Annotated in this window: 57 protein-coding genes and 1 riboswitch (1 of these 58 cut by a window edge); of the genes, 29 read left to right on the top strand and 28 right to left on the bottom strand. The window is 65.2% G+C overall.

The window, feature by feature from the left end; translation table 11 throughout:
* Positions 1–256, top strand: partial view of a hypothetical protein gene (locus tag METLW3_RS28340; protein WP_024881227.1) — the end only. Its footprint begins 278 nt before the window's first position; only the last 256 of its 534 coding nucleotides appear in the window; its start codon lies off the left edge, out of view; it ends in the stop codon at positions 254–256.
* 213 nt (positions 257–469) lie between these two features.
* Complete coding sequence (locus METLW3_RS0118050; RefSeq protein WP_024881228.1) at positions 470–865, top strand: DUF3126 family protein; 396 nt, start codon at positions 470–472, stop codon at positions 863–865.
* 9 nt (positions 866–874) lie between these two features.
* Here the strand turns inward: METLW3_RS0118050 and METLW3_RS0118055 are convergent, their stop codons facing one another.
* The gene (locus METLW3_RS0118055) at positions 875–1,531 is read right to left on the bottom strand and encodes a hypothetical protein (RefSeq protein WP_024881229.1); all 657 of its coding nucleotides are present in this window, start codon (positions 1,529–1,531) and stop codon (positions 875–877) included.
* A gap of 185 nt (positions 1,532–1,716) precedes the next feature.
* Between METLW3_RS0118055 and METLW3_RS0118060 the strand changes: the two genes are divergently transcribed.
* Complete coding sequence (locus METLW3_RS0118060; RefSeq protein WP_024881230.1) at positions 1,717–2,244, top strand: gamma carbonic anhydrase family protein; 528 nt, start codon at positions 1,717–1,719, stop codon at positions 2,242–2,244.
* A gap of 44 nt (positions 2,245–2,288) precedes the next feature.
* Here METLW3_RS0118060 and METLW3_RS0118065 read toward each other — a convergent pair whose 3' ends face one another.
* On the bottom strand, positions 2,289–2,882 hold the full coding sequence (locus tag METLW3_RS0118065) for a transglutaminase-like cysteine peptidase (RefSeq protein ID WP_198022778.1): 594 nt from the start codon (positions 2,880–2,882) through the stop codon (positions 2,289–2,291).
* Between the two features lie 436 nt (positions 2,883–3,318).
* Here METLW3_RS0118065 and METLW3_RS0118070 point away from each other — a divergent pair, with 436 nt between their 5' ends.
* Together METLW3_RS0118070 and METLW3_RS27020 are read left to right on the top strand one after the other, a co-directional pair.
* Entirely contained in the window at positions 3,319–3,810 is a 492-nt protein-coding gene (locus METLW3_RS0118070; protein WP_024881232.1) for a Spy/CpxP family protein refolding chaperone, read from the top strand.
* Positions 3,811–3,926: 116 nt separating this feature from the next.
* Positions 3,927–4,400 (top strand): hypothetical protein, encoded by a 474-nt coding sequence (locus METLW3_RS27020; protein WP_024881233.1) that lies wholly within the window; start codon positions 3,927–3,929, stop codon positions 4,398–4,400.
* A 114-nt stretch (positions 4,401–4,514) separates the two neighbouring features.
* Here METLW3_RS27020 and METLW3_RS0118080 read toward each other — a convergent pair whose 3' ends face one another.
* The 4 genes from METLW3_RS0118080 to recA all read right to left on the bottom strand — a co-directional run bounded on the left by METLW3_RS0118080 (position 4,515) and on the right by recA (position 10,289).
* Positions 4,515–4,943: a universal stress protein gene (locus METLW3_RS0118080; RefSeq protein WP_024881234.1), complete on the bottom strand. Its 429-nt coding sequence runs from the start codon at positions 4,941–4,943 to the stop codon at positions 4,515–4,517.
* A 66-nt stretch (positions 4,944–5,009) separates the two neighbouring features.
* Positions 5,010–6,281: a cyclic nucleotide-gated ion channel gene (locus tag METLW3_RS0118085; RefSeq protein WP_024881235.1), complete on the bottom strand. Its 1,272-nt coding sequence runs from the start codon at positions 6,279–6,281 to the stop codon at positions 5,010–5,012.
* Positions 6,278–8,944, bottom strand: coding sequence for an alanine--tRNA ligase (gene alaS / locus METLW3_RS0118090; protein ID WP_024881236.1), 2,667 nt, complete (start codon positions 8,942–8,944; stop codon positions 6,278–6,280). The genes METLW3_RS0118085 and alaS overlap by 4 nt, the downstream gene beginning before the upstream one ends.
* Positions 8,945–9,209: 265 nt before the next feature.
* Positions 9,210–10,289, bottom strand: coding sequence for a recombinase RecA (gene recA / locus METLW3_RS0118095; protein WP_024881237.1), 1,080 nt, complete (start codon positions 10,287–10,289; stop codon positions 9,210–9,212).
* A gap of 331 nt (positions 10,290–10,620) precedes the next feature.
* Here recA and pyrE point away from each other — a divergent pair, with 331 nt between their 5' ends.
* Complete coding sequence (gene pyrE / locus METLW3_RS0118100; protein WP_024881238.1) at positions 10,621–11,217, top strand: orotate phosphoribosyltransferase; 597 nt, start codon at positions 10,621–10,623, stop codon at positions 11,215–11,217.
* 32 nt (positions 11,218–11,249) lie between these two features.
* The gene (locus METLW3_RS0118105) at positions 11,250–11,582 is read left to right on the top strand and encodes a c-type cytochrome (RefSeq protein WP_024881239.1); all 333 of its coding nucleotides are present in this window, start codon (positions 11,250–11,252) and stop codon (positions 11,580–11,582) included.
* Between the two features lie 4 nt (positions 11,583–11,586).
* On the opposite strand, the gene METLW3_RS0118110 is transcribed toward METLW3_RS0118105, so the two are convergent.
* The 3 genes from METLW3_RS0118110 to METLW3_RS0118125 all read right to left on the bottom strand — a co-directional run bounded on the left by METLW3_RS0118110 (position 11,587) and on the right by METLW3_RS0118125 (position 13,456).
* Positions 11,587–12,000: a DUF3617 family protein gene (locus METLW3_RS0118110; RefSeq protein WP_036309766.1), complete on the bottom strand. Its 414-nt coding sequence runs from the start codon at positions 11,998–12,000 to the stop codon at positions 11,587–11,589.
* 217 nt (positions 12,001–12,217) lie between these two features.
* Positions 12,218–12,709: a peptidoglycan-binding protein LysM gene (gene lysM, locus METLW3_RS0118120; protein ID WP_024881241.1), complete on the bottom strand. Its 492-nt coding sequence runs from the start codon at positions 12,707–12,709 to the stop codon at positions 12,218–12,220.
* Between the two features lie 84 nt (positions 12,710–12,793).
* Complete coding sequence (locus tag METLW3_RS0118125) at positions 12,794–13,456, bottom strand: GDSL-type esterase/lipase family protein (RefSeq protein WP_024881242.1); 663 nt, start codon at positions 13,454–13,456, stop codon at positions 12,794–12,796.
* A 63-nt stretch (positions 13,457–13,519) separates the two neighbouring features.
* Between METLW3_RS0118125 and METLW3_RS0118130 the strand changes: the two genes are divergently transcribed.
* From METLW3_RS0118130 to METLW3_RS0118145, 4 genes are all read left to right on the top strand, one after another.
* Positions 13,520–14,014 carry a DUF2165 domain-containing protein gene (locus METLW3_RS0118130; RefSeq protein ID WP_024881243.1) on the top strand — a complete coding sequence of 165 codons (495 nt, stop codon included), beginning with the start codon at positions 13,520–13,522 and terminating at the stop codon, positions 14,012–14,014.
* Between the two features lie 125 nt (positions 14,015–14,139).
* Positions 14,140–15,411 (top strand): cytochrome c peroxidase, encoded by a 1,272-nt coding sequence (locus METLW3_RS0118135; RefSeq protein WP_024881244.1) that lies wholly within the window; start codon positions 14,140–14,142, stop codon positions 15,409–15,411.
* An 82-nt stretch (positions 15,412–15,493) separates the two neighbouring features.
* Entirely contained in the window at positions 15,494–17,167 is a 1,674-nt protein-coding gene (locus METLW3_RS0118140) for a mucoidy inhibitor MuiA family protein (RefSeq protein ID WP_024881245.1), read from the top strand.
* Positions 17,168–17,239: 72 nt separating this feature from the next.
* A complete protein-coding gene (locus tag METLW3_RS0118145) occupies positions 17,240–17,674 on the top strand; it encodes a heme-binding protein (RefSeq protein ID WP_018267805.1) in 435 nt (144 codons plus the stop codon).
* On the opposite strand, the gene METLW3_RS0118150 is transcribed toward METLW3_RS0118145, so the two are convergent.
* The gene (locus tag METLW3_RS0118150; protein ID WP_024881246.1) at positions 17,640–18,269 is read right to left on the bottom strand and encodes a GDSL-type esterase/lipase family protein; all 630 of its coding nucleotides are present in this window, start codon (positions 18,267–18,269) and stop codon (positions 17,640–17,642) included. The two genes, METLW3_RS0118145 and METLW3_RS0118150, sit on opposite strands and share 35 nt — an antisense overlap.
* Positions 18,270–18,430: 161 nt before the next feature.
* On the bottom strand, positions 18,431–19,144 hold the full coding sequence (locus tag METLW3_RS0118155; RefSeq protein WP_036309015.1) for an RNA pseudouridine synthase: 714 nt from the start codon (positions 19,142–19,144) through the stop codon (positions 18,431–18,433).
* 132 nt (positions 19,145–19,276) lie between these two features.
* Here METLW3_RS0118155 and METLW3_RS0118160 point away from each other — a divergent pair, with 132 nt between their 5' ends.
* On the top strand, positions 19,277–19,459 hold the full coding sequence (locus METLW3_RS0118160; protein ID WP_024881248.1) for a hypothetical protein: 183 nt from the start codon (positions 19,277–19,279) through the stop codon (positions 19,457–19,459).
* Between the two features lie 62 nt (positions 19,460–19,521).
* Here the strand turns inward: METLW3_RS0118160 and METLW3_RS0118165 are convergent, their stop codons facing one another.
* The gene (locus tag METLW3_RS0118165) at positions 19,522–20,640 is read right to left on the bottom strand and encodes a HupE/UreJ family protein (RefSeq protein WP_036309017.1); all 1,119 of its coding nucleotides are present in this window, start codon (positions 20,638–20,640) and stop codon (positions 19,522–19,524) included.
* Positions 20,641–20,828: 188 nt separating this feature from the next.
* Between METLW3_RS0118165 and nikR the strand changes: the two genes are divergently transcribed.
* The 8 genes from nikR to METLW3_RS0118205 all read left to right on the top strand — a co-directional run bounded on the left by nikR (position 20,829) and on the right by METLW3_RS0118205 (position 32,622).
* A complete protein-coding gene (gene nikR, locus METLW3_RS0118170) occupies positions 20,829–21,287 on the top strand; it encodes a nickel-responsive transcriptional regulator NikR (protein WP_024881250.1) in 459 nt (152 codons plus the stop codon).
* 104 nt (positions 21,288–21,391) lie between these two features.
* Positions 21,392–23,665 (top strand): TonB-dependent receptor, encoded by a 2,274-nt coding sequence (locus tag METLW3_RS0118175; RefSeq protein ID WP_024881251.1) that lies wholly within the window; start codon positions 21,392–21,394, stop codon positions 23,663–23,665.
* Between the two features lie 258 nt (positions 23,666–23,923).
* A complete protein-coding gene (locus tag METLW3_RS0118180) occupies positions 23,924–25,123 on the top strand; it encodes a DUF2235 domain-containing protein (RefSeq protein ID WP_036309770.1) in 1,200 nt (399 codons plus the stop codon).
* Positions 25,124–25,486: 363 nt separating this feature from the next.
* A complete protein-coding gene (dnaG, locus tag METLW3_RS0118185; RefSeq protein WP_024881253.1) occupies positions 25,487–27,403 on the top strand; it encodes a DNA primase in 1,917 nt (638 codons plus the stop codon).
* A 240-nt stretch (positions 27,404–27,643) separates the two neighbouring features.
* Entirely contained in the window at positions 27,644–29,653 is a 2,010-nt protein-coding gene (rpoD, locus tag METLW3_RS0118190) for an RNA polymerase sigma factor RpoD (protein WP_024881254.1), read from the top strand.
* 76 nt (positions 29,654–29,729) lie between these two features.
* Complete coding sequence (locus METLW3_RS0118195; protein ID WP_024881255.1) at positions 29,730–31,589, top strand: N-6 DNA methylase; 1,860 nt, start codon at positions 29,730–29,732, stop codon at positions 31,587–31,589.
* A gap of 135 nt (positions 31,590–31,724) precedes the next feature.
* Positions 31,725–32,246 (top strand): Uma2 family endonuclease, encoded by a 522-nt coding sequence (locus METLW3_RS0118200; RefSeq protein WP_245267401.1) that lies wholly within the window; start codon positions 31,725–31,727, stop codon positions 32,244–32,246.
* Between the two features lie 4 nt (positions 32,247–32,250).
* A complete protein-coding gene (locus METLW3_RS0118205; RefSeq protein ID WP_036309023.1) occupies positions 32,251–32,622 on the top strand; it encodes a DUF983 domain-containing protein in 372 nt (123 codons plus the stop codon).
* Between the two features lie 8 nt (positions 32,623–32,630).
* Here the strand turns inward: METLW3_RS0118205 and METLW3_RS0118210 are convergent, their stop codons facing one another.
* From METLW3_RS0118210 to METLW3_RS28870, 5 genes are all read right to left on the bottom strand, one after another.
* The gene (locus METLW3_RS0118210) at positions 32,631–33,185 is read right to left on the bottom strand and encodes a PQQ-dependent catabolism-associated CXXCW motif protein (RefSeq protein ID WP_024881258.1); all 555 of its coding nucleotides are present in this window, start codon (positions 33,183–33,185) and stop codon (positions 32,631–32,633) included.
* Positions 33,182–34,078: a substrate-binding domain-containing protein gene (locus tag METLW3_RS0118215; RefSeq protein ID WP_024881259.1), complete on the bottom strand. Its 897-nt coding sequence runs from the start codon at positions 34,076–34,078 to the stop codon at positions 33,182–33,184. Before METLW3_RS0118215 ends, METLW3_RS0118210 begins: the two co-directional genes overlap by 4 nt.
* Positions 34,079–34,140: 62 nt before the next feature.
* The gene (locus tag METLW3_RS0118220) at positions 34,141–34,620 is read right to left on the bottom strand and encodes a c-type cytochrome, methanol metabolism-related (protein WP_024881260.1); all 480 of its coding nucleotides are present in this window, start codon (positions 34,618–34,620) and stop codon (positions 34,141–34,143) included.
* Between the two features lie 135 nt (positions 34,621–34,755).
* On the bottom strand, positions 34,756–36,588 hold the full coding sequence (xoxF5, locus tag METLW3_RS0118225) for a lanthanide-dependent methanol dehydrogenase XoxF5 (RefSeq protein WP_024881261.1): 1,833 nt from the start codon (positions 36,586–36,588) through the stop codon (positions 34,756–34,758).
* A gap of 21 nt (positions 36,589–36,609) precedes the next feature.
* A complete protein-coding gene (locus METLW3_RS28870) occupies positions 36,610–37,008 on the bottom strand; it encodes a hypothetical protein (RefSeq protein ID WP_166671813.1) in 399 nt (132 codons plus the stop codon).
* Between METLW3_RS28870 and METLW3_RS0118230 the strand changes: the two genes are divergently transcribed.
* The gene (locus METLW3_RS0118230) at positions 36,901–37,824 is read left to right on the top strand and encodes a quinoprotein relay system zinc metallohydrolase 2 (RefSeq protein WP_024881262.1); all 924 of its coding nucleotides are present in this window, start codon (positions 36,901–36,903) and stop codon (positions 37,822–37,824) included. The genes METLW3_RS28870 and METLW3_RS0118230 overlap by 108 nt on opposite strands.
* 51 nt (positions 37,825–37,875) lie before the next feature.
* Positions 37,876–38,727 carry a quinoprotein dehydrogenase-associated SoxYZ-like carrier gene (locus tag METLW3_RS0118235; RefSeq protein WP_245267402.1) on the top strand — a complete coding sequence of 284 codons (852 nt, stop codon included), beginning with the start codon at positions 37,876–37,878 and terminating at the stop codon, positions 38,725–38,727.
* Here METLW3_RS0118235 and METLW3_RS0118240 read toward each other — a convergent pair.
* The 6 genes from METLW3_RS0118240 to METLW3_RS0118275 form a co-directional block, all read right to left on the bottom strand.
* Positions 38,693–39,340, bottom strand: coding sequence for a thiamine phosphate synthase (locus METLW3_RS0118240; RefSeq protein ID WP_198022779.1), 648 nt, complete (start codon positions 39,338–39,340; stop codon positions 38,693–38,695). The two genes, METLW3_RS0118235 and METLW3_RS0118240, sit on opposite strands and share 35 nt — an antisense overlap.
* A gap of 178 nt (positions 39,341–39,518) precedes the next feature.
* Positions 39,519–40,313, bottom strand: a complete 795-nt coding sequence (locus METLW3_RS0118245) for a thiazole synthase (RefSeq protein ID WP_024881265.1) — start codon at positions 40,311–40,313, stop codon at positions 39,519–39,521.
* 130 nt (positions 40,314–40,443) lie between these two features.
* A complete protein-coding gene (locus METLW3_RS28345) occupies positions 40,444–40,581 on the bottom strand; it encodes a hypothetical protein (protein ID WP_157096014.1) in 138 nt (45 codons plus the stop codon).
* A 53-nt stretch (positions 40,582–40,634) separates the two neighbouring features.
* Positions 40,635–40,784, bottom strand: coding sequence for a sulfur carrier protein ThiS (thiS, locus tag METLW3_RS0118260; RefSeq protein ID WP_245267409.1), 150 nt, complete (start codon positions 40,782–40,784; stop codon positions 40,635–40,637).
* Positions 40,753–41,814: an FAD-dependent oxidoreductase gene (locus METLW3_RS0118265; RefSeq protein WP_024881267.1), complete on the bottom strand. Its 1,062-nt coding sequence runs from the start codon at positions 41,812–41,814 to the stop codon at positions 40,753–40,755. The genes thiS and METLW3_RS0118265 overlap by 32 nt, the downstream gene beginning before the upstream one ends.
* A gap of 27 nt (positions 41,815–41,841) precedes the next feature.
* A riboswitch (TPP riboswitch) is annotated at positions 41,842–41,987 on the bottom strand.
* Positions 41,988–42,140: 153 nt separating this feature from the next.
* On the bottom strand, positions 42,141–42,428 hold the full coding sequence (locus tag METLW3_RS0118275) for a BolA family protein (protein ID WP_024881269.1): 288 nt from the start codon (positions 42,426–42,428) through the stop codon (positions 42,141–42,143).
* A 105-nt stretch (positions 42,429–42,533) separates the two neighbouring features.
* On the opposite strand from METLW3_RS0118275, the gene METLW3_RS0118280 reads away from it, so the two are divergent.
* On the top strand, positions 42,534–43,142 hold the full coding sequence (locus METLW3_RS0118280; protein WP_024881270.1) for a DnaJ domain-containing protein: 609 nt from the start codon (positions 42,534–42,536) through the stop codon (positions 43,140–43,142).
* A gap of 66 nt (positions 43,143–43,208) precedes the next feature.
* Positions 43,209–44,207, top strand: a complete 999-nt coding sequence (gene cobS / locus METLW3_RS0118285) for a cobaltochelatase subunit CobS (RefSeq protein WP_018267775.1) — start codon at positions 43,209–43,211, stop codon at positions 44,205–44,207.
* 118 nt (positions 44,208–44,325) lie between these two features.
* Here the strand turns inward: cobS and trmD are convergent, their stop codons facing one another.
* Positions 44,326–45,021 carry a tRNA (guanosine(37)-N1)-methyltransferase TrmD gene (gene trmD / locus METLW3_RS0118290; protein ID WP_024881271.1) on the bottom strand — a complete coding sequence of 232 codons (696 nt, stop codon included), beginning with the start codon at positions 45,019–45,021 and terminating at the stop codon, positions 44,326–44,328.
* A 111-nt stretch (positions 45,022–45,132) separates the two neighbouring features.
* Here trmD and METLW3_RS25860 point away from each other — a divergent pair, with 111 nt between their 5' ends.
* Both METLW3_RS25860 and METLW3_RS0118300 read left to right on the top strand, forming a co-directional pair.
* Positions 45,133–45,333, top strand: a complete 201-nt coding sequence (locus METLW3_RS25860) for a DUF4160 domain-containing protein (protein WP_198022780.1) — start codon at positions 45,133–45,135, stop codon at positions 45,331–45,333.
* Between the two features lie 11 nt (positions 45,334–45,344).
* On the top strand, positions 45,345–45,602 hold the full coding sequence (locus METLW3_RS0118300) for a DUF2442 domain-containing protein (RefSeq protein ID WP_024881272.1): 258 nt from the start codon (positions 45,345–45,347) through the stop codon (positions 45,600–45,602).
* 6 nt (positions 45,603–45,608) lie between these two features.
* On the opposite strand, the gene rimM is transcribed toward METLW3_RS0118300, so the two are convergent.
* The 3 genes from rimM to ffh form a co-directional block, all read right to left on the bottom strand.
* Positions 45,609–46,142, bottom strand: a complete 534-nt coding sequence (gene rimM, locus METLW3_RS0118305) for a ribosome maturation factor RimM (protein WP_024881273.1) — start codon at positions 46,140–46,142, stop codon at positions 45,609–45,611.
* A gap of 115 nt (positions 46,143–46,257) precedes the next feature.
* On the bottom strand, positions 46,258–46,608 hold the full coding sequence (gene rpsP / locus METLW3_RS0118310) for a 30S ribosomal protein S16 (RefSeq protein WP_024881274.1): 351 nt from the start codon (positions 46,606–46,608) through the stop codon (positions 46,258–46,260).
* Positions 46,609–46,698: 90 nt separating this feature from the next.
* Positions 46,699–48,240: a signal recognition particle protein gene (gene ffh / locus METLW3_RS0118315; RefSeq protein WP_024881275.1), complete on the bottom strand. Its 1,542-nt coding sequence runs from the start codon at positions 48,238–48,240 to the stop codon at positions 46,699–46,701.
* A 1,046-nt stretch (positions 48,241–49,286) separates the two neighbouring features.
* Here ffh and METLW3_RS28350 point away from each other — a divergent pair.
* From METLW3_RS28350 to METLW3_RS0118335, 3 genes are all read left to right on the top strand, one after another.
* Complete coding sequence (locus METLW3_RS28350) at positions 49,287–50,039, top strand: hypothetical protein (protein WP_157516593.1); 753 nt, start codon at positions 49,287–49,289, stop codon at positions 50,037–50,039.
* 670 nt (positions 50,040–50,709) lie between these two features.
* Positions 50,710–52,386, top strand: a complete 1,677-nt coding sequence (locus tag METLW3_RS0118325; protein WP_024881277.1) for an electron transfer flavoprotein-ubiquinone oxidoreductase — start codon at positions 50,710–50,712, stop codon at positions 52,384–52,386.
* Between the two features lie 110 nt (positions 52,387–52,496).
* On the top strand, positions 52,497–53,294 hold the full coding sequence (locus METLW3_RS0118335; RefSeq protein WP_024881278.1) for a YdcF family protein: 798 nt from the start codon (positions 52,497–52,499) through the stop codon (positions 53,292–53,294).
* A gap of 6 nt (positions 53,295–53,300) precedes the next feature.
* Here METLW3_RS0118335 and METLW3_RS25865 read toward each other — a convergent pair whose 3' ends face one another.
* Entirely contained in the window at positions 53,301–54,161 is an 861-nt protein-coding gene (locus METLW3_RS25865; protein WP_245267411.1) for a response regulator transcription factor, read from the bottom strand.
* Positions 54,162–54,461: the final 300 nt, after the last annotated feature.

Below are 54,461 nucleotides of genomic sequence, written 5' to 3' on the forward strand. Positions count from 1 at the left end.
GCCCGAGCCGACCCCGGCCCCGGCCCCCGCGCCGACGACAGCGACGCCCGCTCCGGCGCCTGCACCCGCGCCGACAACCGCCGCCAAGCCGGCCAAGCCCGTCTCCGAAGGCAAGGCCGCCCAGACCGCCCGCCAGAAAAAATGCGGCGCCGAATGGAAATCCAAGAAGGCCGAGCTGCTGAAGGCCGACCCCAAGGCCACCTGGCCGAAATATTGGAGCGAGTGCAACAAGCGCCTCAAAGCCGCGGGCGAGTGAAGCCTCGGCCATTGCCGCCGCTCTGGCCCGGCGCGTCGCGCCGGGCTTTTTTATTGCGCGGGACCACTGGCGCGTCGCGCCGGGCTTTTTCGTCGGGCGGGACCACGGGCGGGAGCCCCTCTTGCGGCGCGGCCGCTTTTCGTGGCACAGGCTGCGGGCCGCGAGACGACGGCGAGGCGCTCGGCAAGAGGCGCGCGAAGCGGGGGAAGCCGTATGGAGAAGATCGAGCTGCGCAAGCTGCAGGCCTTCTTGCGCCAGGCGCTCGGCAATGAGGAGATTCGCGTGACCGCGGATCCCAAGAACCCCGATGACGCCGCCGTGCATCTCGGCGAGCGCAAGATCGCCTCCATCATGGTGGACGACGAGGACGGCGACCGCTCCTTCGCCTTCGGGATGAAGCTGCCCGTCGGCCGCGAGACGCTGCAATCCTATCTGCGGAAGCTGTTCGAGAACGACAAGCTCACCATCGCGCCGCGCGGTCGCAAGACCGATTCCGTCGAGCTCAACAGCGGCGAGGATTTTCTCGGCGTCATTTCCGCCGACGACGCCAAGCAGACCAGCTACACGCTGCAGATCGCCATTCTGGACTTCGACCTCGACGATTTTTGAGCGCCCGCCTCAGCGCGGACGCGGCCGATCGGCGTCGATCGAGGCCAGAAAGGCGCGCAGCCCGCGCGCGAGCTCTTCCCAATCGCGCAGCAGAGCGGCGGAAAAGCGCGCCTCGACATCCAGATTCTTCCAGCGCAGCGCCCATAGGCAGGGCGCGGAGCCGAGAAAGCCCGCGTCGCGACGCGGGCAGCGGGCGAAAAAGTCTCGGCCCTCCGGCGGCGCGAGATAGAGCAGCTCCAGCTCATAGGGCGAGCCCGGCTCGAAGCGCCGCATGACGAGCCCACCCGGCCCGCCCCAGACCTCGCTCTCCAGAAATCGCGCATAGAGGCGCGACGGGCGCTCGGACGGATCGAGCGCCTCCTCGCGCGGCGTGAGCGTGACGAAGACGCGCATCGGATCCAGCTCCTCGGCCGCGCGCCGACGCGGATCGGCGCTCGGCTTTTGTGGCGGCCCGAAATCCGGCGCGACAGCGATGAAGGAGAGACGGTCCGGCGCGCCGCCGTAACGCGTCGATTCGTCACGCGCATAGGCGGGCGCATAGGCGAAGCGCGCATCGCCGAGGCTGGCGGCGACGATGGCCGGCGCGACTCCGTCGGTTTTGCGCGTGAAGCGATAGCCCGCCGCGGCGAGCAGCGCCAAGAGCAGAGCGACGAGGAAGAGGCGCATGATCCTGAAGAAAGAGCAGCAGAGCCGATTCGCCGAGCTTAGCCGATTCAGGCCCGCGGCGCGCGCGCCCCGACAGCCGAGGCGCGCGGTTTCCTCTTTCGGCCAAAGACACTAGAAGGTCGGCGAACGCCCCTCGCGCCTCGCTCTGAGGCCCACCGCAAAGAGGGGCGCGGGAGACCAGGACCATGCCTCTCTACAAGCTCGACGGCGTCGCGCCGCGCGTCCCGGCCTCCGGCCGCTTCTGGATCGCGCCCGACGCTCAAGTCATCGGCCGCGTGCAGCTCGAGGAGGACGCCAACATCTGGTTCGGCTGCGTGCTGCGCGGCGACAACGAATGGATCACGGTCGGCGCGCGCAGCAATATTCAGGACAATAGCGTCCTCCACACCGATATGGGCTTTCCGCTCGTCATCGGCGCCGATTGCACGATCGGCCATGGCGTCATTCTGCACAGCTGCCTCATCGGCGAGGCGAGCCTGATCGGCATGGGCGCGACCATCCTCAATGGCGCGAAGATCGGCCGCAATTGCCTCGTCGGGGCCAATTCGCTGGTCACGGAGAATAAGGAGTTTCCCGACAACAGCCTGATCGTCGGCTCGCCGGCGCGCGTCGTGCGCACGCTGGACGAAGGCGCGCTCGCCCGCAATCTCGAATCGGCGAAACATTATGTCGAGAACGCCGAGCGCTACGCCAAAGGGCTGGAGGCGATCTGACCGTCGCGGCGCGCCCTGTGCCGAAGGGCGCGCCGAGCGCTGGCTCAGCGCGCGGCGAAGAGCGGGGCGTTGGGATCGTCGATCACGACCCAGACGTTCTGATCGAGCTGCGACTGGCGTTTGACGAAGCGATAGGGCGTGTTGGTCCAGGGCCGCACGGCATCGTTCATATTGTCGAGGACGAACTCGCCGCGACTGGTCTTCACCGTCAATATCGCGTGGCCGTCGCCATTCTTCTCCTTCACCACCGTCATCAGCAGCGCGGCGCGCGGATAGCCGAGCTCGACCAGCAGGCGGCGCTTCATCAGCGCGTAATCCTCGCAATCGCCCTTGCCGTCGGTGGGATAGTCCCAGCGATCGACGACGCCCCAATGATCCATGTCGGAGACGGGCTCGATCGCGTGATTGACATGGGCGTTGACGCGCTGAATGTCCTTATAGGCTTTGGCGGTGAGGTCGATGTCGTGCGGTCCGGCGGCGTCGGCGGCGCATTCGCCACGATAGCGATGACAAAAATCCAGCCAGCCATAGGGCACGCTCGTCTCCGGTCCGAGGGCCGCGTGGAGCAGATGCTCCGAGCCCGCCCAGCCGGGCGCCGTTCCCAAAATGGAGACCGCGCCGGCCAGAGCCGCGCTCATCGTCAGTCTCGCTACTCTACCCAACATCTTCGTCGTCTCCCCGATGTGGAGACGAGATTAGTTTTATTGTTTTGCTTGCTCCGTAAGTCGATAGCTCAGTTTTTCGGCCAATCCATTTAGATTTGACGACAATTTTCGTAAGTATACCAAGAGATGACCGAAATAGGCGAAATTTCGCGGTATTTTCAATAGAGCGCTGAAATTACGCGATGTTCCCACCGCCGAACGGCGGCGCGACCACGGGCCGAGACCGGGCTTTTTGCTCATGGAGGGCCGATTCGTTAACATGAGCCCCGGAATCGTCGTTAACGGGCTTGCCGTGGCGGCGGCGAGCGACGAAATTACGGCGGCGGCCATGGTTCGGTCTCAAAGGCGGCGTAGGGACCGGATTCGAGTTTCGATCGGGGTTCCGAGTTTCCATCGGGGTTCTAAGACGATGTTGCTGCGCTTCGCAATCGCTCTGGCGGTGAGCCTCATGGCCTTCGTCGTCACAGACGCGCCGATCGCCGAGCCGCTCAATCGTGCGGCGGAGAACCCCTTTGTCGCCCGGCGCAATCCGCTCGAGAGCCATATGGACGAATGGCGGCTAGCCCTGCGCCTCTCCGGCGAGCAGGAGCGGCTGTTCTCCGCCTTCGCGCAACAGCTGCATGCCGTGGTTCAGGATCGCGACGCCGCCATCGTCGCCGCGGCGATCGACCGCAATCGCGACAGCGCCCCGCGCGACCCCGGCGCGCCGCTGCGCGCCCGCGCCGATCGGCTGAGCCGCCATGTGGAGAATTTGCGCGCCCTCGCCGACGCCGAGACCAGCTTCTTCGCCTCGCTCTCCGACGAGCAGCGCCGCATCGCCGATCGCGTGCTGCCCCGCGATGTGCTCGGCGCGCATGATCTGTTCCGCCGCCGCGGCATGCGCCCGGACCGGAACGGCTGATTGCCAGCGTCGATGACTGTGAATATGCGCGAGCCGCCTCCCTCGATCGATAAAAATCGTCTATCTGCCCACGAAGACAAAGCTCGTAATCCCGCCCCTCGCCGCGAGACAAGAAAATGACATCCGTTTCGCTCGCCCCGAGCGCCCGCCCCGCCCGCCGCATCGCCGTCGGATTTTGGGGACTGCTGATCTGCGCCCTTTCGGCCGCGACGCCGGCGTCGCCGGCATTCGCCGCCAATGGCGCGGACAAGCCGCCGGCGCTGGAGCCCGCGCCTGTCGCGCCCGCCGCGCCGCCGGCGCTCGCGGGCAAATCGGCGCAGCCGGCGCCGGTCCGCAAGCGGCTCACCAAATTCGAGGCGAGACGCATCCGCCACGCCTGCCAGGGGCGCGCCAACGAGCGCAACCTCGTCGGGCCGGAACGCGAGGCCTTTTTGGGGCGTTGCTATTTCGGCCGCGTCTCGACGCGCGTCGAGCGGCAGCAGTGCCGGCAGGAGGCGACCGCGCGCGGGATCGAACGGGCGAGCCAGCGCGCCTTCATTCAGGAATGCGTCCGCGAGCGCGTCCGCGCCAAGAGAGAGCGCAAGGATTGAGCAGCGCCGCTGCGCCTTTGGACAGACCGGCCGAGGGCGCTCCCCCGTACAGTCGTTCCGGTTAGGATCGAACCGGAACGACTCTCGATCTCATTATCTCTTCACGCGAGCACTCTATCGCCGCACCACCAGCACGGAGCATTTGGCGTGGCGGACGATGGTCTTGGCGTTGGAGCCGAGCAGATAGGTGGACATGGCCGGCCGATGCGAGCCGAGCACGATGAGATCGGCGCCCCACTCCTCCGCCTCCGCCAGCACCTCCGGATAGATCGCGCCGAAGCGCACCACCGTCGTCACCAGATTCTTGGGATAGTCGATCTTGGTCGCGACATCGGCGAGCTCCTGCTCGGCCGACGTGCGCAGCTCCTCGTCGAAATTCGGCGGGATGTAGTCGATGAAGGCGACGGGCACCAGAGATTGCACATTGACGAGGCGAAGCTTGGGCTGCGGCGAGCCCTTGGCGAGGGCGAGCGCCTCGTCCAGCGCGAGCCGCGTCAGGTCCGGCTCGGTCAAATCGAGCGGAATAAGGATTTTCTCATGCATGAGCGCTCCCTCCTCTCCTCGATCTAAGGCGCGCGCGCCCGTTTTGTCAGGGGCGCCCTCTCGCCATCACGGGCCGTCCTCCCGCGGCGGAAGGTCGCGCGCGTCGATTTCCGCTTCCACGAGATCGCCTTCGCGAAGATCGCCTTCCGGGGCCACGGGCCGGAACTCCGAGCGGCTCGCCGCGACCGCCTCTATATGGCGTCCGATCTCCGGATTGCGCTGCGTGAAAACATGTAGGTCGAAAGCGTCGAGAATCAGCAGCTTTATCGGCGTCGCGGCGCGCACATTGGCGGTACGGCGCGTCTTGCGCAAAAGCGCGATCTCGCCGAAGAACTGCCCCTCGCCGAGCCGCGCCATCCCGCTCGGCAGCTCCACCTCCACCTCGCCGGCGGCGATGAAATACATGGAATGCGCCGGCTCGCCGCGGCGCACGATCAGCGCGCCCGCCGGCAGAGATTGCGCGCGCAAATAGCGCATGATCTCGGCGATCGCCGATGCGTCGAGCGTGGCGAACAGCGGCGCCTTGGCCACCATGCTCCAGGTGACGACGAATTCGCGCCGATGAATCTCCTCCGCGAAAGCGGTGGCGACGATGCCGACCGGCAGGCCCAGCATGACGAAGCCCATCACCATGGAGATTGCGGCGATGACGCGGCCCGCCGGCGTATGCGGCACCACATCGCCATAGCCGACCGTCGCAATGGTCTGGATCGCCCACCACATGGCGGCGGGAATGGAGCGGAAAGCCTCCGGCTGCGCGTCATGCTCGGCGATATGCATGGCCGTCGCCATGAACAGCACCACGCCGAACAGCACGATGCCGGAAGCGGCGAGCGCTTTGCGCTCGGCCTCCAGCACGGCGAAGATGGAGCGTATGCCCGGCGAATAGCGCGCCAATTTGAAGAAGCGCGCGAGACGCAGGAACAAGAGCACGCGGAGATCCGCGGCGATGATGACGGAAAGATAGAATGGCGCGATGGCGATGAGATCGACCAGCGCCGAAACCGAGCAGAAGAAGGCGAGGCGCGCGCGTCCGGGGCGCATCGCGGCATAGAGCGCATGGTCCGGCGCGCTCCAGATGCGCAGCGCATATTCGACGCTGAAGGCGGCGACGGCGACATATTCCACGGCGCGGAAGAGCGCGCCATAGCGCGCGGCGTGATCGGGATCGGATTCGAGGATCACCGCGCCGACGGAGAGAATGACCAGCGCCATCAGCGCGCCATGGGTGATTTGCGCGGCGCGGTCGCCGACGCCGCCGCTGTCGAGCAGAATATGGACGCGGCGACGGAGGCGGGACGGCGACTCCTCGGTCTCTGCGCCGCCTCGCTCGCTCACAGCGCCGCCTTGACCCGCAGCGTCTCCTCGATCGCTGTCAGCGCGGCTTCGAGCGCTGTGGCGTCGGGACCGCCGGCCTGGGCGAGATCTGGCCGCCCGCCGCCGCCCTTGCCGCCGAGCTTCTCGGAAGCGACGCGCACCAGATCGACGGCGTTGTAGCGCGCGGTGAGATCGGCGGTCACGCCGACGACGACGCCAGCCTTGCCATCGGCCGAAGCGTTGGCGATGGCGACGACGCCGGAGCCGATCGTCTTCTTGGCCTCATCGACCAGCGACTTCAAATCCTTGGCGTCTATTCCGCTGACCGCTTTGGCGAACAGCTTGACGCCGGCCACGTCGCGGATCGGCTCCGCCCCGCCATTGCCGCCGCCGCCCATGGCCAGCTTGCGCTTGGCGTCGGCGAGCTCGCGCTCCAGGCTCTTGCGCTCCTCGATCAGGCTCGCGAGCCGGGCGGGCGCCTCCTCGATGGAGGCGCGCACGAGTGCGGCGATCTCGCGCAGCGCCTTGGCCTCGGAAACGAGCTGGGCGCGGGCGCCTTCCGCCGTCTTGGCCTCGATGCGGCGCACGCCGGAGGCGACGGCGCCCTGCGAGACGATGCTGATGAGGCCGATGTCGCCGGTGCGGCGCACATGGGTGCCGCCGCAGAGCTCGACCGAAAAGGCGCGATCGACGTCGACGGGGGCATGGCCCATGGCGACGACGCGCACCTCATCGCCGTATTTCTCGCCGAACAGCGCGCGGGCGCCGGAGCGAATGGCCTCGTCCTGGCCCATCAACCGCGTCTCGACCGGGGCGTTGTCCTGCACCACCTCATTGGCGATCTGCTCGACGGCGGCGATCTCTTCCTCGCTCAGCGGCTTGGGATGGGTGAAGTCGAAGCGCAGCCGATCCGGCGCGACGAGCGAGCCCTTTTGCGCGACATGATCGCCGAGTACGCGGCGTAAAGCCTCGTGCAGAATATGCGTCGCCGAATGATTGGCGCGCACGGCGTTGCGACGGGCGTGCTCGACTTCCAGCTCGAGGGCGAGGCCGGGGACGAGCGCGCCCTCCTCCACCACGCCCTCATGGACGAAAAGGCCGTGAACCTTCTTTTGCGTGTTGGTGACGCGAAAGCGCACGCCCTTGGCGCGCATGACGCCCATATCGCCGATCTGGCCGCCCGATTCGGCGTAGAAGGGGGTCTGATTGAGCAGCACGGCGCCGCGCGCGCCGGTCTCGAGCCGGAACGTTTCCGCCCCTTCATGGAGAAGGGCGACAATCTGGCCCTCAGACTTCTCCCGGTCATAGCCGAGAAATTCGGTCGCGCCGAGACGTTCCTCGAGCGCAAACCAGACGGCCTCGGTCGCCGTCTCGCCGGAGCCGGCCCAGGCCTTGCGCGCCTCAGCGCGCTGGCGCTCCATGGCTTTCTCGAAAGCCGGCTTGTCGACAACGATCCCGCGCGGGCGCAGCGCATCTTCGGTGAGATCGAGCGGAAAGCCGTAAGTGTCGTAGAGCTTGAAGGCGGTCTCGCCGGAAAAGCTCGCGCCTGCGGTCAGCGAGGCGCTCTCCTCGTCGAGGATGGAGAGACCGCGCGCCAAAGTCTGGCGGAAGCGTGTCTCCTCGGTCAGCAGCGTGTCGCGAATGAGGCTTTCGGCGCGCGTCAGCTCGGGATAGGCGAGCCCCATCTCGGAGACGAGGGCGCCGACGAGCCTATGCATCAAAGGCTCGGCGGCGCCGAGAAGCTGCGCGTGGCGCATGGCGCGGCGCATGATTCGGCGGAGCACATAGCCGCGGCCCTCATTGGAGGGCGTCACGCCATCGGCGACGAGGAAGGCCGAGGCGCGCAAATGATCGGCGATGACGCGATGGCTCGCCGCCTGCGGTCCGGCCGAATCGACGTTGGTGGCGTCGGCCACGGCGCCGATAAGGCGGCGGAAAAGATCGACCTCGAAGACCGAATGCACGCCCTGCAACAGGGCGGCGATGCGCTCGAGACCCATGCCTGTGTCGATCGAGGGCCGTGGCAGCGGCGCGCGCTCGCCGGGCGCGGTCTGATCATATTGCATGAAGACGAGGTTCCAGAATTCCAGGAACCGGTCGCCATCCTCGTCCGGGCTGCCGGGCGGGCCGCCGGCGACGCTGTCGCCCTGATCGAAGAAAATCTCGGAGCAAGGGCCGCAAGGGCCGACGTCGCCCATGCTCCAGAAATTATCGGCCGTGGGGATGCGGATGATGCGATCGTCGGAGAAGCCGGCGATCTTTTTCCACAGCGAAAACGCCTCATCGTCGTCGTGATAGACAGTGACCAGCAGCTTTTCGCGCGGCAGGGCGAGCTCGCGGGCGACGAAATTCCAGGCGAGCTCGATCGCGCCTTCCTTGAAATAATCGCCGAAGGAGAAATTGCCGAGCATCTCGAAGAAGGTCAGATGCCGGGCGGTGTAGCCGACATTGTCGAGATCATTGTGCTTGCCGCCGGCGCGCATGCATTTCTGCGCCGTGGTGGCGCGCGCGTAATGGCGCTTCTCGAAGCCGGTGAAGACATTCTTGAACTGCACCATGCCGGCGTTGGTGAACATCAGCGTGGGGTCGTTCTGCGGGACGAGCGGCGAGGATGCGACCTTCTCGTGTCCATTGCGCGAGAAATAGTCGAGGAAGGTCGAACGGATCTGGTTGACGCCACTCATATCGGTTCTTGTCGCCCGCTTGTTCGGCACAAATGGCCATCGAACGCGCGCTCGGCCGTAACCGTCGCTGGGAAAAGGAAAAGGCCCGGCGCGAACCGAGCCCTTCTAGAGCATTTGTCCGCGAAGTGGAACAGGCCGCGCGGATCGCAGAAGGGAGTGATGTTCTGGAGTCTCCGTGGGGGAACCCAGCCCCGGACGGCTGCGCCGTCCGACCCTTCCCTCAAAGGGTGGAACGTCCTCGCTTCACCTTCGGCGATCGCCCGACTCACTCCTCGCCGCCAGCGCCATCCTCCTCGCCGCCGGCGTCGAGGATGCGCTCGGCGATGAGGCCCGAATTCTCGCGGATCGCCTGCTCGATCCGCTCGGCGGCCTCTTTGTTCTGCCTGAGGAAGGTCTTGGCGTTCTCGCGGCCCTGGCCGAGACGCTGGCTGTCATAGGAGAACCAAGCCCCGGATTTCTCGACGACGCCGGCCTTCACCCCGAGATCGACGAGCTCGCCGACCTTGGAGATGCCCTCACCATACATGATGTCGAACTCGACCTGCTTGAAAGGCGGAGCGACCTTATTCTTGACGACCTTGACGCGGGTCTGGTTGCCGGTGACCTCGTCGCGGTCCTTGATGGAGCCGATGCGGCGAATGTCGAGCCGGACGGAAGCGTAGAATTTCAAGGCGTTGCCGCCGGTCGTCGTCTCCGGCGAGCCATACATCACGCCGATCTTCATGCGGATCTGATTGATGAAGATGACGAGCGTGTTGGAGCGCGAGATGGAGGCGGTGAGCTTGCGCAGCGCCTGGCTCATCAGCCGCGCCTGCAGGCCGGGCTGCACGTCACCCATCTCGCCCTCGATCTCGGCGCGCGGCGTCAGCGCGGCGACCGAATCGACGACGAGCACATCCACCGCGCCGGAGCGCACCAGAGTGTCGGTGATCTCCAGCGCCTGCTCGCCCGTGTCCGGCTGCGAGATCAGCAGCTCCTCGAGATTGACCCCGAGCTTGCGGGCGTAGACCGGATCGAGCGCATGCTCGGCGTCGACGAAGGCGCAGACGCCGCCCTTCTTCTGCGCCTCGGCGATCACATGCAGCGTCAGCGTCGTCTTGCCCGATGATTCCGGCCCGTAGATCTCCACGACACGGCCGCGCGGCAGGCCGCCGACGCCGAGCGCGATATCGAGCCCGAGCGAGCCGGTGGAGATGGTCTCGATCTCGACGGCTTTCTGATTCTTGCCGAGCCGCATGATCGAGCCTTTGCCGAAGGCCCGCTCGATCTGCGACAAAGCGGCGTCCAGCGCCTTGGTCTTGTCCACGGAGGTTCCTTCCACGAGGCGGAGATTGGCTTGGCTCACGGCGATGATTCCTTCTGGCACAGGCAGGGCGGCAGGCGCAACGCAAGATGCGGCCCGGGAACGAAAGAGCGGTGAAAGACTTGCGAGGATCAGGCGATATCGGACGCGAAGATCGGATGGGCAGATTGTATCGCATTTGTTCTCTTCGCCAAGTTCTTTTTTTGTTCCGCATAATTTTTCCCCGCTCCCGCCCGCCGGGCGCGAGCCAAGGGCAGGCCGGGCGCGCGCCAGGGGAAGGAACCGGCTTGAAGTCCGCGAGTTCCTCGGCGTAAGGGACCGCAGCCGGCTCCCGGCCTATTTCTCACGATCGACAGCGGAGTTTCGACAGCCCATGAGCGACACGCGCGCGCCTTCCCGTCCCGACGCCGTTCTCGATTCCGCCGATCCGCGCTGGGCGCGGCTGCATCGGCTGATCGACACGCATTCGCTGCTGCGCGGCGATTTCACGCTCTCCTCGGGCCGCAAGAGCAATTATCTCTTCCAGCTGCGCCAGACGACCATGCTGCCGGAGGGCGCGCATCTCATCGCCGATATCGTCGTCGACTATATGAAGGCGCAGGGAATAAAGGGCGTCGGCGGGCTGGCCGTGGGCGCCGTGCCCATGGTGGCGGCCATCGCGGCGGTGAGCTTTCCCAAGGGCGCGCCGGTCGACGCTTTCTTCGTGCGCAAGGAGGCCAAGGGCCATGGCGCCAAGGAGCGCATCGACGGCTATGTGCCCAAGGGCGGCGAGGCGCTGATCGTGGACGATGTGGCGACGACGGGCGGCTCTATATTGGAGGCCATCGCCGGCATGGTGGAGGAGCACCCGGAGGCGAGAGCGACGCGCGCGCTGGTCGTGATCGACCGTGAGGAAGGCGCGGCGGAAAAGCTCGCCGAAAAAGGAATCACGCTGGTGTCGATTTTCAAGCGCGGCGATTTCACCATATAGGCATTGCATGCCGTCGTTTCGGAGGTAGAGCCATGAATCGCGCGACGCCGATGTTTCTAGCCTTCCTCGCTTGCGGAGGCGTCGCGGCGCCGGCGCTGGCGCAATCGAGCGATCCTGCGGCCGGGCGGCGTCTCGCCGCCTCGCTCTGCGTCGAATGTCATCGCATCGACGAGAAGACGCCGGCCAAGGACGAGGCCGCCAAGGCGCCCAGCTTCGTCGATGTGGCGCGCATGCCCTCGACGACCGAGCTGGCGATCAAGGTTTTTCTGCGCAGCTCGCATCGGAACATGCCCAATCTCATCCTCACGCCGGATGAGATCGACTCGCTCTCCGCCTATATCGTCGGCCTCGCGCCCAAGCGTTGAGGCGTCACGGCTTCGGGCATTCGGGCTGCAGAAATTTCGCGTCTATGGTGAAGCCGGAGCGCTCGCGCGTGGCGCCGCTCTTTTGCGTGAGCGTCGTCTTCGATTGCGCGCGATACCAGCTCGAGAAATCGCCGGTGAGCAAGAGGCTCGTCACCTCGCGCGCGCCATGGAGATCGCATGAGAAGGTGACGATGACCTCGCCGCCTTGCGCGGATTCGACCGTCGGCTTCGTGCAATTGTCCTGCGGAGCGCCGAGGATGCCGTCGCCCGCTTCGATGCAGACGTCATGCGACTGCAGTCCCACGTCCGGCGATATTGTTTTTATGCGCCAGAGACCGGGCCGACGCTGCGGCAACTCGTCCGCTCGCGACGAGCGCGCGCTCGCAATGACGGAGAGAGACAAAGTCACTGCGAGCATCGCGAGATATGGCGCGCGACGATAGATGCGGAGGTTCAACGCTTCGCCTCGATCACGTATGATTTTTTTTGCGGCGCAGAATATGTGGCGCGCGCGTTTGCGAGGCAACTCGTTTTCAATGTCGGGCGCGCATTTTAAGAATAGCTCCCGCGCGCGCCGCCGCTTTTTCCCGAATGCGTGACGCGGCCTCCCGAGAGAGGCCGCGTGACAGTGAGCGTCAGGCCTGGCCGGCGGCGCCTTGGGCCTTGGGAATACGCAGCACCTGGCCGGGATAGATCTTGTCGGGATCGGAGAGCAACGGCCGATTGGCGGCGAAAATCTCTTCGTATTTTCCGCCCTTGCCCTGGCCATATTGCGTCTCGGCGATCTTCCACAGCGTGTCGCCCTGGCGCACCTTGTAGAAGAAGGATTCCGTTTCCTGCTTACCGACGACGATATTGCTCTCGACCTGCGAGACGCCCTTGGTGTTGCCCACGGCGAGCACGATCTTCTCCGCGTCGCTGGTCGAAGACGCCTTGCCGCCGAGCTTCACCTTGTCGCCCTCGACCGAGATTTCGATCTTGGAGGCGTCGAGACCTTTCTTCTCGATCTCCTTCTTCAATTCATCGGCGGGCGCGGCGGCGTTATCGGTCGCGCCCTTGGGCGAAGGCGCATTCTTGTCGATCTGCTCGCCGCTCTTCGAGTTGTTCCAGAAATTGAAGAGACCCATTTTTACGACCTCCTTCGCGCATTGGCGTGAGCGCGAGCGCCGGTGGAATTGCGCCCGCGCCGCGTTACATAGGGCGCGCCGCGCTCAGGCGAGCCCATCGCGAAGAAGGCGTTCTCGCGCCGCCCGCACCCATAGCTTCGCGGCGAGCGGAGAGAAATGCAGGCCGTCATCGGTCATCTCGGGCCGCCGCGCGCCGTCTTGCGAAAGCTGCGGCGCCAGATCGACGACCGCGAGCCCGCGCGCCTCGGCGAGCGCGCGCATCAGCGCATTGATCTCGTCTATGCGCGGCGCCTGGGCGGCGTCGGCGACATGGGGCGCGAGCATCAGAACGCCGCGCGCATCCTCCGGCAGGCGGCGCAGCAGCGCGCGAAAATCATGGTCGATCTGCGCGAGCGGCGCCGCGTCGAAGAGAAGATCGTTCAAGCCGCCATCGATGATGAAGCAGCGCGCGCACATCATGCGCGCCTCGACGATTTGCGCGCCTATATCCTTCAGCGTCGCGCCGCCGAGGCAGAGGCGCAGCACGTCGAAGGGGCGCCGGCGGAGCGGGCGCCAGTCGCATTGCGCCGCGAGACTGTCGCCGACGATGGCGTAGCGCGGCGCCCGCAACCGCGCGACGCGCCGATGCAGCGCGATGCGAAAGGCGCGCCGCACGCCAGCGTCGGAGGCAGCGATCAGCGCGCCGCCGAGCAAGAGAAGGAAGGCGAGAATGAAAAAAATCTGCGCCAATGTCGCGATCATCGCCATCGCCGTCTCGCGCGCATCATCGGCAGAACATAGATCCGAATCGACTCTGGGGAGGACCCACGCATGATCGCCCGCATCGCCAAAATCCTGCTCACCGCCTGCGCTGGCTTGCTCGGCCTCGTCACCGGGCTCGGCAATATTTTCGATTATGGCACGAATTTCGAGGTCCTTCGCCATGTCGTCTCCATGGACACGACCCATGCCGACGCCGCGCTGATGAGCCGCGCCATTCTCTCCGACACGCTGCAGCGGCTGTTCTATGCCGGGATCATCGCGACGGAGCTCGCCTATGGGGCGCTCTGCCTCTATGGCGCGCTGCGGCTTTTTGGCGCACGAAAGGGCGATGCGGCGCGCTTCGAAACAGCGAAGCAATGGGCCATAGGCGGGCTCGCGCTCGGCTTCGCGCTCTATTTTTTCGGCTTCATGATCATCGGCGGCGAGTGGTTCCAGATGTGGCGTTCCGTTGATTGGAACTTCCAGCAGCCGGCCTTTCGATTCATCGGCTCGCTCGGCCTCATCCTGCTCTTCGTCGCCCAGCCGGAGCCCTCGCACGGCTGAAGTAGCGAGGGCATTGTTTGGAACCGATCCAATCTATGGAGTTTGACGGGATTGGCGCTCCTTCACTAGATTTCGTGCGCCCTGCTCATTCGGAGAGTTCCCTCTCGCGATCGGAGAATCTGAAAATGGCGCTCGCCACTCGATCGCGCCTCTCGACATTGTCGCGCGCTTTTTTCATTCTGCTCGCCGCGGCCTCGCCGGCGGCGAGCCTCGAATCGACCACGAGCGATGCGCGAGCGGCCGATGAGGCTCATCTCTCGCCGCGCGAGCTGCTGGGGAAACGAATTTTCGAGGATAAGAATCTCTCGGAGCCGGCGGGCCTCTCCTGCGCCTCCTGCCATGACCCCGCCAAGGCGTTTCAAGGCAATAATGGCTCGCCCATCGCGGCGCTCGCGCGCGGCAGCCGGCCGGATGCGCTCGGAACCCGCAAGACGCCCTCGCTCGCTTACGTCTCCTTCAGCCCGCGCTTTCATTTCATGAAGAAGAAGGACGAGGAGACCGGCGAGACGGAGCTGGTTCCCGTCGGCGGACAATTTTGGGACGGCCGCGCGGATGATCTCGCCGCGCAAGTGGAAGGGCCGCTGCTCAATCCACGCGAGATGAACAATCCGTCGAAAGCCGCCGTGGTCGAGAAGATAAAATCCGGCGCCTATGCCGATCTCGCGCGGCGCGTCTATGGCGAGAAGCTCTTCGACAGCGACGCGGCCTTCGACAAATTGGCGCGCGCGGTCGCCGCCTATGAGAGCAGCGAGCGCTTTCATCCCTTCTCGTCCAAATTCGACGATTTTCTGCGCGGACGCGAGAAATTGACCGCCGAAGAGGCGAAGGGCTTCGCGCTGTTCAAGGATAAAAAGAAAGGCAATTGCATCGCCTGCCATGTCGGCGAGGAGAAATCGCGCCATCCGCAGGACTGGCTGTTCACCGATTTCAGCTATGATGCGCTGGGCGCGCCGCGCAACGCCGCCATACCGGACAACAAAGACCCGGCCCACGTCGATCTCGGCCTCTGCAAGCGCGAAGGCCTCACCAAGGTCGCGCCCAAGGGCTACGCTATCGACAGCCTCTGCGGACAGTTCAAGGCGCCGACCTTGCGAAACATCGCCGTCACCGGCCCTTATCTGCACAATGGCGCCTTCGCCAGCCTGCGCGATGTCGTGGCCTTCTATGCGACGCGCGACACCGATCCCGCGCGCTGGTATCCCAAGAAAGAGGGCGCGACCGCGAAATACGACGATCTGCCAGCGGCGTATCACGACAATGTGAACGTCAAGGAAGTTCCTTATGATCGCAAGCCGGGCGAGACGCCGCGGCTCGACGAAGGCGAGATCGACGCCATCGTCGCCTTTCTGCACACGCTGACCGACCGGCCCACGCCCGCGGCGAAAGCTGAGAGATAGCGCGCATAGCGGCGAGAGCCGCCGCGAAAAGGACATAAGCATAGGGCCGGATGTCGCCTTCTTTCCCTCGAGGAGGCGGCCCATGCGGCTTCGCGTCTTGGCTCTCGTTTGCGTGTCTTCGATCGCTCTGTCTTCCGCATGGGCGAAGGAGACGATCGTCGAGGCGACATCGACGATCGACGGCGTCATCGTCCATCCAGACGCAGCGACAGTGACGCGCAGAGCGACGATCGATCTTCCCGCTGGCGCCGCGACGGTCCTCCTCAAAAATCTTCCCTTCGCGCTCGACGCCGATTCGCTACGCGTCTCCGGCGAGGCGAATGGGCGCGTGACGATCGGCGCCGTCGAGGCGCGGCTCGCGCCGGCGGAGACGCAGGCGCCGGACACGGCGATCGAATCGAAGCTGAAGCAATTGCGCGGCGCGCGCGAGAGCCTGCAGGTGACGCTGGACACGCTCACCGCCAAGCAGGCGATGATCGCGCGCTATTCGCAGGCGAGCCCGGAGAAGCTCGGCCCGGAGACACGGCCGCTCGCGATCGGCGAATGGAGCGCGGCCTTCGACGCCATAGCCTCCGCATTGACCAAAACCGGCGAAGAATTGCGCGGCGCCCACGTCAAGGCGAAGGAGCTCGACGACGAGATCCATGCGCTCGAGGCGGGAACCGGCGCGCGCGCGGCGCGGCGCCCGTCGCGCGAGATCGCCATAGCGGTCGAATCGGCGAGCGGCGGCAGGCTGCAATTGGCCCTCTCCTATCTCGTCTCCGGCGCCTATTGGCGGCCCGCCTATGATGCGCGGCTCGAGACCGGCGGCCCGGAGGGCAAGCCGCAGCTCGAATTCATCCGCCGCGCCGCGGTGACGCAGAACACGGGCGAGGATTGGGGCGAGGTCGCGCTCTCCGTCTCGACGACGCGCGCGCATCGCGGCGCAGCGGCCCCCGATGTGCAGCCGCAGCGGGTGAGCTTTTATGAGCCGCCGATTCTCTATTCGGAGAAGCTCGCCGCTCCGGCGGCTGCGGCGCCCGAGCGCCCGATGCGCAAAGCGGAAATCTCCAGGATGCCGGCGCCCGAGCCGGCGCCGGTCGCGCAGCAGACAGCCGCGCTGGAATCCAACGCTTTTCAAGCGAGCTTCAAAATCTCCGGCCGCGTCGGCGTGCCGGGCGACGGAACGACGAAGAGCTTTATTCTCACCGCGCGCCGCATGACGCCGACGCTCGCCGCGCGCATCGCGCCGGCGCTCGATCCCACGGCTTTTCTCGAGGCGCGAATCCTCAATGAGGAGGACGCCCCGCTGCTGGCCGGCCCCGTCGCCGTGCAGCGCGACGGAATGCATGTGGGGCAGAGCCGCATCGCTTTCGTCGCGCCGGGCGAGGCGGTGGAGCTCGGCTTCGGCGCCGACGACAAGATCAAGGTCGCGCGCGCGCCGGTCAAGCGCGTCGAGAATGAGCCGAGCTGGTTCGGCCAGACCAAATATGAGACGCGCGACTTCAAGACCACGGTCACGAATCTGCACGATTTCATCGTTCCGGTGACGGTCGTCGATCAGATTCCGTTTTCGGAGAATACAGCGATCACAGTGGAGACGCTGCCGCAAACGACGGCTCCCACGACGAAGCAGATCGCCGACAAGCGCGGCGTGATGGGCTGGAGCTTCGACGCCAAGCCGCGCGAGACGAAAGAGCTGCGCCTCGCCTATCGCGTCAAATGGCCGGCGGAGCGCAACATTGTGACACAACCGGCGCCGATTGCCCAAAGGTGACGGACTTGAAAGGGACTTCGGCGTAGCCATTTGTGTCGTGTCGCAGCGCTCGCGCGACGAGGAGACTCTCTGATGCATGTCAATATCGCCGCGGCGGAAGCCGCCATCACCGCTGCACGCAAGCGCGCCTCCGAGCTCGGCACGAAAATGTGCATCGCCGTCGTCGATTCCGGCGCCGATCTGAAAGCCTTCTATCGCATGGACGATGCCTGGGTCGGCAGCATCGACATTGCGATCAAGAAAGCGAAGACGGCCGTCTTCTTCGGCATGCCGACGGGCGAGATCGGCAAGCTGTCGCAGCCGGGCGGCCCGCTCTTCGGCATCGAGCATTCCAATGACGGGCTCATCACCTTCCCCGGCGGCCTGCCCATCGTCGATGAGGATGGCGTGCTTGTCGGCGCGATAGGCGTCAGCGGCAGCTCGGTCGAGAACGACCATGCCGTCGCGCTCGCCGGCGTCGCCGTCGTCGGCGTCAGCGATCTGCCGGCGCATCCTTGGCGGACGTGAGCTCGCCGTCGAGCCACATGCGCCACTCCGACGCCGCGCCGATGAAATCGGCCAGCGCCGCATAGCCGCCGCTATTGGGGTGGGCGCCGTCGCTGGCGGCCGCCTCTTGGAGAAGCACGCCGCAGCTCGCGGCAAAGCCGCGCATCTCGATATACGGAATTTGCAGCTCGGCGCAGAGCTTTTGCAATTGCGGACACAGGCGATCGATGCGCGCGGCGCCGGGCAGAAACGGCCCGACCATCAATACGGGCGCGAGCGTCGCGGCCTCGCGCAACATTTTCTGCGCATGAACGAGCGTCTCCTCGAGCGGCACGCGCGCACGGCCCGCTTCCTCCTCCACGCAATCATTGGCGCCGAAGGAAAACAGCAAGCGCGCGTCGGAGCCTGCCGGCAGACGCCGCCGCGCCTCCTCGCGCCAGCGCGCGGCGATATCGGCGCTGGTGTCGCGGCGGATGCCGAGATTATAGGCGGTGACATCTCGCCCACCGTGGCGCTCCCGCGAGACCAGCCGGCCCACCCAGCCGAGACCATCATCGTCGCCGGTTCCATTGACGAAGCTGTCGCCGAAAAAGCAGATGCGAACCGGCGTGGTCATGCGCGCCCCCGGATAGATTTGCGCGGCCTTCGCCGCCTTCCTTCTCCCCGCTCGCGGGGAGAAGGTGAGGATGAGGGGCCAGGGCATGAGCCACAAACGGAAAACGCCCCGAGCCCCTCACCCCGGCCCTCTCCCCGCTCGCGCGGGGAGAGGGAGAAATATCATTCCGCCTCCGCGCTCCATCCGCAGAGCGCCAGCGCCTCGCGCATGTGCGCGGGCGCCGGGGCGCGCACGACGATGCGCTCCTTGTTCTCGCGCATCGGAATGTCGATCTCGCGCGCGTGAAGATGCAGCGGCGGCGCGCCTTCGCGCTTGCCATGGCCATAGACGGGATCGCCGAGCATGGGCCAGCCCATGGCCTGGCAATGAACGCGCAGCTGATGCGTGCGGCCGGTCTGCGGCCTCAGCTCGAGGAAGGCGAGATCATTGCCCTGCGCGTCGCGGGCGCGGCCGAGCATGCGCCAATCGGTCTGCGCCGGCTGGCCCAGCGGATCGGGACGCATCCACCAGCCGCGCGTCGAATCGAGCCTGCCGAGCGCCATATCGATATGGCCCTCCTCCTCCGAAGGCGCGCCTTCGACGATCGCCCAATAGGTCTTTTTGATGCGCCCGTCGTGAAACAGCTTGCCGAGCCGCTCCAGCGCCTTGCGGTGGCGGCCGAGCACGAGGCAGCCCGAGGTGTCGCGATCGAGCCGATGCGCGAGCGCCGGCGCGCGCGGCAAGCCGAAGCGCAGCGCGTCGAAATGATCCTCCAGATTCTCGCCGCCCTTGGGGCCGCGATGCACAGGCAGGCCGGCGGGCTTGTCGACGACGAGCATCAGCCCATCCCGATAGAGGAGGCGCGAGACGAGATCATCCGGTGTCATGGGCGTCATCCTAATCGAATCGGCGATTTCGCGTGAGGCTTCCGCGGCCCGCCCTTGCCGCCGTGCGGCGCGCGCTAGCTAGAGACATGCGGAGCCAGCCCTTCGTCCGAGGGCCAGCAAGAGAGAACAACGGAGAGTACCATGGCCGAAGAAGACCAAGTCGACCGTCTGATGTCGCGGAACGCCTATATTTTCGCGGGGGTCGGGGCCGTGCTCGGCGCTGTGATGGGCGCTGGCGTCGTCGGCTTTCCCGCCGCGATCGGGACCGTGATCATCGGCGCGCTGCTCGGCGGCATTCTCGGGTCCTTCATCGTCACCAAGTGACCCGGCCGAGCGACGCCCATTCGACGGAGCGCGGCTGCGCGAAGCCGCCGCGCTCCCGCCGCTCAGACCGAATGGCCAAAATGGGCGAGCACGAAGTCCAGCGCGCCGACGCGCTCCAGCAGCCAATAGGCGCCGAGCAGCGCGATCACCGCCGAGAGCGCATAGACGAGCTGCGGGCTGCGCTTGCCGCCGGTCTGCTTGTCGATGAAGAGCAGCGCCGGCACGAAGACCAGCACGATCGCCACCTGTCCGAGCTCGACGCCTATGTTGAAGGAGGCGAGCGCGGGTAGAACCGCATCCGCCGGCACGCCCAGCTCCTTCAGCCCGCTGGCGAAGCCGAAGCCATGGACGAAGCCGAAGAGAAACGTGTCGCGCCAGCGTCCATCGACGCGGCGCGAGAAGAAATTCTCGACCGCGACATAGATGATCGAGGCGGCGATCGCCGCCTCCACCCATTGCGAGGGCAGCGTGACGATATCGAGCGCCGCCAGCGACAGAGTGACCGAATGCGAGACGGTGAAGGCGGTGACGATCTTCACTACCGGCCAAACGCGCGTCGCCCAGAGAAGAATGGCGATGAGGAAGGAAATGTGGTCGTAGCCGGTGAGAATATGCTCGACGCCGGCCTGCACGAATTTCCACATCAGCTGCCACACCGTCTCCAGCGGCTTCGAAAGATCGAGCGGCACATCGGTGGGATAGAGCATGGTCTCGCCGGCGTTGGGGCCGGTCAGCGTGACGAGATGCTTGGCCTTGGAGCCCGCGGCCGCCAGAAGCTCTTTCGCGTCGTAGAAAATCTGGCCGGAAACGCTGGCGCAGTCGAACGTCAGCGTCACCAATGCGCTGTCCGCATTGGTGGGGTCCTCTCCGGAATAGTCCACGCGGCCGGAACAGGCGTGGCCATCGGCGTCATGCATGGAGACCCGGCGCTGAATCAGCTTGCCGATCTCGGCCTCCAGCACACCGGGCTGCGATAGCTCGACGCCGGAGCGCTCCGCCATGGTCTGCGAGAAGATGCGCTCGAGATCGGTCGCCAGAAAGCCGACGTCTACCCGATAGGAATGGTCCTTTTCGGGCGTGACCTTAGCGGTGGAAATATCCGCCGTATGGGCGAAGGCCGGCGCGATCGATGCGAGCAATGCGGCGACGACGAGCGGCAAGCATTTCAACGACCAGCTCATTTTCGAAGGACTCCGGGCAAGCCTGACGGGCGGGGCCGCGACAATGCCCGACGCCGCGAAAATGGACAAGACCGCGCGCCGCTCGGCCCGCGCGCGATTGCGGGGCCGCGCCCGGACGGGTAAAAACAACGACATGCGGCCGGAGCTTTTCATTGGAATCCGGGACCGCCGCGAGGGGAGCGTCCGATATGCAGCGTGTCACCATGACCATCGACGACGATCTCATGGCCGCTCTCGACCAGTATATGGAGGCCGGCGGGCATCAGAATCGCTCGGAGGCGGTGCGCGATCTCGTGCGCGCCGGCCTCATGAAGCAGCCCAAGGTCGATGACAGCGACCGCCCTTGCATCGGCGCGCTCGTCTATCTCTACGATCACGAGACGCGGCAATTGTCGAAGCGGCTGATGCACGACCATCACAGCCACGCCGATCTCTCCATCGCCGCCCTGCATGTGCATGTCGACGCCGAGACCTGCCTCGAGGTCTCGCTGCTGCGCGGCCGCAAATCCGAGGTGGAGCATTTTGCCCGACATGTGATCGGCGAGCGCGGCGTGCGCTACGGCCAGCTCGTCGTCGCGCCCGGCGAGGCGCATTCGCCGGAGAGCGCCTCCACGCAAAAGCCTCACCACGGCCATAGCCACGCCTGAGCCCTGTGACGGAAATGCAACGCTGCGGGTAAATCCGTAGGCGGTCGTTGACCCGCCCCCTCTCGTATGATCAGATTAGTAAAAAATCATACGGGGGAGCAGCGATGACCGGCCGGCGCATTGGCGAAATCTCAGCATTGGCCCTGACGGCTGCGCTTTTCGGCGGCGCCGCCCTCGCTCAGGAGGCTCTGCCGGACATAGACGTCGGCGCGCCGATCGCGGCCGCGACGCCGGCGGCGGCCGCCGCGCGCTCGGAAGACGCGCAAAAGGCGAAGGTGAGGATCGAGGCGGCCAGCGAGACCATCTTCAGCGGCCAGCAGGTCAACGCCGTGCCCTTTGCACGTCCGGGCGAGGCGCTCGAGATCGTCCCCGGCCTCTCGGTCACGCAGCACAGCGGCGAAGGCAAGGCGAACCAGTATTTTCTGCGCGGCTTCCAGCTCGACCACGGCACTGATTTCTCGCTGACGCTGGACGGCATGCCGATCAACATGCGCACGCATGGCCACGGCCAGGGCTATGCGGACGCCAATTTCCTGATCCCGGAGCTGCTCTCCTCCGTCGTCGGCCGCAAAGGCCCCTATTACGCCGACAAGGGCGACTTCTCCTCGGCCGGCGCGGTCGATATGCAATATATCGACAAGCTCGACCACGGCTTCTTCCGGGCGACGGGTGGCAGCTTCGCCTATGGCCGCCTGCTCGGCGCCAAGAGCTTCGAGGTGAATGGCGGCAATCTGCTCACCGCCATCGAGTCGAGCATATACAACGGCCCATGGACGCGGCCGGACGAGATGCGCAAGATCAATTCGGTGCTGCGCTGGTCGCGCGGCACGCAGGAGGACGGCCTCTCGATCACGGCCATGGCCTACGCCAACCGCTGGTTCTCCACCGACCAGATCCCGTCGCGCGCCGTCTATGGCGGCGTCCTTCCGCTGTGGGGCAATATCGACAGCACCGACGGCGGCGACGCTTCGCGCTTCAGCCTCTCGGCGCGCTGGAGCCAGACGGAGGGCGCGCATTCCTCGCGCGTGGAAGCCTACGCGATACGCTCGACGCTCGATCTCTACAATAATTTCACCTATTTCCTCTCGCATCCCGACGTCGGCGACCAGTTCCGCCAATTCGACCGGCGCACCGTGCTCGGCGTCAAAGCGCAGCACGCCTATAAATACGAGCTCGCCGGCCTGCCGATCGAGTCGCGCATCGGCCTCGAGAGCCGCTACGACAATATTCGTCTCGGCCTCCAGGACAGCTGGCGGCGCCAGCCCTATGACACGATCACCAACAGCCATGTGGCGGAAGGCAGCGTTAGCCTTTGGACCGACACCACTGTTCGCTTCTCGCCCTGGCTGCGCGCCACCGGCGGCGTGCGCTTCGACTATTTCGCCGCCAGCGTCGGCAGCCTCCAAGACCCGCTCTCCGCGCCCAAGGACGGGAATGGCGATCCGATCTGGACCGGCCCATGGAACAGCGGCTCCAAATCGGCGACGATGGGCAGCCCGAAGGTCGGCGTCGTCATCGGCCCCTTCGAGCAGACCGAGCTGTTCCTCAATTTCGGCGAGGGGCTGCATTCGACCGACGTGCGCGGAACCGTGACCCGGCTGAGCCCGGCCGACGGCTCCAACGTGGCGACCATTCCCCTGCTGGTGAAGCAGCGCGGCGCCGAGATCGGCGTGCGGACCACGCGCCTGCTCGACGGGCTCGAATCCTCGGTCGCCTTCTGGTGGCTGAACAATGATTCGGAGAATCAGTTCGAGGGCGATTCCGGCAGCACGGCCTTCGGCCGGCCGAGCCGGCGCTATGGCGTGGAGATCATCAATCACTACACGCCCACCTCCTGGCTGCGGATGGAGGGCAGCGTTTCCCTGTCGCATGCGCGTTTCCGCGGCGTCGACCAGCAGCAGGCGCTCGCCTGGATCGATCTTCTGCAGCCCGGCTCGTTCCAATATGGAACCTATGTCGGCAACGCCCCCGGCAATTACATTCCCGATTCGCCCAACATCGTCGCCATGGGCCAGATCGAGGTGGGCGAGGCGACCGGCCCCTTCGCGGCGCTGCGCTATCGCTATCTCGGCGAGCGCCCGCTGACCGAGGACGGCGCCTTCAAATCGCCGGCGACCGGAACGCTCAATCTGCGCGCCGGCTATCGCTTCGACAATGGCTGGAGCATTCAGGCCGACGCGTTCAACGTCACCAATTCGCGCTCCGACATGATCACCTATGGCTACGGATCGCTGATCCCCTCCGATCCGCTCTATGGCCTGTGCAAGGCGGGCGTCGCGCCGGGCAATGTCTGCTCGGTCGGCGTGATGGGCCGTCATTTCAAGCCGATGGAACCGCCGGCCGTGCGCGTGTCGATCACCGGCCCGCTGCCCTTCTGAGTTCTGGTCGCATCAGTTTCGCGCACCGATCTGGCGCCCCGCGGAAAGCTCGGCTAGGCTGAGCATTTCGCTGGGCGGCTTTTTGCGCGCCGCAGCGATCCGCTAGCGTGACGCCGGTGCAGATTGAACCGGAATCACTCTATATCTCCTTGTTTTGTCGTGTTTTCTTCACGCGATCCGGTTCCCGCTTCGCTCGAAAACACGCTATTGCGGCGCGCGATTTTTCTCGACGCTCCGATTTTTGCGAAAGAGACGATTATGTCAGAGACCAAGCCCAAGAAGAAGCTCGTGATCTTTTGCGACGGCACCTGGAACGAGCCGACGAAGCGCGGCACCAATGTCGTCAGAATGCTGCAAGGAACGGATTTCGCCGACGCCGACGGCAATCCGCAGCTCACCCATTACATCGCCGGAGTCGGCACACGCAAAGACGAGAAGGTCGTCGGCGGCGCATTCGGCTTCGGCATCTCCGACAATATCAAGGACGCCTACGCCTTCATCGTCAGCAATTACGAACCGGGCGACGACATCTATCTCTTCGGCTTCAGCCGCGGCGCCTATACGGCGCGCAGCATCGCCGGCCTCATTCACAATCTCGGCGTGCTGCAACGCTGGAATCTGCCGCTCGTCTCCATCGCCTATGACCATTACAAGGACAGGGCCGAGGAGTGGCGCCCGGGCGGCGCCTCCGCGCAGACATTCCGCGACGAGAATTGCCATCCCTATCCCGCCAAGGTCAAATTCCTCGGCGTGTGGGACACGGTCGGCGCGCTCGGCGCACCCTATGGCGAAATTCTCGGCCGGCTCATCGACAAATTCTTCCACACGAGCTTTCACGATGTGACGCTGAGCACGAGCGTCGATTCCGCCTATCACGCGCTGGCGGCGGACGAGCGTCGCTGGCCCTTCCGGCCGACGCCGATCGCGCTCACCGACTATCATCGCGAGCGCAATGCGAGAAACATCGCCGAGCGCGGCTTTCCCTTCTACACCGAGCGCTGGTTTCCGGGCGTGCACTCCAATGTCGGCGGCGGCTATGAGGAGCACGGCCTCTCCGACTATGCGCTGGTGTGGATGGCTGAGCGCGCCGCCGATAATGGCCTGAAGCTTTTGAACTTCGCCAATGTGAAGCTCTCCTTCACCCGGCCCTTCGGACCCGATCCGGCCGAGAAGATTCAGAACAGCCAGACATTCCTCTATCGACTGGCGACCGTGCTGCTCGTGAAGCTGCCGGCGACGCTCGGCCTGCCCTCCGTCTATCCGCTCGACGATCAGCGCCTCGCCAAATATGTGACCTGGAGCGGCGACTACATCCGCCCTATCGACTCCGGTGAGGATTTCGGCCCGGTGCGCGAAAAAGCGGAGATCGACCCCGCCTATCGGCCCAAGCAGCTGCCCGCTCGCGCCGGCGCGACGGAAACAGCGCCGCAGAAGGAAAAAGTGCGCGAGCCTGCGTGAGAGGCGCCCCTCTTCGACGGGATGATCGATTTGCCCTCGCCTAGCGCTGGTCGAAGCAATTCGTATATACGATCGTATTCCGTGTCGAACGCGCCGTAGCCCCCGTGTGGTTAGCGGGCAAAAAGCCCATGCGGCGCGCGCCGAATGCGCCGACAATGCTACGAGTGGCCCGCGTCATTCGATCCGACGACCGAAAGGCCCCCTCCCTCACCCTCCCCCGCTTCGCGGGAGAGGGAGGCGGCGCCGATTCTCGCGAGACATGGATGAAGCGCCGAATCTGCCCCCTCTCCCGCGAAGCGGGGGAGGGCTGGGGGAGGGGGCGCGAGCAGCTTCGCTCGATCGACGAAGGCCATAAAAGACACAATGCGATACCCTCCCTCCTTCCTCGATGAAATTCGCGCCCGCGTGCCGGTCTCGGCAGTGGTGTCGAAGAAGGTCAAGCTCAAGAAGGAGGGGCGCGAGTGGCGCGGGCTTTCGCCCTTTCAGGCGGAGAAGACGCCCTCCTTCTATGTCAATGACCAGAAGGGCTTCTACAAAGACTTCTCCTCCGGCAAGCATGGGGACGGCTTCACCTTTCTGATGGAGACGGAGGGCCTCACCTTTCCCGAGGCGGTCGAGCGGCTCGCCGGCATGGCCGGCCTGCCCATGCCGGTGGAAACCAAAGAGGCGCAGGAGGCGGAGCAGCGCCGCGGCTCGCTGACCGAGGTGCTGGAATGGGCGGCGCAATTCTTCGAGAAGCAGCTGCGCGGCCCCGCCGGCGCCGAGGCGCGCGCCTATCTCGCCCGCCGTGAACTAGGTGAAAGAGAGCAGGCGCAGTTTCGGCTAGGCTACGGGCCGAGCGAGCGCTATGCGCTGCGCGACCATCTCGCCGGCAAGGGCGCCAGCGTCGAGACGATGATCGAGGCCGGCCTGCTCGTCCATGGCGAGGACATCGCCGTCCCCTATGATCGTTTCCGCAATCGGATCATGTTTCCGATCGCGGACCGCTCCGGCCGCGTCATCGCCTTCGGCGGGCGGGCGATGGAGAAGGACGCCAAGGCCAAATATCTCAACTCGCCGGAGACGCCGCTCTTCCACAAGGGCGCGACGCTCTACAATCTGCACAACGCCCGCAAACCCGCTCATGAAGCGGGAAACATCATCGCCGTCGAGGGCTATGTCGATGTCATCGCCATGACCGCGGCCGGCTTTCCGCAGACGGTGGCGCCGCTGGGGACGGCGCTGACGGCCGAGCAATGCGGCCTGCTGTGGAACCACGCCGAGGAGCCAATTCTCTGCTTCGACGGCGACAAGGCCGGCCGCAACGCCGCCTTTCGGGCGATCGACACGGCCCTGCCGCTGATCGGCCCCTGCCGCAGCCTGCGCTTCGTGCTGCTGCCGGACGGCCAGGATCCGGACGAGCTCTTGCGCTCCGCCGGCCCGTCCGCCTTGGCCACAGCCGTGGCCGCGGCGCGCCCTCTGGTCGATCTGATATGGGCGCGGGAGACGGAGGGCGTCCCGCTCGACACGCCCGAGCGCCGCGCCGGGCTCGAGCGTCGCCTCGCCGAGCTCGGCCGCGCCATCGCCGACGAGAGTTTGCGCCGGCACTATCAAAAAGAATTCTCCGACCGCTGCGATTCGCTGTTCGGCCGCACGCGCGGCCAATTTCAGCGTCGGCCCGAGGGGCGCCGCCCCGGCGGACAGCAGCAACGCTTCCGCCGCGATGCGGAGCCCATGCGCGGCCCGCTGACCATCGGCGCGGCCCTCGCCAATTCCCCGCTCTATCGCGGCACGAAGCCGGCCATCACGCCGCGCGAGGCGCTCATTTTGCTGATTCTCCTGAATCACCCGGAGCTTCTCGCCGCCCATCTGGAGGCGGTGACGGCGCTCGATTTCGCCTCGGCGGAGGGCGAGAGGCTGCGCGCCGTGCTGGTGCGCAGCCTCGCCGACGGGGCCGGAGGGCGCGAAGAATTCGCTCGCGCCGCCGCCGCCGCCGGGCTAGAAGCATTTTGCGAGAAATTGGCAGGAATGGGCGCCCATGCGACGCTGTGGAGCGTGCGCGCCGAGGCGGCCCCGGCCGACGCCGCCGAAAGCCTGCGCCAAGCTCTCGTCTTGCAACATCGCGTGCGCGCATTAGATAAAGAACTTCGGAAAATCGAGGCGAGGTTGGCGATCGCGCCCAACGACCAAGATTCCGCGCGCTTAAGCGATATTCAGGCGCAATTGAACGCGCTCGATGGAACCGAAGCCGCTCTCGACGGGTTCGGTTCCCAATCGGGCCGTTCGCTTAGAAGCCTTTGACCCGTAAGCCGAACGGCCCGCGAGCCAAAGCTCTACCGATTTGGTTAGGCGAAAGTTAAGCCCTGGCCGCGACTGTGGGCTCGGACGAATCGGTAGGGTCCTCTGCGGGGTCCGCCGTCTTGTCATGCGGTCGACGCTGTGGTTTTTCGTTAAAATGCGGCGAGCGGAAAAGTGAACGATCCCGGCATGGCGCAGCCTTCGGCTCGGGAAGGCGGCGTGGGGTGGGGCTTGGAGCGAAGAATGGCGAAAAAAGACGACGAGAAAGTCGAAAACGAGGGCGCAGTGGCGGTGGAAACCGCCGACGGTCCTCTGCTCGACCTCAACGACGCCGCCGTCAAGCGGATGATCAAGCTCGCCAAGAAGCGCGGCTTCGTCACTTATACCGAGCTGAACGCCGTTCTGCCGTCTGAGGAAGTGTCCTCCGACCAGATCGAGGACGTTTACGCCATGCTGCAGGAGATGGGAATCACCGTCTCCGAGGGCGAAGATCCCGACGACGCAGAGGGCGAGGAGCAGCAGGAGGAGGAGGAGGCCGAGGGCGGCGAGGTCGTCGAATCCACCCGCGCCACCGCCGTCGCGACGCGCACCTCCGAGCCCGCCGACCGCACCGACGATCCCGTCCGCATGTATCTGCGCGAGATGGGCTCGGTGGAGCTGCTGTCGCGCGAGGGCGAGATCGCCATCGCCAAGCGCATCGAGGCCGGCCGCGAGGCGATGATCGCCGGTCTCTGCGAGAGCCCGCTGACCTTCCAAGCCATCATCATCTGGCGCGAGGAGCTGGAGGCCGGCAAGGTCCTGCTGCGCGACATCATCGATCTCGAGGCCACCTACGCCGGCCCCGAGGGCAAGAACGCCGGCAAGCCTCCGGTCACGCCGTCCGATCTCGCGCCCGCCACCGCGCCGCGCTCGCCGCCGGCCGCGCTGGGCGAAGCCGGCGCGCCGCCGGAGGAGGCTTTCGAGGAAGAGGACGACCTCGAGAATTCCGTCTCGCTCTCCGCCATGGAGACCGAGCTGAAGCCCAAGGTGCTGGAGACTTTCGCCCGCGTCGCCGACGCCTATAAGAAGCTGCGCCGGCTGCAGGATCAGAATGTCGAGAACAAGCTCAAGAATGAGACGCTGACCCCGGCTCAGGACCGCAAATACAAGCAGCTCAAGAAAGAGATCGTCACGGATGTGAAGTCTCTCTCCTTGAACCAGAACCGTATCGAGGCGCTGGTCGAGCAGCTCTACGACATCAATAAGCGTCTCATCGGCTATGAGACCAAGCTGCTGCGCCTCGCCGATGCGCAGGGCGTGCAGCGCGAGGACTTCATCGACAAGTTCCAGGGCTCGGAGCTCGATCCGAAATGGATCATGCGCGTCTCCAAGCTCGGCTCGCGCGGCTGGAAGGAATTCGTCGCCAACGAGAAAGACCGGATCAAGGAGCTGCGCGGCGAGATTCACGCGCTGGCCACCGAGACCGGCCTCGAGATCGCCGAGTTCCGCAAGATCGTCCATATGGTTCAAAAGGGCGAGCGCGAGGCCCGGCAGGCGAAGAAGGAGATGGTCGAGGCCAATCTGCGCCTCGTGATCTCCATCGCCAAGAAATACACCAATCGCGGCCTGCAGTTCCTGGACCTCATTCAGGAAGGCAATATCGGCCTGATGAAAGCGGTCGATAAGTTCGAATATCGCCGCGGCTACAAGTTCTCGACCTACGCCACCTGGTGGATTCGGCAGGCGATCACGCGTTCCATCGCGGATCAGGCGCGCACGATCCGCATTCCGGTGCATATGATCGAGACGATCAACAAGATCGTGCGCACCTCGCGCCAGATGCTGCACGAGATCGGCCGCGAGCCGACGCCGGAGGAGCTGTCCGAGAAGCTCGCCATGCCGCTCGAAAAAGTGCGCAAGGTGCTGAAGATCGCCAAGGAGCCGATCAGCCTGGAGACGCCGATCGGCGACGAGGAGGATTCGCATCTCGGCGATTTCATCGAGGACAAGAACGCCATTCTCCCGATCGAGGCGGCGATCCAGTCCAACCTCCGCGAGACGACGACGCGCGTGCTGGCCTCCCTCACCCCGCGTGAAGAACGCGTGCTGCGCATGCGCTTCGGCATCGGCATGAACACCGACCATACGCTCGAGGAAGTCGGCCAGCAATTCTCGGTGACGCGCGAGCGCATCCGCCAGATCGAGGCGAAGGCGCTGAGGAAGCTGAAGCATCCGAGCCGCTCGCGGAAGCTGCGGAGCTTCTTGGACAATTGATATCGAATGGCCGGCCTCGCGCCGGCCATTTTGTTTCAAGTCGCCAATTGTTCGTATCGAGCCGAAGCCTTCCACCTTGGATGAACGCGCCTCCAACGCCTCGCGCCGAGCCGAGCGCAAGCGCCGCGGCGTCGTCTACACGCCCGCTCCAATCGCCCGTTTTCTCGTCGCCCGCACCATCGCGCAATCGCTCGACGAGCGGCGCGCCGCTCTCGTCGCGCAGCATGGCGGATGCGAGACGCCCGCCTTCTGGCGCGCATGGCTCGACGCTCTGCGATCCTTCAAGATCATCGATCCCGCCTGCGGCGATGGCGCGCTTCTCGACGCCGCCTTCGACGAAATGGCGCGACACTATGAGGAGACGGCGCTCGGCGCGATGATCGCGCTCGATGCGGCGCGCGAGACGATCGCCAATAATCTCTTCGGCGTCGACATAGATGCGCGCGCTGTGGAAGCCGCGCGCCATGTGCTATGGAGCCGATGCCCGCAGATCGCCGCGACGAGCGAGCCCGAAGGCTCGCGGTCCGAGGCGGCGACCGGACCGCTAGCCTTCAGGCTCGCTCTCGATCCAAACGGTCCGCACGACAATTTGCGCGCCGGCGATAGCCTCATCGACGATATTGCGGTGCGCGAAGGCGGCTTCGATATCGTCCTCGGCAATCCGCCCTATGTGCGGATGGAATATCTGAAAGCGGCGAAGCCCTATCTTGCGAAACATTACGCCGTCGCCGCGGAGCGCGCTGATCTCTACGCCTATTTCTTCGAAAAAGGCGTGCGATTGCTGAAAGACGGCGGACGGCTGGGCTTCATCTCCTCGTCGAGCTTCTTTCGCACCGGCGCCGGCGAGAGCTTGCGCCGCTTCCTCGCCGAAAATGCGACGATCGAAAGCGTCGTCGATTTCGGCGATCTGCGCGTCTTCGACGGCGTCGTCACCTATCCGGCGATCGTGACGCTGAGAAAGAGCGTCGAGCGCGACGATGTGTCCTTTCTGCTGTTGAAGGATCGCGCGCCGAAGGACCTCGAAACGGAGTTTGCGGAGAATGCGCGGCGCATGCCGCAGGCGCGGCTCGGCGCCTCCGTCTGGCGCTTCGAGGAGGACGCGCTGGCGCGTCTGCGCGACAAGATCGCGCGGGGCCGCAAGACGCTGCGCGAGGTCTATGGATCGCCGCTCTGGGGGATCAAGACGGGGCTCAACGACGCTTTCGTGCTCGATCGGGCGGCACGCGACGCGCTCGTCGCCGCCGATCCGCGCAGCGCCGAGATTTTGAAGCCCTATGCTCGCGGTGGAAGCATCGGCCGCTGGCGCGCGGCGAGCGAGGACTGGCTCGTCGATGCGCCGAAAGGCGCTTTCGACATTGCGGAATATCCCGCCGTGGAGGTGTGGCTCGCGCCGCTGCGCTCACGGCTCGAGGGCCGCGCCACGCGACAAAAATGGTTCGAGCTGCAACAGGCGCAGCTCGCCTATCGCGCCGGCTTCGCGGCGCCGAAGATCGTCTTTCCGGATATTTCCCAAGGGCCGAAATTCGCGCTCGACGACAGCGGCGGCCTCATCGACGCCACCTGCTTCTGCCTGCCCTGCGCCGATCTCGCGCTGCTCGCCTTTCTCAATTCGCGCCTCTGCTGGTTCGTGCTGCATTCCGTGTCCAATCCGCTGCGCGGCGGCAAATGGCGGCTGCGGCTGAAGACGCAATATTTGGAGCCGCTGCCGCTGCCCGATCTCGATCCGCAGGCCGCGGAACGGCTCGCAGCCCTGGCGAGCGCCAATGGCGAGGCCGCCCGCCGGCGCAGCGAGACGGGCGACCCCGACGAGGCAGCGCGCCTCTCCGCCGAGATCGAGAGCCGGGAAAGGGAGATCGACGCGATCGTCTATGATCTCTTCGATCTTTCGACCGAGGAGGCCGCGCTTCTCGAAGCCACGCTCGCCGGCCAATATTGACACGCGAAATCCCGCCCGGATTGCGCTATATTGCGCTGCATGAACCCGCATCTGCGCCCGATCGGCCTTCCGCTCGAGACTCAGGCCGCCGAGGGACTCCCCCGGCGTTGCTGGAGCGTGGCGGAAATCGAGGAAATGCTCCGCGCCGGAATTATCGATGAAGACGAGCGGTTCGAGCTGATCGGCGGGGAGGTCGTGCCAATGTCGCCGAAGGGCGCCCGACACGAATGGGTGAAGATCGCGGTTAATCGGTTTTTGCAGCGCGCGGCTCCGCAGCATTTGGAAGTCGCCCAGGAGACCACGCTGCGCCTAGACGCACGCACTTTCGTCGAGCCGGATTTCTGCGTCTTTCCGCGCGATCTGCCCCTCTCCGCCCTCGATGGGCCGGCGGTGCTGCTGGCGATCGAGATCGCCGATTCGAGCCTCGCCTATGACAAGGGCCGCAAGATCGGCGTCTATGCCGCTTTCGGCGTGCGCGAGGTCTGGGTCGTCGACGCTGTGCGGGCCGTGACCTTCATTCATCGCCGGCTGGGCGCGGCGGGCTATGCCGAGATCGTCGAGCTCGCCAGCGCAGCGCGCCTCGAGCCCACGCTCGCGCCCGAGCTCTCCTTCAGCCTCGCAGAGCTCGGCGTGACGCCCGGCGCGGAGAAGCAGTAATCCCATGACGCCGACGACGATTGCCCGGCCAACGACGACGACCGCGCTGCTGCGCGGCTTTCTGCGCAAATGCCCGCGCTGTGGGAATGGCGCGCTCTTCGACGGCTATCTGAAGCGCGCGGACGCCTGCCCGCATTGCGCGGAGAGCTTCATCGGCGTCGACGCCGACGATGGGCCGGCCTGGCTCACCATCGGCGTCGTCGCTCATATCATCGTTCCGCTGCTGATCTTTCTGGAGACGCGCGCAACTCTGTCCTATGGCGCCGAGGCGGCGCTGGTGCTGTCCGCGACTATCGTCTCCACCCTGCTGCTGCTGCCTCTCTGCAAGGGATTCTTCATCGCGGCGGTGTGGTCGCTGTCGAAGAAGACGGACTGACGCGCGGCTCAGCGCTCGCCGCGGGGCTCAGGCTCGCGCGGCTCCAGCGGATGGCCGGCGGCGGCCCAGCCATCCGTGCCCTGCGAGAACCAGGACACGTTGGAATAGCCGAGCGCGAGCGCGCGCTTGGCGGCGTTCCACGACATCCAGCAATCGGCGAGGCAGTAGAAGACCAGCGGGCGACTCTTTTCTTCCACGGTCACGCGCGCGAGGCCGCTTTCGAAATAGCGGAGCGAGGCCTCCGGCAGTTCGCCATAGCCGGTCTCGGGAAGCCAGACGCTGCCCGGAATGTCGAAACGCGGCTTGTCGCGCCACACCGCATCGGGCGGCAGGCCCGCGGGCCTCGGCGGGCGCGGCAGGACATCGATGAAGACAGCGGCCTTGTCGCGCCATAGGGCGAAGGCCTGCTGCGTGTCGATCACGCGGGCGCCGCGCAGAGTGGCGGGCACGGCGGCGCGAAAATCGGAGAGCCGATAGCCCTCCGGCTCGGGAACGGTCTCGGCGGCGGCGGGCGCCGCAACGAGAACAGCGAGACCGAGCGCGACGCCGAGCCAGCGCCTCATGGCGTGGACGCGATGGGCGCGGGCGCGATCGGCGCGTCGGATTCGTCGATCAGCGGCACGCCGAAATCAGCGAGCAATCGATCGATCTCGTTCTGATTTTGGGCGATGATGCGATTGAGCTCGCGCTTCCACTCCTGATCGGAATGGCGAACCCCCATGGCGATGCGAAAGCTCATGCGCGCGCCCTTGTCCCCGCTGAGCAGGGCCAGCTTCAGCCGGCCGCCGGATTTTTTCGCATGATAGCCGGCGAATGGCCCCCAGAGAATAGCGACGTCGATCGCGCCACTCTCGAGATCATGGATCATATCGGCGCCCGGCGCGTCGACGCGCGTATCGACGACGAGCGGATAGGGCTTCACCGCCGCGAGCAGCCGATAGCGGGCCAGGAGATTGCCGGGCGGCGTGTTGGCGACGAGGCCGATGCGCTTATTCTGGGCGAGGCGCGGATCGGCGAGCGACGTCAGCCCCTCGAGATCGGAGCCGGCGCGATAGACCACCGCATAGGAGGTCCGATAATAGGGATTGGTGGGCTGAACGAGATCGTCGCCCTGCGGCATTCCCATCACCACATCGCACAAATGCGCATTGAGCGTGTTGCGGATGAAGCCGGTCGCGCCCGGATAATAGGAATAGGCGATATCCTTGCCGAGCTTCTTGGCCAGGAACTCCGCGAGCTTGTTCTCGAACCCCTCTCCGGCGCTGTTGGAAAAGGGAAGATTGCTCGGATCGGCGCAGACGCGCAGAATCTTGGGGTCGATCAGCTCGATCGAGCCGCGCGCGTCATCGACGCCCCCTTGAGGACGCGCCACGAGACCGGGCGATTGAGACTGTGCCGGGGCCGTCGCGAGCAAGCCCGCGACGGCGACCAGGGAAAATGTGAGACGACGCGACATGACGAGCCCTCGGCCGGTTCCGCCGCCAGCCGGCGCGCGAAGCCTCGACTGACGCTCGATCACTATTTGGCGCTCATGCACTTCGCTTCGGCCTCGGCGAAAGCCGGCGGCTTCTCTGCCTTCTTCTCCGGACGGCCGCGGCCGACCGCCTCGGTCGAACGGGCGCGGAGATAGATGTAGAGGTCGTCGATATAGCACATGGCGTTCTTATTGTCGGCGAAAGCCGGCATGACGCTGTCATTGCCCGCCTGCTTGTTCTCGCGGCCGCCGACGACGATGCCGTAGAACTCCTCGTAATTGAAGTTCTTGACCGAATTCTTCAACGCCGGCGCATAGGTCGAGCCCTCGGCGTTGGGGCCGTGGCAGACGTGGCATTCGGCGTGATAGCGGCGATAGCCGGAGAAAGTGTACCAATCGACCGTGCCGTCGGCCTGCACCTTATAGGTCGGCTTGCTCTGCGCGTCGAACCACTTGCCGTCCACTTCCTTGACCGCGGTCGGGTCTCCCGGCGCTTCGGCGCGCACGGTCGTTCCAACACCCATGAAGACGCTCAGGGCAAGTGCCCCGACGAGCGGCAGTCTCATCACGCCATCCTCCAGCAGTTTCCATCCACACAAACAAGGCGCTCGGCGCGCGCCAGGAGCGTTCGCCGAGCGCTGATCTTTTTATTGGCCGTATCAGTTCGCCGGAGCGACGATCGGCAGAGCGTAGTCGGGCAGAGAGAAGACGGTCAGCACGCCGCCGAGAGCGGTGTAGTCGGACAGCGCCTTATAGCCGCCGACCGCGCCGAGGCCTTCGTTGCTCTTGGACAGGCCGGCCGCGAGGCCGATGCCGGCCCAGCCGCCGACGCCGGACAGAACCGCGACATACTGCTTGCCCTTGTGCTCATAGGTCATCACATTGCCGATGATGCCCGACGGAGTCTTGTACTTGTAGAGCTCCTTGCCGGTCTTGACATCGACGGCCTTCAGATAGCCCTCGAGCGTGCCGTAGAAGGCGAGACCGCCGGAGGTCGTGACCGTGCCGGACCAGACCGAGAACTGCTCCTTATTGGACCAGACGATCTTGCCGACGCGGGCGTCCCAAGCGATGAAATTGCCCATGTGGCTGTCGCCGGGCGGCGGGAACATCTCCAGCGTCGCGCCGACATAGGGCTGACCCGCGGTGTAGCTGACGCGGAAGGGCTCATAGTCCATGCAGACGTGGTTGGTCGGCACGTAGAACAGGCCCGTGTCCGGATCGAAGGACGCCGGCTGCATGTCCTTGGAGCCGAGAGCCGCCGGGCAGACGCCCTTGGTGTTGACGTCCTCGCCGTTCTGCTGCGTCGAATATTTCGAGACGACGAGCGGACGGCCATAGGTCGGCGAGTTCTTGTCCTGATCGACCTTGGTCGCCCAGTTGACGGCCGGATCATACTTCTCGGCGACGAGCAGCTCGCCGGTGACGCGATCGAGCGTGTAGCCGAAGCCGTTACGATCGAAGTGGACGGCGGTCTTGCGGGCCACGCCGCCGATCGTCTGATCGGCGAGGATCACCTCGTTGATGCCGTCATAGTCCCACTCGTCGTGGGGAGTCATCTGATAGACCCACTTGGCGACGCCGGTGTTGAGGTCGCGCGCCCACAGGGTCATGGACCAGCGATTGTCGCCGGGACGCTGCGCGGGGTTCCAGGTCGAGGGATTGCCCGAGCCGTAGTAGATCAGGTTCAGCTCGGGGTCATAGGAATACCAGCCCCAGGTGGTGCCGCCGCCGATCTGCCACTGATCGCCTTCCCAGGTCTTCAGAGACGAATCCTTGCCGACCGGCTTGCCGAGGAAGGTGGTCTTCTCGGGGTCGAGCAGAACCTCGGAGTCCGGGCCTTCCGAATAGCCGCGCCAAGCGAGCTTGCCATCCTTGACGTCATAGGCGGTGATGCTGCCGCGCACGCCGAACTCGCCGCCGGCGATGCCGACGAGGACCTTGTCCTTGAAGACGTGCGGAGCGGCGGTCGAGGTGGCGCCCTTGGACGGATCGCCGTTCTTCACCGACCAGACGAGCTTGCCGGTCTTGGCGTCGAGAGCGACGAGGGTGGTGTCGGCCTGGGCCAGGAAGATCTTGCCGTCGCCATAGGCGAGACCGCGATTCACGGTGTCGCAGCACATGACCGGAACGACGCTCGGATCCTGCTTGGGCTCATACTTCCAGAGGATCTTGCCTTCGTTGTTGAGATCGAGGGCGTAGACGATGTTGGGGAACGGCGTATGCAGATACATCACGTCGCCGATAACGAGCGGCGCGCCTTCGTGGCCGCGCAGCACGCCGGTCGAGAAGCTCCAAGCGGGAGCCAGCTTGCCGACGTTCTCGGTGGTGATCTGCTTCAGCTTCGAGTAACGCAGATTGGCGTAGTCGCCCGTCGGCAACGCCCACTGCTTCGGGTTCTTCTGGAGATCGAGCAGCTCGTCGGCGCTCGCCACGCCGGCCCCGAACAGCGCGAGGATCCCCACCGAAGTCGACAACAACAGCTTATGCATGAGCTTTTCCTCCTGACGACATCACCGTGCAAAAGGCCCGGCCACGCCGCCGACATCGCGCCTTTCCGACGCCCTAAGGCTTTGGGAAGCCGTTTCCTCGTTTTTGCCACGGCGATCGGGCGGAAACGCCGCGCCCGCAGCCCCGCCCGTATCTCCGTCGAGACGCTTTCCGGTTCCCGGCCGGAAAGCCTCTTTTAGGTCGGAAACGGCGGGATAATATGTCGCACGGAATTGAAGCGCAATCCCCAAATCCTGTTCCCGACTTTCCTGATTTCGCGCGTGAAACGGGCGAAAAACGAGGCTGAAAAACCGATGCTGCAACGCACTATTCGAGGGCTCGCGATTGCGTTTCTCTGCCTCGTCGCGAACGGCGCGAAAAGCTTCGAGCTGACCGAGATCGCGCCGGGAGTCTTCGTCCATCAGGGCGTGACCGCCTTGATGTCTCGCGATAACCTCGGCGGCATCGCCAATCTCGGCGCCATCGTCGGCGCGGAGGCGGTCGCGGTCATCGACACGGGCGGCAGCCGCGCGGAGGGCGAGGCTTTCCTCGCTGCATTGCAGCAGCGCACGACCAAGCCGATCCGTTATGTCATCGACACTCACGTCCATCCGGATCATATTTTCGGGAATATTGCCTTTCGAGACACGGGAGCCGTCTTCGTCGGGCACAAGAATCTCCCGCGCGCCATGGCGACGCGCGGCCCGCACTATCTCTCTTCTTTCCGCGAGACGATGGGCGCCCTGCTCGACGATGTGATTCTGGTTCCGCCGACCCTCACCGTCGAACGTGAGACGATTCTCGATCTCGGCGGCCGCAAGATCGCGCTGAAGGCCTGGCGCACCGCTCACAGCGATTCCGATCTCACCGTGCTCGATCCGCAGAGCGGCACGCTCTTTACCGGCGATCTCTTGTTCCTGCAGCATGTCCCGATCATCGACGGCAGCCTTTTGGGCTTTCTGTCCGTCATCGAGGAATTGCGGAAGATCGAGGCGGTCCGCGTCGTGCCGGGCCATGGGCCGGCGGTCGCTCCCTGGCCGCAGGCGCTGGAGGCGCAAAAAGCCTATCTCGACCATCTCACCCGCGATTTGCGCGCCGATATCGCCAGAGGGGAGACGCTCGCGCGCGCGGTGACGACAGCCGGCCGCGGCGAAAAGCCCAATTGGCTGCTGTTCGAGGATTATCACACGCGCAACGCCACGGCCGGCTTCGCCGAGCTGGAATGGGAGGCCCCTTGAGCCGGCCGCGCCCACAGCGCTATGATTCCAAAAAATACCGGAGGAACGCAGATGAGCCCTTGGACCGCGAGCCTTCACGCTCGCAAATCGCCGAATGAGAGCGAGCCTGAAGGCTCGCGGTCCCTCCTGCGCCCCATCGCAGCGGCCGCAGCCCTCTGCCTTTGGGCCGCCGCCGCCTCGGCCCAGGAGCCGAAGATCGATCCCTGGCCGGGCCTCGTCACCGATATTTTCCACGATCGCGCGATCACCTCGCATGAGGGCGTGGTGGCGCTCGACGCGCCGAAGCGGGCCGAGGACGCCGCCATCGTGCCGATGACCATCTCGCTGCTCGAGCCGGGCCTGCGCGCGGCGACGCTGGTGATCGACGAGAATCCCATGCCCATGGCGGCGGCCTTCTCCTTCGGCGAGGGCGCCGGCGTCGCGAAGATAGAAACGCGCGTGCGCGTGAACTCCTACACCAATGTGCATGTCGTCGGCCAAACGGGCGATGGCGCGCTGCATTCGGTGGTGAAATTCGTGAAGGCCTCGGGCGGCTGCTCGGCCCCGGCGATCAAGGATCAGGACGAGGCCAGCGCCAATCTCGGCAAAATGAAATATCGGGAGTTCGCCAGCGAGAATCCCGCCCTGCGCGAGGCGCAGATCATGATTCGCCATCCCAATAATTCGGGATTGCAGATGGACCCGATCACCCGCGCCTATATTCCGGCTCATTATGTCGACAAGGTCGAGGTGCGGCAGGGGGAGGCGCTGATCTTCTCCATGGAGGGCGGAATTTCCCTGTCGGAGGATCCGAGCTTCCGCTTCGCCTACAAGCCAAATGGCGCCAAGGTGATGCGCGTCGAGGCGCGTGACAATCAGGGCAATGTGTTCAAAGGGGAGTGGCCGATCGGCGGGGCGTCGTGAGACGCTTTTCGTCCGTCGCCGCCACCCACTCGCGCGCCCGCGCCTCCGGCTCCGCGGCGCGCAATATATCGGTGACGACGCAGGCGCTGTCCGCCCCCGCCGCCAGCGCCGCGCGGGCGCGCTCCGGCGTCAACCCGCCTATGGCGACGAGCGGAATCTCGCCGATGCGGCGTTTCCATTGGCCGATTTTTTCGAGCCCCTGCGGGGCGAAGGCCATTTGCTTCAGCAAAGTCGGATAGATCGGCCCCAGCGCGATATAATCGGGGGAGAGCGCCAACGCCCGTTCCAGCTCCGTCTCGTCATGGGTGCTGACGCCGAGCCTTATTCCATGGGCGCGGATCGCGGCGATATCGGCCGTGTCGAGATCGCCTTGGCCGAGATGCACGAAATCGCAGGAAAGATCGATGGCGAGCCGCCAATAATCATTGACGACGAGCTGCGCGCCATGGGCCGCGCAAAGATCGCGGGCGCGGGCGATCTCCTCGCGCAGCGCCGCCTCCTCGCGATCCTTGACGCGCAATTGCACGAGCCTCACGCCGCAAGGCAACAGCCGGGGCAGCCAATCGGCGGAATCGACGATGAGATAGAAGGGATCGAGCAAAATCGCGCTCATGACGGGATGACGCTCGAATGAGAGGCGACGCGCCCCACCCTCCCCTTCAGGGGGAGGGTGGGCCTGCGCAGCAGGACGGGGTGGGGTTCGCCGCCCGAGACTCGGGGGCTCACCCCCTCCCGAGCGCCTTCGGCGCTCGACCTCCCCCCTCCAGGGGGAGGTGGGAACGAAAGCGCGCTCATGCCTCGAGTCCGTCGTCGAAGGCGCGGCCGAGCACGGGCGTCGAAGGCGCCGCCATGTCGCGCGGCTCCATCAGACCGGAGAGATAGGCCGCCCGGCCAGCCTCTATGGCGAGCGAAAAGGCCCGCGCCATGGCCACCGGATCGCCGGCGCGCGCCACCGCCGTGTTGAGCAGCGCCGCGTCGAAGCCGAGCTCCATGACGGCCGCCGCCTGCGAGGGCGCGCCGAGGCCGGCGTCCACGATGAGCGGCGTATTGGGAAAATGCGCGCGCAGCGCTCTGAGGCCGAAAAGATTATTGATCCCGCGGCCGGAGCCGATCGGCGCCGCCCAGGGCATCAGCACGCGGCAGCCGGCGTCCAGCAGCTTCTCCGCGACGACGAGATCCTCGGTCGTATAGGGAAAGACGCAAAAGCCGTCGTCGCTGAGGATGCGCGCCGCCTCGACCAGGCCGAAGACGTCCGGTTGCAGCGTGTCCTCCTCGCCGATCACCTCGAGCTTGATCCAGCTGGTTCCGAACAGCTCGCGCGCCATTTGCGCGGTGGCGACGGCCTCCTTGGCCGTCCGGCAGCCGGCGGTGTTGGGCAGCACGCGCACGCCGAGCTCGCGAATGAGCCGCCAAAAACTCTCGCCCGCGCGCGAGCCTCCGGCCTCCCGCCGCAGCGAGACGGTGACGATCTCCACTCCCGCCACGCGGATCGCCTCGGCGAGTATGGCCGGCGAAGGATAGCGCGCCGTGCCGAGCAGGAAGCGGGAGGATAGGACCTCGCCGTAGAGGAGGAGAGACGCAGTCATCGCATTCGGCTGGTTCGGGGCTCGACCGGAAACCGCATCGGCCATCAGTGCAGGAACAGCTTTCCGAGCACCAGAAGCGTGAGCGTGATATTGGTCGCGAGCATCCATTTCACGGTGTTGAACTCGCCTTTCAGCAAAGCGAACTCATGCTGACGTCGCTGTTCTTCGAGTCGAAATTAGCGACGACCTCCGCGGCCTTGCGCGCTTTCTCCTCGCTCGCGCCGGCCTCTCGAAGGGCGTCGTAGATTTCCGTGACGATCGTGCTCATGACCCGACTCTAACATGGAGTTCGTGGAGGAGGTAGCAAGTTCGACAATCCCCTCACCCTCCCTGCCGCGGCGTGACGATCTCGATCGTATCGTCCTCGACCAGCAGCGTCTCGCCGCGATCCTTGCTGCGCACGAATTCCTGATTCACCGCCGTCGCGACGGTCTGCTCGCTAAAGCCCAATTCCTCGATGAGGCGTTCCAATGTGGGCGCCTCGATCTCGAGCGTCTGCCCATTCACCCTGATTCGCATTCATGACCTCCGGGAAGATATCGCCCGTGAAGAGAAAACGCGCGACGCGGCGCGCCAGCGCCGGCGCCAGAAGAAATCCATGCCGATAGAGCCCGTTCACATAGAGCGTCCGGCCCTGGCGCGAAATGCGCGGCAGATTGTCCGGGAAGGCCGGCCTGACGTCCGAGCCCGTCTCGACGATCTCCGCCTCGGCGAAAGCGGGATGAATCGCGAAAGCCGAATTGACCAGCTCGACGATGGAGCGCGCCGTGACGCGGGAGCGCTCCTCATTCTCGATCATCGTCGCGCCGACCATGAACACGCCCTCCCCGCGCGGCACCACATAGACCGGATGGCGCGGATGCAACATTCGGACGGGGCGGAACAATTCGATCTCCTCGCTGCGCAGCACGAGCATCTCGCCCTTGACGCCGCGCAGCTCCGCCAGCGCGCCGCGCGCGGCAAAGCCGCGGCAATCGACGATCCAATCCGCCCGTGGAACGGAATCGGCGCAGAGCCGGATGCGGACATTGTCCATTGTCTGCAAATGTTCGAACAGCGCCGCCATCGCCGCGCGCGGCTCGAGATGCGCCTCCTGAGGAAAATAGAGCCCGCCCGAGAAACGCCCGGCCAGCGCCGGCTCGAGCGCCGCGAGGCCATCCGCGTCCAGCCGCTCGAACCGCCGGGTGCGGCGGGAGAATTCAGTCAGCTCGGCGCGGTCGCGCGGCGGCGCGACGACGAGGCTGCCGGCGACTTTCGCGACAGGAATGTCCTTGGTCCAGAAGGCGAGCGCCTCCTCGCCGAGCGTCGCCACAATCGGCTCGGCGCTCTGCAGCTCGCACCAGGGCGCGATCATGCCGCCGGCGTAATGCGAGCAGCCGCGGCCCGGCTCCGCCGCTTTCTCGATCAGCTCGACCTCAGCGCCATGCGGCGCGCCGGCGCGGGCGATCTCGAAAGCCGCGGTCAGGCCGGCGACGCCGGCGCCGATCACGCCGATCAGCATCGATGCGGCCCGATAGGGCCGAGGAATATCAGGAACATGCGGCCTCCCTACGCCAGCGCGAACTGGATCAGGTTCGAAGGGTCGCCGAGCCGCTTTTTAAAAAAGCTATTCGGCCTCTCAGCCTCTTGCCACGCGCAAAGCGCGCCAGCGGCGAGGCTCCCCTGGGCGAGACCGAGATTTGCGCAGGAACGGCGGCGCGTCAAGCGGGGCCGCAATGGCTTTGCAGTAAGGAGGCCGGCCGTCGTCATTGCGAGCGAAGCGAAACAATCCAGAGCCGGGGGCGGCCCCTGGATCGCTTCGTCGCTGCGCTCCTCGCGATGACAGCGCTACTCCTGCGGGGCGCGGGCGGTGATCGTCAGAGCATGAACGCGCGTCGCCAGCTCCTCGGCGAGCAGCGTGTTGACGATGCGATGCCGCTCGACGAGCCTCTTGCCCGCGAAAGCCTCGCTCACCACCTCGACTCGAAAATGGCTTTCGCCATCCTGGTGGTGGCCGCCATGCCCGGCGTGCTTGTCAGACTCGTCGATCACCTTCAAGGTGACGGGCGCGAGCCCTTCGGTCAGCTTCGAACGGATGCGGGCCTGGACGGCGCCGATATTGCCTTGCTCGGCCATAGTGGAATCCTCCTCGTCGCCTCGGTCCAAGCAAAATTCCCGCCGATTGAAATTGACGTCGGGTTCCGCTTGCAGCCTGCGGCCAGTCTACCATAATGCAGCGCCATGGATTTGAATTCGCCCCTCTTCGATCGTATCCGCGTGAAGCCCGAGCAGAGGCAGGAGCGCCGCGAGACTCGTTTTCGCTGCGACGCCCCCGGCTGCGAGGCCGAGGGAGCCCATCGCGCGCCCATGGGACGGCTGCGCGAGGGGCAATATTTCTGCTTCTGCCTGGAGCACGTGCGGGAATATAATAATTCATACAATTACTTCAACGGAATGAGCGACGAGGACGTCGCCCGTTACCTGAAGGACGACGCCACCACCGGCCATCGCCCCACCTGGTCCATGGGCGTGAAGCGCGGACAGGCCTCCTTCCGCGAGGACCCGCTGCGGCCCGACAATTTCGCCGATCCTATGGGCCTCTACCGGCAGCGGGCGCATCGCGCCCGGCCGCAGGCCGAGGCGAGCCCGCGCTATTCGGCGGTGACGATCAAGGCGCTGAATGCTCTCGGTCTCGATGAGACCGCCGGTGCGGAGGCGATAAAGACGCGCTATAAGGAGCTCGTCAAACGTCACCATCCCGACGCCAATGGCGGAGATCGCTCCTGCGAGGAAAGACTGCGGGAGATCATTCACGCATATAAGACGTTGCGGGCCGCCAAGCTCGTTTGAACAAGCGTTTGACCAGGCCTTGCCGGCGCGAATGTCGCGAGCGCGCGTCGGCGAAACGGAGGATCAATGTCAACCCCAAGCGACAAAGCGGCCGGGTCCGCGCCCCTGCCGGACCTCAAAGTCTCCGTGCGCCAGCTGTTCGGCATCGACTCCGATCTCGAGGTTCCCGCCTATTCCGAGCGGACCGAGCATGTCCCGGACAAGGATCCCGACTATCTCTTCGACCGCGAGACGACGCTCGCCATTCTCGCCGGTTTCGCCCGCAACCGCCGCGTCATGGTCACGGGCTATCACGGCACCGGCAAATCGACGCATATCGAGCAGGTCGCCGCGCGGCTCAACTGGCCTTGCGTGCGCGTCAATCTCGACAGCCATGTCTCGCGCATCGATCTCGTCGGCAAGGACGCGATCGTGCTGAAGGACGGCAAGCAGGTCACGGAGTTCCGCGACGGCATTCTGCCCTGGGCGCTCCAGCACAATATCGCGCTCTGCTTCGACGAATATGACGCCGGCCGTCCGGATGTGATGTTCGTCATTCAGCGCGTGCTGGAAGTCTCCGGCCGGCTGACGCTGCTCGATCAGAACCGCGTCATTCGTCCGCATCCCGCCTTCCGCCTGTTCGCCACCGCCAATACGGTGGGCCTCGGCGACACATCCGGCCTCTATCACGGCACGCAGCAGATCAATCAGGGCCAGATGGACCGCTGGTCCATCGTCTCGACGCTCAATTATCTGCCGCATGACGCGGAGACCAATATCGTGCTCGCCAAGGTGAAGAGCTTCAATGCGACCAAGGAAGGCCGCGACGCCATCAATAAGATGGTGCGCGTCGCCGACCTCTCGCGCAACGCCTTCATGTCCGGCGATCTCTCCACGGTGATGAGCCCGCGCACGGTCATCACCTGGGCGGAGAATTCCGAGATATTCGGCGATGTGGGCTTCGCCTTCCGGCTCACCTTCCTGAACAAATGCGACGAGCTCGAGCGTCCGCTCGTCGCAGAGTTCTACCAGCGCTGCTTCGGCAAGGAATTGCCCGAGAGCGCGGTGAATGTGGTGATGTCCTGAACAGCGCTTTTCCGTCATTGCGAGGAGCGTAGCGACGAAGCAATCCAGGGCCGCCCCATGGCTCTGGATTGCTTCGCTTCGCTCGCAATGACGGAAAAAGCATCGCGCCTGATTGCAGTCAGCGCTTCTTTCCATCCCGCGCCAGCAAATCTGGCCGCCTCGCGCGCGTCAGCTCGAGCGCGCGCTCATGGCGCCAGCGCGCGATCTTGGCGTGATCGCCGCAGAGCAGAATGTCGGGAATGGCGCGGCCCTCGAAATCGCGTGGCCGCGTATATTGTGGATATTCGAGCAGACCACTCTCGAAGCTCTCTTCCTCGCCCGAGGCCGACTCGCCCATTATGCCCGGCAACAGGCGCACGCAGGCGTCGACGAGCGCCATGGCCGCGATCTCGCCGCCCGAAAGCACATAATCGCCGATCGAGATTTCCTCCAGCGCGCGCGCCTCGATGATGCGCTCGTCCACGCCCTCGAAGCGTCCGCAGAGGATGATCGCGCCCTCGCCTTCGACCAGCGCGCGCACGCGGCTCTGCGTCAGCGGCGCGCCGCGCGGACTCATCAGCAAGCGCGGTCTCGCATCGCCTTCCGGCGCGGCCGCGTCGATCGCCGCGGCGAGAACATCGGCGCGCATCACCATGCCGGGACCGCCGCCGGCGGGCGTGTCATCGACAGCGCGATGACGGCCGAGGCCGTGCTCGCGAATATTGCGCGCCTCGAGCGACCAGAGCCCGCGCGACAGCCCGTCGCCCGCGAGCGACAGGCCGAGCGGGCCGGGGAACATTTCCGGGAAGAGAGTGAGTATCGTCGCGCGCCACATGGGGCGGGTTATGGCATGGGGGCGCGGGACGGGAAAGGCGGCGCGCTTTCGCCCGCGATGGTTGCGAGCTAGAGTTTCTCTCGCGGGCGCTCACCGCCACGAAAGGCCGATATGTCGCCGACGCTGTTTCGCCAAAGAGGATATCGGTTCTATTTCCTCTCGCGTGAGGAGCCGAGGGCGCATGTTCATGTCTACCATCCAGACGGCGAAGCCAAGTTCTGGATGGATTCGGAAATCGCGTTGGCGCGCAATCAGGGGCTGTCGGCTCAGGCCTTGCTGGAAATCGAGATCATGATCCGAGAGCATGAATAAGGAGATCAGGGATGCCTGGCGTCGACACTTCCCCGGTTGAAGTCTCGGGTGTGACGAAGCTCGGCGTCTGGCTGCGGCTGGACGATGAGCAGCTCTTCATGCCTTTCGACCAGTTTCCGTGGTTCCGCACGGCCGCGGTCTCGCAGATATTCGAAGTGGAACGGCTAAATCCGCAACATCTCTATTGGCCCGAGCTGGATGTCGATCTGCATGTCGACTCCATTCGCCACCCCGAAAATTTTCCGCTGGTGGCGCAGCCGCCGCGATGAGGACGGCTATCCCTCTTCCCCTGAAGGCGCATCGCCCTCGATCTCGAGCGGCGGCTCCACCACCACGCGGCCGCCGGCCAGATCGACGATCGGAACCACGGCCTTGGTGAAGGGGAAGAGCAGCGTCTCGCCGCCGGCGGGCGGACGCACTTCCAACAGATCGCTCGCGCCGAAATTGCGCACGGCGATCACCACGCCGAGCGTCTCGCCGGCGGGCGTTTCCGCGCGCAGACCTTCGAGATCGGCGAGATAGAATTCGTCTTCCTCCGGCTCCGGCAGCGCCGCGCGCGGAAGATAGAGCTCGACGCCGGTCAAAGCCATCGCAGCCTCGCGGTCACGCACGCCCTCGAGACGCGCGACGAACATGTCCTTGCCGATCGGCCGCAGCGAGGCGATGACGAAACGGCGCGCGCCGCGGGCGTCGAACAAGGGACCGTATGTGGAGATCGCCGAAGGATCGGCGGTGAAGCTCTGCAGGCGGATTTCGCCGCGCACGCCATGCGCGGCGCCGAGCCGGCCGAGGAGAACGGCGTTTTTCATGGGAAAGCGAGCCCGAAGGCTCGCGGTCCAGGCTCGCATCGCCGCACGAGCGAAGCGCTCCAGAGACCGCCGCGCGGCCCAGGGTCGCTTCGCTTCGCTCGCAAGGACGGCGTCATCAGGCCGAGGCGGCCTCGGCGGCGGCGGCCGCAGCGGCGGCGCGCTCCTGCGCCTTCTTCTTCGGCTGGGCCTTCTGCGGATTATTATGCGCCTCGCGCTTGCCGACGCCGACGCTCTCGAGCAGACGGGCGACGCGATCGGTCGCCTGCGCGCCCTTGGCGATCCACTCCTGCGCCTTCTCGGCGTCGAGCACCAGACGATCGGCGGCGTCCTTCGGCTTCAGCGGATCGAAAGTGCCGAGACGCTCGATGAAGCGGCCATCGCGGGGCGAGCGCGAATCGGCGACGACGACGCGATAGAAGGGGCGCTTCTTGGCGCCGCCGCGGGAGAGTCTGATCTTCAGGGACATTTGGTTCTTCCTTTGTGAGCGAGTAGCGAATAGCGAATAGCGAGTAGCGTGAGCGAACTATTCGCTACTCGCTATTCGCTATCCGCCCCTTCATTTCTTCTTCCCGAACGGATTCAATCCGCTCAGGAAACCTCCGCCGCCGCCGAGCCCGGGCAGGGTCGGCTTGGCGGAGAATGCGGAAGCCGGCGGCGCAGCGGGAATGCTGGGGCCGGCGCCGGGCGGCTGGCCGCCGCCCATTTTCTTCTGCAATTGCGCGAGCTGCTCGGGCGAGGGCGCCTGCATCCCGCCCATGCCCATCATCTGCGCGGCCTTGGCCATCATGCCGCCGCCCTTGCCGCCGCCCATGGCTTTCATCATGTCGGCCATCTGGCGATGCTGCTTCAGCAGCTTGTTGATGTCCTCCACCTTCGCGCCGGAGCCCGCCGATATGCGGCGCTTGCGCGAGGCTTTGAGAATGTCGGGATTGCGCCGCTCCTTGGGCGTCATCGACAGAATGATCGCGCGCTGGCGCTTGAACATTTTGTCGTCGATATTGGCGGAGGCGATCTGCTCCTTCATCTTGGCGACGCCGGGGAGCAGCCCCATTATGCCGCCGAAGCCGCCGACCTTCTCCATCATGGCGAGCTGATCGGCCAAATCCTGCAGATCGAACTTGCCTTTCGCCATGCGCTCGGCGGCGCGCTGCGCTTGCTCCTGATCGACCGCCGCGGCGGCTTTCTCCACCAGCGCCACAATGTCGCCCATGCCGAGAATGCGATTGGCGATGCGCTGCGGCGAGAATTCGTCGAGCGCATCCATCTTCTCGCCGGTGGCGATCAGCTTGATCGGCTTGCCGGTGACGGCGCGCATCGAGAGCGCCGCGCCGCCGCGGCCATCGCCATCGACGCGCGTCAGCACAATGCCGGTCAGGCCGACGCGATCGTCGAAATTCTTGGCAAGATTGACCGCGTCCTGACCGGTCAGCGCATCGACGACGAGCAATATCTCATGCGGCTTGGAGACGGCCTTGATCTGCGCCATCTCCTCCATCAGCGGCTCGTCTATGTGTGTGCGGCCCGCCGTGTCGAGCATCACCACATCATAGCCTTCGCGCCGGGCCGTCTCCTCGGCGCGCTTGGCGATCTTCACCGGGTCCTGGCCCGGCACGATCGACAGAGTGTCGACCTCCACCTGCCGGCCGAGAATGGCGAGCTGCTCCTGCGCGGCCGGGCGCTTCACGTCCAGCGAGGCCATCAGCACGCGCTTGCCGTGGCGCTCTTTCAGGCGCTTGGCGATCTTGGCGGCGGTCGTCGTCTTGCCGGCGCCCTGCAGGCCGACCAGCATGATGGCGACTGGCGGCGCGGCGTCGAGGTCGATCGGCTGCGCGGTCGAGCCCAGAGTCTCGACCATGACGTCATTGACGATCTTGACGACCATCTGGCCGGGCGAGACCGACTTCACCACATTGGCGCCGACGGCCTTGGCCTGCACGCTGTCGGTGAATGTGCGCACGACATCGAGCGCGACATCCGCCTCGAGCAGAGCGCGGCGGACCTCGCGCAGAGCCTCGGCGACATCGGCGTCCGAAAGGGCGCCGCGCCGCGTGAGCTTGTCGAATATGCCGGAGAGCTTGTCGGAAAGGCCCTCGAACATGCGGTTCTCCCAGGGAGCGAGTAGCGAATAGGAAGTAGCGAGTAGAGCCGAAGCTCGATCTCTTCGCTACTGCCTATTCGCCACGCGCCCGTCCAAAGCAAAGCGCGCCCGGGGGCGCTCAGCGCTGCCGGACGTTGGCCCTACGCCTCTCGGGCGAATGGGCGGGTCATAGGTCATCTCTGACGAGATTGGCGCGTTTTTAGGCGCTGGGGACCGGGAAGTCAACGCGGCGCGTGGCGGGCGCTCCACCCTCCCCTTCAGGGGGAGGGTCGGCCGGCGATAGCCGGACGGGGTGGGGTGCAACGGCAAAGACTCGGGGGTTCACCCCCTCCCGATCGCCTCCGGCGCTCGACCTCCCCCCTCGAGGGGGAGGTGGAAACGCCCGTCTCGTTTATCTCATGCGCGACGGCTTCGAAATAGGATTATCATCCTCCCACGCCGAAGCGCCCGGCGCCTCGCGGCGGCGGGGGAGGAAGGGCGGTTCGGGACGCTCCGGCCCCTTTCGGCCGCAGCGCGAAGAGATATTCATCGGTTCCGGAGCGTCCCGAAACGCGGCTTCGCCTTCTCGTCGACGTCCCGAGGCGCATTCGGACCCGCGAATCCTGGGTTTTCACATTCAGGACCCGATCGCTTCCGAATGCCTGGGCTCACGGAACGGCTCTCGCTCTCCCTATGGACGGGAGAGAAACGCCGGTCCGGCGACGCGCCGCCTGTCCAGGGACGGGGGTCGCCGTCCCGGATGGAGCCGGCCCCCGCCCGCGTTCCACGACCCGAGGAACGCGCCCTTGCGTCGGCGGGAGCGAGGGCAGAGATAGGAATATTTTCAGGATGCGTCAAGGGGCGGCGGTGGGGAGATTTCCGCTTTGGGCGGAGGCGGCATAAGCTGTAGCCGAGCGACCTTGAACTTATTAAAAGTTGGTGCACCGGACGGCGATGCCTCGCCTCCCGATTTTTTCGACGGAGCCGAATGCTGACGAAGCAGGGAAGACCTTAAATTCTCGACTGAAATATCCGACGCGATTTCGTTCTCTCAATCAGGCCGTTTCATGAAAACAGTTGCAACCTGCATGCAATGCTTCGCCGTCACTGGTCAGCCATCCTTCGAAGTGTTCGCAGTGGATTATTTTGACAATGGAACTGCGGTCATCGAGTGCTCTGCGGGCCACAGAACCGCGATCGTCTTGCAAAGCCAAAAATTCGAAATGCTGTTGGAATCTGGAGCAATGGCTCTTCTGGAAGGGTTCACGCTCGAAGCCTGCGCGAGCTTTGCAGCAGCACTCGAACGATTTTATGAATTTGCGCTGCGCGTCGCGTTTCATAATAGAAAAATGCCAGACGGACTTTATGATAAAATGTTTGCGGAAATGGCTAGGCAATCAGAGCGGCAGGCTGGAGCTTTTATGCTCATGTACGCTCTCGATTTTGAGAGCGTCTATAAGCTCAAGCCCAGCATTGCAACGTTCCGAAATGCGGTAATACACAAAGGCACTATCCCCACTGTCAAAGAGGCGCACGCTTTTTGCTCCGATGTGTATGAAATAATATATAATCTCTCCAACACCTTCGGTGCAAAATACCCAGACGCTATTCAAAGCGTCGTGCGCGAGGACTTGATCAAACGACACGGCCATATTCCAAACGGAATGCTAACTTCGACATGCTCTTCGGGCGCTTTCTTCAAGCTTGTAAATAGTGAAAACGCACCGTCATTAGACGCAGCTCTCGATTCTCTCAGTAAATATAGGGATATGATTAGAGGGCTTCCTTCGGGAAGTGGAGGCACTATTGAGCACGCTTAAATAGCGCAAAATATTTATCGTATGTTCTATACTATGTCCATTCCTGTCGAAAAAGGCGAAGCAACTGCCAGTAATGTTCCCTCCTGCGCATCGGCGAAATGCGAGCCTGCGCGCCATCCGCCAACGGATTCACACCGTTTTCGGGCGACCCCTTCCTCCCGGCAAATACAATCCCCTCATCCTGAGGCGCTTTTTGCGGAACGCAAAAAGCCTCGAAGGATGATCCAGGGCGCGCTTCTACGCTTCGAGACGCCCGCTTCGCGGGCTCCTCAGCGTGAGGGGGCTGTTGTGGCATAGGTGCGCTCGCGCATTCCTTCTCCCGCTTGCGGGAGAAGGTGGCCTCGCGAAGCGAGGTCGGATGAGGGTCCGTGCAGGTGAGCCGTTTCGAATTCGATTCATGAGCGGCGCGCGGTTCGGCGAGTGGCAGGGACCCTCATCCGACCCTCGCTGACGCGAGGGCCACCTTCTCCCACGAGTGGGAGAAGGAAGCGCTGTCGCCGGGCGCAAGCGACTCTTTGGGCGAAAAACTTGCCCCAAATCCATGGCCCGGGGGTTTCCTCTTTCGAAAAAACATGAAATCGCTCTCATTCCAAATTCGCCGACGCGAGGGCCTTCCCCTCGCGCCTCGAACTGCGCCCGAAAGGGACCGCGCCCGGAAATGGGAAAGACGATGGCTGAGACAGAAGAATTGCCCCCGCGCGAAGCTATGGATTACGACGTCGTGATCGTCGGAGCCGGCCCGGCCGGCCTCTCCGCCGCGATCCGCCTCAAGCAGATTTCGCCCGATCTCTCGGTCGTCGTCATCGAGAAGGGCTCGGAGCCCGGCGCGCATATTCTCTCCGGCGCGGTCATCGATCCGATCGGCCTCGACCGCCTGCTGCCGGACTGGCGCAGCCGCGACGACGCGCCGCTGAAGACGCAAGTGACCAGCGACGACATGTTCTGGCTGACGCCGACCAGCGCCGTCACCATCCCGCATGTCGTCAATCCCAGACTGATGAGCAATGAGGGCAAGTTCATCGGCTCGCTCGCCAGCGTCGTGCGCTTTCTGGCGCAGGAGGCGGAGGGGCTCGGCGTCGAGATTTATCCGGGCTTCGCCGGCGCGGAGCTGCTCTATGGCGAAAAGGGCGAGGTGCTGGGCGTCGCCACGGGCGATATGGGCGTCGGCCGCGACGGCGCGCCCAAGGACAGCTTTACGCGCGGCATGGAGCTGCGCGGCAAATATACGCTGATCGCGGAAGGCGCGCGCGGCTCGCTGGCCAAGGAGCTGCTGAAGAAATACGCGCTCGACGCCAAGAGCGAGCCGCAGAAATTCAGCATCGGCCTCAAGGAGCTGTGGCGCATCCCCAAGGAGAAGCACCGCCCCGGCCATATGCAGCATTCGGTGGGCTGGCCGCTCGCCGACGACACCGGCGGCGGCTCCTTCCTCTATCATTTCGACGAGGATCTCGTTTCGGTCGGCTTCGTCGTCTATCTCAACTATTCCAATCCGACGCTCTCGCCCTTCGACGAGTTCCAGCGCTTCAAGGCGCATCCGTCCATCGCGCCGGTGCTGGAAGGCGGGCAGCGCCTCGCCTATGGCGCGCGCGCGCTGACCTCGGGCGGCTGGCAGAGCGTGCCGAAGCTGACCTTCCCCGGCGGCGCGCTGATCGGCTGCTCGGCCGGCTTCATGAATGTCCCGCGCATAAAGGGCTCGCACAACGCCGTGCTGTCCGGCATTCTCGCCGCCGATCATGTGGCGGCGGCGCTGGCGGAAGGCCGCGCGCATGACGAGGTTTCGGCCTATGACGCCGCCTGGCGCACGAGCGATATCGGCAAGGATTTGAAGCCGGTCCGCAATGTGAAGCCGCTGCTCTCGAAATTCGGCACCAAGCTCGGCATTGCGCTCGGCGGCTTCGACATGTGGACGAATGAGCTGTTCGGCTTTTCGATCTTCGGCACGCTGAAGCATGGCAAGCCGGATTACGCCTGCCTGAAGCCGCTCTCGCAGGTGACGCCGATCGTCTATCCGAAGCTCACCAGCAAAGTGGTCTTCGACAAGCTCTCCTCTGTGTTCGTCTCCAACACGAACCATGAGGAGGATCAGCCCTGCCATCTGACGCTTCGCGATCCGTCGGTCCCGATCGAGAAGAATTTGCCGATCTATGGCGAGCCGGCGCGGCTCTATTGCCCGGCGGGCGTCTATGAGGTGGTCTATGCGGAGGAGGCGACGAAGAGCGATCCGCGCTTCGTCATCAACGCGCAGAATTGCGTGCACTGCAAGACTTGCGACATCAAGGACCCGGCGCAGAACATCAATTGGGTTCCGCCGGAGGGCGGCGGCGGGCCGAATTATCCGAATATGTGAGCGGGCGCCTCGCGATTGTGACCCTTATCGATTATCGCTGCGCGCGTGACGGCTGAAATCGTCGCGCGCGCGACGCGGCGCGCCGTTTCCTCCAGACAATTCGAGCGACAATGTTTTTCATCCTGTCCAAGATCGGCGAATTCTTCCTCGCGCCTTTGCATGTCGGCGTTTTCCTCGCCGCCGTCGGCGTGGCGCTCTCCTTCACGCGCTTCGCCGCCAAGGGGCGCATTGTGGCGGCGCTCGGCGTAGCGACGCTGCTGCTGCTGTGCTTCACCTCGCTCGGCGATCTGATGCTCTATCCGCTGGAGAACCGCTTTCCGCAGGTCGCCGATGATGCGCCGGCGCCGGATGGAATCGTCGTTCTCGGCGGCGCGATCGACGAGAAGCTGAGCCGGGCTCGCGGCGGCGCGGCGATGACCGAGGCGGGCGAGCGCGTGACGGCGATGGTCGAGCTCGCGCGCCGATATCCGGCGGCCAAGCTGCTCTTCGCCGGCGGCTCCGGCAGGCTGTTCGGCGCCGCCGGCTCCGAGGCCGAAATCGTCGGGCGGCTGCTTCCGAAGCTCGGCGTCGAGCCGGGGCGCATCATCCTCGAGGACAGCTCGCGCAACACATGGGAAAACGCCGTCAATGCGCTGGCGCTGGCGCGGCCCGCGCCCGGCGAGCGCTGGCTGCTCGTCACCTCGGCGAGCCATATGCCGCGCTCCATGGGGATTTTCCGCCGCGTCGGCTTCCCCGTCGTCGCCTATCCGGTCAATTATCACACGGGCCTGCGCCTGCCCCTCGGCCTGCGCTCGCACGCCTCCGACCAGCTGAAGCTCGTCGACACAGCGACGCATGAATGGGTGGGCCTCGTCGCCTATCGGCTGACCGGCAAGACGGATGCGCTGTTTCCGCAGCCTCGAGAGTAACGGGGCCTAATCGCGTGAGGCTTTCTTGCCGCGGGCGCCCGCCGACTCGGCGCGGCCGCCCGGCGTCGCCGCCGTCCAGGAGCCGTGCTTCATCTCGAGGAAGAGCGCGATGGCCTGGGCGCGATTGCGCACCTCGAGCTTCTCGAACAAATTGCGCAAGTGGAATTTGATCGTGTTGATCGAGACGCCGAAATCCTTGGCGAGCTGATTATTGGTGTGGCCGGAGCCGAGCGCCGACAGCAGGCTGCGCTCCCGCAGAGTGAGATTCTCCAGCGGATCGGCGCGCATCTTGCGGATATCGACAAAGGGAAACACCATGTCGCCGGCCGCCACGGAGGCGAGCACGTCGAGCAGACGCTCCGGCGGGGCGCGCTTGCTGACGAAGCCGGCGCCGCCCAATTGCAGCGTCTCCGCCGGCGCGGCCGGGTCGTTGGTGCCGCTATAGACGACGATCTTGGGCGCGGAGGGCTGGCGCGACAGAGCGCGCAACACTTCCCGCGCATGCAGCGTCGGCAATTGCCAGCCGATGATGGCGATCTGGAAGCGCTGCAGCTTGGCGGCGTCGAGAAATTCCTCGCCGTCCGTGACCTTCAGCACGAGATTGAAGCGGCGGTCGTCGGCGAGCAGCGCCTCGAGCCCGGCGAGGATCAGCGGGCTCTTGTCGGCGATGGCGACGTCGATCGGAAAGGTCGCGCCATTCTCGTCGCGGTCGTCGCTGGAGCGCTCGGCCTTATGGCGCAGAGCGGAGGGCGCGCCCTCGGCCGCGGCCTGCATGGCGGAGGCGCGGATCGGAACGGGACGCCCGACGGCGCGCGGTCGCTCATCTCCGAGCTTTGTCGAAGACGTCGAGGCCATGGACCACTGCAAGTGACCACTCCAAGTGAAACGCTGCCGACGCAGCCGGGACGGGCTCGGACGGCGAAGCCCCCCGAGTGGGTAGGCCGGACTATATAACCTGCGGCTTCCATTGGAAAGCCTCGGCGCGCGTTTCGCGCTGCGTCAGAGGTGCGGAATTCGCAAGCGCAAAAAAAAGAAGCGGCGCATCGGACCCGCCGATGCGCCGCATCATATCCGTAGCGGTTCTGAAGCGTCAGTCGCTCAGGACCCAGCGCGCAGCGAAATAAGCGGCGGCGCCGAGCGCGATGATCGCGATCATGCCCACCGGGG

Source organism: Methylosinus sp. LW3 (assembly GCF_000527115.1).
GTDB lineage: Bacteria > Pseudomonadota > Alphaproteobacteria > Rhizobiales > Beijerinckiaceae > Methylosinus.

Coding starts and splice junctions, on each gene's coding strand:
- METLW3_RS0118050 (WP_024881228.1), top strand. CDS start 470: ATGGAGAAGATCGAGCTGCGCAAGCTGCAGGCCTTCTTGCGCCAGGCG.
- METLW3_RS0118055 (WP_024881229.1), bottom strand. CDS start 1,531: ATGCGCCTCTTCCTCGTCGCTCTGCTCTTGGCGCTGCTCGCCGCGGCG.
- METLW3_RS0118060 (WP_024881230.1), top strand. CDS start 1,717: ATGCCTCTCTACAAGCTCGACGGCGTCGCGCCGCGCGTCCCGGCCTCC.
- METLW3_RS0118065 (WP_198022778.1), bottom strand. CDS start 2,882: ATGAGCGCGGCTCTGGCCGGCGCGGTCTCCATTTTGGGAACGGCGCCC.
- METLW3_RS0118070 (WP_024881232.1), top strand. CDS start 3,319: ATGTTGCTGCGCTTCGCAATCGCTCTGGCGGTGAGCCTCATGGCCTTC.
- METLW3_RS27020 (WP_024881233.1), top strand. CDS start 3,927: ATGACATCCGTTTCGCTCGCCCCGAGCGCCCGCCCCGCCCGCCGCATC.
- METLW3_RS0118080 (WP_024881234.1), bottom strand. CDS start 4,943: ATGCATGAGAAAATCCTTATTCCGCTCGATTTGACCGAGCCGGACCTG.
- alaS (WP_024881236.1), bottom strand. CDS start 8,944: ATGAGTGGCGTCAACCAGATCCGTTCGACCTTCCTCGACTATTTCTCG.
- pyrE (WP_024881238.1), top strand. CDS start 10,621: ATGAGCGACACGCGCGCGCCTTCCCGTCCCGACGCCGTTCTCGATTCC.
- METLW3_RS0118105 (WP_024881239.1), top strand. CDS start 11,250: ATGAATCGCGCGACGCCGATGTTTCTAGCCTTCCTCGCTTGCGGAGGC.
- METLW3_RS0118110 (WP_036309766.1), bottom strand. CDS start 12,000: ATGCTCGCAGTGACTTTGTCTCTCTCCGTCATTGCGAGCGCGCGCTCG.
- lysM (WP_024881241.1), bottom strand. CDS start 12,709: ATGGGTCTCTTCAATTTCTGGAACAACTCGAAGAGCGGCGAGCAGATC.
- METLW3_RS0118125 (WP_024881242.1), bottom strand. CDS start 13,456: ATGGCGATGATCGCGACATTGGCGCAGATTTTTTTCATTCTCGCCTTC.
- METLW3_RS0118130 (WP_024881243.1), top strand. CDS start 13,520: ATGATCGCCCGCATCGCCAAAATCCTGCTCACCGCCTGCGCTGGCTTG.
- METLW3_RS0118135 (WP_024881244.1), top strand. CDS start 14,140: ATGGCGCTCGCCACTCGATCGCGCCTCTCGACATTGTCGCGCGCTTTT.
- METLW3_RS0118140 (WP_024881245.1), top strand. CDS start 15,494: ATGCGGCTTCGCGTCTTGGCTCTCGTTTGCGTGTCTTCGATCGCTCTG.
- METLW3_RS0118145 (WP_018267805.1), top strand. CDS start 17,240: ATGCATGTCAATATCGCCGCGGCGGAAGCCGCCATCACCGCTGCACGC.
- METLW3_RS0118150 (WP_024881246.1), bottom strand. CDS start 18,269: ATGACCACGCCGGTTCGCATCTGCTTTTTCGGCGACAGCTTCGTCAAT.
- METLW3_RS0118155 (WP_036309015.1), bottom strand. CDS start 19,144: ATGACGCCCATGACACCGGATGATCTCGTCTCGCGCCTCCTCTATCGG.
- METLW3_RS0118160 (WP_024881248.1), top strand. CDS start 19,277: ATGGCCGAAGAAGACCAAGTCGACCGTCTGATGTCGCGGAACGCCTAT.
- METLW3_RS0118165 (WP_036309017.1), bottom strand. CDS start 20,640: ATGAGCTGGTCGTTGAAATGCTTGCCGCTCGTCGTCGCCGCATTGCTC.
- nikR (WP_024881250.1), top strand. CDS start 20,829: ATGCAGCGTGTCACCATGACCATCGACGACGATCTCATGGCCGCTCTC.
- METLW3_RS0118175 (WP_024881251.1), top strand. CDS start 21,392: ATGACCGGCCGGCGCATTGGCGAAATCTCAGCATTGGCCCTGACGGCT.
- METLW3_RS0118180 (WP_036309770.1), top strand. CDS start 23,924: ATGTCAGAGACCAAGCCCAAGAAGAAGCTCGTGATCTTTTGCGACGGC.
- dnaG (WP_024881253.1), top strand. CDS start 25,487: ATGCGATACCCTCCCTCCTTCCTCGATGAAATTCGCGCCCGCGTGCCG.
- rpoD (WP_024881254.1), top strand. CDS start 27,644: ATGGCGAAAAAAGACGACGAGAAAGTCGAAAACGAGGGCGCAGTGGCG.
- METLW3_RS0118200 (WP_245267401.1), top strand. CDS start 31,725: ATGCTCCGCGCCGGAATTATCGATGAAGACGAGCGGTTCGAGCTGATC.
- METLW3_RS0118205 (WP_036309023.1), top strand. CDS start 32,251: ATGACGCCGACGACGATTGCCCGGCCAACGACGACGACCGCGCTGCTG.
- METLW3_RS0118210 (WP_024881258.1), bottom strand. CDS start 33,185: ATGAGGCGCTGGCTCGGCGTCGCGCTCGGTCTCGCTGTTCTCGTTGCG.
- METLW3_RS0118215 (WP_024881259.1), bottom strand. CDS start 34,078: ATGTCGCGTCGTCTCACATTTTCCCTGGTCGCCGTCGCGGGCTTGCTC.
- METLW3_RS0118220 (WP_024881260.1), bottom strand. CDS start 34,620: ATGGGTGTTGGAACGACCGTGCGCGCCGAAGCGCCGGGAGACCCGACC.
- xoxF5 (WP_024881261.1), bottom strand. CDS start 36,588: ATGCATAAGCTGTTGTTGTCGACTTCGGTGGGGATCCTCGCGCTGTTC.
- METLW3_RS0118230 (WP_024881262.1), top strand. CDS start 36,901: ATGCTGCAACGCACTATTCGAGGGCTCGCGATTGCGTTTCTCTGCCTC.
- METLW3_RS28870 (WP_166671813.1), bottom strand. CDS start 37,008: ATGGACGAAGACTCCCGGCGCGATCTCGGTCAGCTCGAAGCTTTTCGC.
- METLW3_RS0118235 (WP_245267402.1), top strand. CDS start 37,876: ATGAGCCCTTGGACCGCGAGCCTTCACGCTCGCAAATCGCCGAATGAG.
- METLW3_RS0118240 (WP_198022779.1), bottom strand. CDS start 39,340: ATGAGCGCGATTTTGCTCGATCCCTTCTATCTCATCGTCGATTCCGCC.
- METLW3_RS0118245 (WP_024881265.1), bottom strand. CDS start 40,313: ATGACTGCGTCTCTCCTCCTCTACGGCGAGGTCCTATCCTCCCGCTTC.
- METLW3_RS28345 (WP_157096014.1), bottom strand. CDS start 40,581: ATGAGCACGATCGTCACGGAAATCTACGACGCCCTTCGAGAGGCCGGC.
- METLW3_RS0118265 (WP_024881267.1), bottom strand. CDS start 41,814: ATGCTGATCGGCGTGATCGGCGCCGGCGTCGCCGGCCTGACCGCGGCT.
- METLW3_RS0118275 (WP_024881269.1), bottom strand. CDS start 42,428: ATGGCCGAGCAAGGCAATATCGGCGCCGTCCAGGCCCGCATCCGTTCG.
- METLW3_RS0118280 (WP_024881270.1), top strand. CDS start 42,534: ATGGATTTGAATTCGCCCCTCTTCGATCGTATCCGCGTGAAGCCCGAG.
- cobS (WP_018267775.1), top strand. CDS start 43,209: ATGTCAACCCCAAGCGACAAAGCGGCCGGGTCCGCGCCCCTGCCGGAC.
- trmD (WP_024881271.1), bottom strand. CDS start 45,021: ATGTGGCGCGCGACGATACTCACTCTCTTCCCGGAAATGTTCCCCGGC.
- METLW3_RS25860 (WP_198022780.1), top strand. CDS start 45,133: ATGTCGCCGACGCTGTTTCGCCAAAGAGGATATCGGTTCTATTTCCTC.
- METLW3_RS0118300 (WP_024881272.1), top strand. CDS start 45,345: ATGCCTGGCGTCGACACTTCCCCGGTTGAAGTCTCGGGTGTGACGAAG.
- rimM (WP_024881273.1), bottom strand. CDS start 46,142: ATGAAAAACGCCGTTCTCCTCGGCCGGCTCGGCGCCGCGCATGGCGTG.
- rpsP (WP_024881274.1), bottom strand. CDS start 46,608: ATGTCCCTGAAGATCAGACTCTCCCGCGGCGGCGCCAAGAAGCGCCCC.
- ffh (WP_024881275.1), bottom strand. CDS start 48,240: ATGTTCGAGGGCCTTTCCGACAAGCTCTCCGGCATATTCGACAAGCTC.
- METLW3_RS28350 (WP_157516593.1), top strand. CDS start 49,287: ATGAAAACAGTTGCAACCTGCATGCAATGCTTCGCCGTCACTGGTCAG.
- METLW3_RS0118325 (WP_024881277.1), top strand. CDS start 50,710: ATGGCTGAGACAGAAGAATTGCCCCCGCGCGAAGCTATGGATTACGAC.
- METLW3_RS0118335 (WP_024881278.1), top strand. CDS start 52,497: ATGTTTTTCATCCTGTCCAAGATCGGCGAATTCTTCCTCGCGCCTTTG.